This window comes from Nocardia acididurans (genome assembly GCF_016741815.1).
Lineage (GTDB): Bacteria > Actinomycetota > Actinomycetes > Mycobacteriales > Mycobacteriaceae > Nocardia > Nocardia acididurans.
In genome coordinates this window covers 392815-449935 of sequence record NZ_JAERRJ010000008.1, presented here as the reverse complement: position 1 = coordinate 449935, position 57121 = coordinate 392815, and the positions used below count along the sequence as shown (strand labels likewise).

General features: G+C 67.4%; 53 protein-coding genes and 1 pseudogene (2 of these 54 running past the window's edge). 31 read left to right on the top strand and 23 right to left on the bottom strand.

Annotated features, from left to right (window positions below; all coding sequences use genetic code 11):
* Positions 1-204, bottom strand: the beginning of a protein-coding gene (locus JK358_RS23065; RefSeq protein ID WP_201950128.1) for a LysR substrate-binding domain-containing protein. The gene continues 684 nt to the left of window position 1, outside the view; 204 of the gene's 888 nt are visible here — the first part of the coding sequence; its start codon is at positions 202-204; its stop codon lies beyond the left edge, outside the window.
* A gap of 91 nt (positions 205-295) precedes the next feature.
* On the opposite strand from JK358_RS23065, the gene mqo reads away from it, so the two are divergent.
* The 3 genes from mqo (at position 296) to JK358_RS23050 (ending at position 4344) form a co-directional block, all read left to right on the top strand.
* Positions 296-1699 carry a malate dehydrogenase (quinone) gene (gene mqo, locus JK358_RS23060; protein ID WP_201950126.1) on the top strand — a complete coding sequence of 468 codons (1404 nt, stop codon included), beginning with the start codon at positions 296-298 and terminating at the stop codon, positions 1697-1699.
* A gap of 90 nt (positions 1700-1789) precedes the next feature.
* Complete coding sequence (locus JK358_RS23055) at positions 1790-3079, top strand: M20 metallopeptidase family protein (RefSeq protein WP_201950124.1); 1290 nt, start codon at positions 1790-1792, stop codon at positions 3077-3079.
* Between the two features lie 110 nt (positions 3080-3189).
* A complete protein-coding gene (locus tag JK358_RS23050; protein ID WP_372440704.1) occupies positions 3190-4344 on the top strand; it encodes a S1C family serine protease in 1155 nt (384 codons plus the stop codon).
* Between the two features lie 44 nt (positions 4345-4388).
* On the opposite strand, the gene JK358_RS23045 is transcribed toward JK358_RS23050, so the two are convergent.
* Positions 4389-5780, bottom strand: coding sequence for an ABC1 kinase family protein (locus JK358_RS23045; RefSeq protein ID WP_201950122.1), 1392 nt, complete (start codon positions 5778-5780; stop codon positions 4389-4391).
* 200 nt (positions 5781-5980) lie between these two features.
* On the opposite strand from JK358_RS23045, the gene JK358_RS23040 reads away from it, so the two are divergent.
* The 3 genes from JK358_RS23040 (at position 5981) to JK358_RS23030 (ending at position 8832) form a co-directional block, all read left to right on the top strand.
* Positions 5981-6826: a DMT family transporter gene (locus JK358_RS23040; protein ID WP_201950121.1), complete on the top strand. Its 846-nt coding sequence runs from the start codon at positions 5981-5983 to the stop codon at positions 6824-6826.
* Between the two features lie 168 nt (positions 6827-6994).
* Complete coding sequence (locus tag JK358_RS23035) at positions 6995-8155, top strand: glycosyltransferase 87 family protein (protein WP_201950120.1); 1161 nt, start codon at positions 6995-6997, stop codon at positions 8153-8155.
* A gap of 17 nt (positions 8156-8172) precedes the next feature.
* Positions 8173-8832, top strand: coding sequence for a class I SAM-dependent methyltransferase (locus JK358_RS23030; protein WP_201950115.1), 660 nt, complete (start codon positions 8173-8175; stop codon positions 8830-8832).
* Positions 8833-8857: 25 nt separating this feature from the next.
* On the opposite strand, the gene JK358_RS23025 is transcribed toward JK358_RS23030, so the two are convergent.
* The gene (locus JK358_RS23025) at positions 8858-9169 is read right to left on the bottom strand and encodes a hypothetical protein (RefSeq protein WP_201950113.1); all 312 of its coding nucleotides are present in this window, start codon (positions 9167-9169) and stop codon (positions 8858-8860) included.
* A 119-nt stretch (positions 9170-9288) separates the two neighbouring features.
* Here JK358_RS23025 and JK358_RS23020 point away from each other — a divergent pair, with 119 nt between their 5' ends.
* Positions 9289-9738 carry an HAD domain-containing protein gene (locus JK358_RS23020; RefSeq protein WP_201950111.1) on the top strand — a complete coding sequence of 150 codons (450 nt, stop codon included), beginning with the start codon at positions 9289-9291 and terminating at the stop codon, positions 9736-9738.
* A 218-nt stretch (positions 9739-9956) separates the two neighbouring features.
* On the opposite strand, the gene JK358_RS23015 is transcribed toward JK358_RS23020, so the two are convergent.
* Positions 9957-11279, bottom strand: coding sequence for a M1 family metallopeptidase (locus JK358_RS23015; RefSeq protein ID WP_201950108.1), 1323 nt, complete (start codon positions 11277-11279; stop codon positions 9957-9959).
* On the bottom strand, positions 11279-15259 hold the full coding sequence (locus JK358_RS23010; protein WP_201950107.1) for a Pls/PosA family non-ribosomal peptide synthetase: 3981 nt from the start codon (positions 15257-15259) through the stop codon (positions 11279-11281). The genes JK358_RS23015 and JK358_RS23010 overlap by 1 nt, the downstream gene beginning before the upstream one ends.
* Before the next feature lie 206 nt (positions 15260-15465).
* On the opposite strand from JK358_RS23010, the gene JK358_RS23005 reads away from it, so the two are divergent.
* From JK358_RS23005 to JK358_RS22965, 9 genes are all read left to right on the top strand, one after another.
* Positions 15466-16656, top strand: coding sequence for an AI-2E family transporter (locus tag JK358_RS23005; RefSeq protein WP_372440699.1), 1191 nt, complete (start codon positions 15466-15468; stop codon positions 16654-16656).
* Between the two features lie 142 nt (positions 16657-16798).
* On the top strand, positions 16799-18187 hold the full coding sequence (locus tag JK358_RS23000; protein ID WP_201950104.1) for a cytochrome P450: 1389 nt from the start codon (positions 16799-16801) through the stop codon (positions 18185-18187).
* Entirely contained in the window at positions 18184-19083 is a 900-nt protein-coding gene (locus JK358_RS22995) for an alpha/beta fold hydrolase (protein ID WP_201950102.1), read from the top strand. Before JK358_RS23000 ends, JK358_RS22995 begins: the two co-directional genes overlap by 4 nt.
* Complete coding sequence (locus JK358_RS22990; protein WP_201950095.1) at positions 19073-19930, top strand: SDR family NAD(P)-dependent oxidoreductase; 858 nt, start codon at positions 19073-19075, stop codon at positions 19928-19930. Before JK358_RS22995 ends, JK358_RS22990 begins: the two co-directional genes overlap by 11 nt.
* Positions 19927-21396, top strand: a complete 1470-nt coding sequence (locus JK358_RS22985; RefSeq protein ID WP_201950088.1) for a flavin-containing monooxygenase — start codon at positions 19927-19929, stop codon at positions 21394-21396. Before JK358_RS22990 ends, JK358_RS22985 begins: the two co-directional genes overlap by 4 nt.
* A gap of 4 nt (positions 21397-21400) precedes the next feature.
* The gene (locus JK358_RS22980) at positions 21401-22042 is read left to right on the top strand and encodes a TetR/AcrR family transcriptional regulator (RefSeq protein ID WP_307817683.1); all 642 of its coding nucleotides are present in this window, start codon (positions 21401-21403) and stop codon (positions 22040-22042) included.
* Positions 22043-22126: 84 nt separating this feature from the next.
* Positions 22127-23131, top strand: a complete 1005-nt coding sequence (locus JK358_RS22975; RefSeq protein ID WP_201950087.1) for an LLM class flavin-dependent oxidoreductase — start codon at positions 22127-22129, stop codon at positions 23129-23131.
* Positions 23132-23164: 33 nt separating this feature from the next.
* Positions 23165-23668 (top strand): VOC family protein, encoded by a 504-nt coding sequence (locus JK358_RS22970; RefSeq protein WP_201950086.1) that lies wholly within the window; start codon positions 23165-23167, stop codon positions 23666-23668.
* A 49-nt stretch (positions 23669-23717) separates the two neighbouring features.
* The gene (locus JK358_RS22965; RefSeq protein ID WP_201950085.1) at positions 23718-24527 is read left to right on the top strand and encodes a MerR family transcriptional regulator; all 810 of its coding nucleotides are present in this window, start codon (positions 23718-23720) and stop codon (positions 24525-24527) included.
* Between the two features lie 2 nt (positions 24528-24529).
* On the opposite strand, the gene JK358_RS22960 is transcribed toward JK358_RS22965, so the two are convergent.
* Both JK358_RS22960 and JK358_RS22955 read right to left on the bottom strand, forming a co-directional pair.
* Positions 24530-25339, bottom strand: coding sequence for an RNA polymerase sigma factor SigF (locus JK358_RS22960; protein ID WP_201950084.1), 810 nt, complete (start codon positions 25337-25339; stop codon positions 24530-24532).
* A gap of 100 nt (positions 25340-25439) precedes the next feature.
* The gene (locus tag JK358_RS22955; RefSeq protein WP_232851689.1) at positions 25440-26792 is read right to left on the bottom strand and encodes an MFS transporter; all 1353 of its coding nucleotides are present in this window, start codon (positions 26790-26792) and stop codon (positions 25440-25442) included.
* Positions 26793-27065: 273 nt separating this feature from the next.
* On the opposite strand from JK358_RS22955, the gene JK358_RS22950 reads away from it, so the two are divergent.
* The 5 genes from JK358_RS22950 to JK358_RS39410 all read left to right on the top strand — a co-directional run bounded on the left by JK358_RS22950 (position 27066) and on the right by JK358_RS39410 (position 31200).
* Positions 27066-27704 carry a hypothetical protein gene (locus tag JK358_RS22950; RefSeq protein ID WP_201950083.1) on the top strand — a complete coding sequence of 213 codons (639 nt, stop codon included), beginning with the start codon at positions 27066-27068 and terminating at the stop codon, positions 27702-27704.
* A 122-nt stretch (positions 27705-27826) separates the two neighbouring features.
* A complete protein-coding gene (locus JK358_RS22945) occupies positions 27827-28231 on the top strand; it encodes a hypothetical protein (RefSeq protein WP_201950081.1) in 405 nt (134 codons plus the stop codon).
* A gap of 42 nt (positions 28232-28273) precedes the next feature.
* Positions 28274-29017, top strand: a complete 744-nt coding sequence (locus tag JK358_RS22940) for an ABC transporter permease (RefSeq protein ID WP_307817682.1) — start codon at positions 28274-28276, stop codon at positions 29015-29017.
* 220 nt (positions 29018-29237) lie between these two features.
* On the top strand, positions 29238-30869 hold the full coding sequence (locus JK358_RS22935; RefSeq protein ID WP_201950297.1) for an ABC-F family ATP-binding cassette domain-containing protein: 1632 nt from the start codon (positions 29238-29240) through the stop codon (positions 30867-30869).
* Between the two features lie 82 nt (positions 30870-30951).
* A complete protein-coding gene (locus tag JK358_RS39410; protein WP_232851687.1) occupies positions 30952-31200 on the top strand; it encodes a helix-turn-helix domain-containing protein in 249 nt (82 codons plus the stop codon).
* A 175-nt stretch (positions 31201-31375) separates the two neighbouring features.
* On the opposite strand, the gene JK358_RS22930 is transcribed toward JK358_RS39410, so the two are convergent.
* From JK358_RS22930 to JK358_RS22910, 5 genes are all read right to left on the bottom strand, one after another.
* Positions 31376-32338 carry an MvdC/MvdD family ATP grasp protein gene (locus tag JK358_RS22930; protein ID WP_201950078.1) on the bottom strand — a complete coding sequence of 321 codons (963 nt, stop codon included), beginning with the start codon at positions 32336-32338 and terminating at the stop codon, positions 31376-31378.
* A gap of 12 nt (positions 32339-32350) precedes the next feature.
* Positions 32351-32812 carry a hypothetical protein gene (locus JK358_RS22925; protein ID WP_201950076.1) on the bottom strand — a complete coding sequence of 154 codons (462 nt, stop codon included), beginning with the start codon at positions 32810-32812 and terminating at the stop codon, positions 32351-32353.
* Between the two features lie 171 nt (positions 32813-32983).
* The gene (locus tag JK358_RS22920) at positions 32984-33400 is read right to left on the bottom strand and encodes an acyl-CoA thioesterase (protein ID WP_201950075.1); all 417 of its coding nucleotides are present in this window, start codon (positions 33398-33400) and stop codon (positions 32984-32986) included.
* 141 nt (positions 33401-33541) lie between these two features.
* On the bottom strand, positions 33542-34552 hold the full coding sequence (locus JK358_RS22915) for an alpha/beta hydrolase (protein WP_201950074.1): 1011 nt from the start codon (positions 34550-34552) through the stop codon (positions 33542-33544).
* Between the two features lie 90 nt (positions 34553-34642).
* The gene (locus JK358_RS22910; protein ID WP_201950068.1) at positions 34643-35140 is read right to left on the bottom strand and encodes a cupin domain-containing protein; all 498 of its coding nucleotides are present in this window, start codon (positions 35138-35140) and stop codon (positions 34643-34645) included.
* A 71-nt stretch (positions 35141-35211) separates the two neighbouring features.
* Here JK358_RS22910 and JK358_RS22905 point away from each other — a divergent pair, with 71 nt between their 5' ends.
* A complete protein-coding gene (locus tag JK358_RS22905) occupies positions 35212-35727 on the top strand; it encodes a MarR family winged helix-turn-helix transcriptional regulator (RefSeq protein WP_201950062.1) in 516 nt (171 codons plus the stop codon).
* 8 nt (positions 35728-35735) lie between these two features.
* Here the strand turns inward: JK358_RS22905 and JK358_RS22900 are convergent, their stop codons facing one another.
* The 4 genes from JK358_RS22900 to acnA form a co-directional block, all read right to left on the bottom strand.
* Positions 35736-37352, bottom strand: coding sequence for an alkaline phosphatase D family protein (locus JK358_RS22900; protein ID WP_201950059.1), 1617 nt, complete (start codon positions 37350-37352; stop codon positions 35736-35738).
* Positions 37353-37412: 60 nt separating this feature from the next.
* Positions 37413-38240 carry an NADPH-dependent oxidoreductase gene (locus JK358_RS22895; protein ID WP_201950057.1) on the bottom strand — a complete coding sequence of 276 codons (828 nt, stop codon included), beginning with the start codon at positions 38238-38240 and terminating at the stop codon, positions 37413-37415.
* 190 nt (positions 38241-38430) lie between these two features.
* Complete coding sequence (locus JK358_RS22890) at positions 38431-38997, bottom strand: TetR/AcrR family transcriptional regulator (RefSeq protein ID WP_201950055.1); 567 nt, start codon at positions 38995-38997, stop codon at positions 38431-38433.
* 185 nt (positions 38998-39182) lie between these two features.
* Positions 39183-41975, bottom strand: a complete 2793-nt coding sequence (gene acnA / locus JK358_RS22885; RefSeq protein ID WP_307817681.1) for an aconitate hydratase AcnA — start codon at positions 41973-41975, stop codon at positions 39183-39185.
* A 203-nt stretch (positions 41976-42178) separates the two neighbouring features.
* Between acnA and JK358_RS22880 the strand changes: the two genes are divergently transcribed.
* Together JK358_RS22880 and JK358_RS22875 are read left to right on the top strand one after the other, a co-directional pair.
* Positions 42179-42700: an Rv1476 family membrane protein gene (locus JK358_RS22880; RefSeq protein ID WP_201950052.1), complete on the top strand. Its 522-nt coding sequence runs from the start codon at positions 42179-42181 to the stop codon at positions 42698-42700.
* A gap of 243 nt (positions 42701-42943) precedes the next feature.
* The gene (locus JK358_RS22875; protein WP_201950050.1) at positions 42944-44362 is read left to right on the top strand and encodes an NlpC/P60 family protein; all 1419 of its coding nucleotides are present in this window, start codon (positions 42944-42946) and stop codon (positions 44360-44362) included.
* An 85-nt stretch (positions 44363-44447) separates the two neighbouring features.
* Here JK358_RS22875 and JK358_RS22870 read toward each other — a convergent pair whose 3' ends face one another.
* The gene (locus JK358_RS22870) at positions 44448-45035 is read right to left on the bottom strand and encodes a TetR/AcrR family transcriptional regulator (RefSeq protein WP_201950047.1); all 588 of its coding nucleotides are present in this window, start codon (positions 45033-45035) and stop codon (positions 44448-44450) included.
* Between the two features lie 100 nt (positions 45036-45135).
* On the opposite strand from JK358_RS22870, the gene JK358_RS22865 reads away from it, so the two are divergent.
* The gene (locus JK358_RS22865; protein ID WP_201950046.1) at positions 45136-45615 is read left to right on the top strand and encodes an SRPBCC family protein; all 480 of its coding nucleotides are present in this window, start codon (positions 45136-45138) and stop codon (positions 45613-45615) included.
* Positions 45616-45692: 77 nt separating this feature from the next.
* On the opposite strand, the gene JK358_RS22860 is transcribed toward JK358_RS22865, so the two are convergent.
* Positions 45693-46022, bottom strand: coding sequence for a hypothetical protein (locus tag JK358_RS22860; protein ID WP_201950045.1), 330 nt, complete (start codon positions 46020-46022; stop codon positions 45693-45695).
* A complete protein-coding gene (locus JK358_RS22855; RefSeq protein WP_201950043.1) occupies positions 46019-46177 on the bottom strand; it encodes a hypothetical protein in 159 nt (52 codons plus the stop codon). The genes JK358_RS22860 and JK358_RS22855 overlap by 4 nt, the downstream gene beginning before the upstream one ends.
* 370 nt (positions 46178-46547) lie before the next feature.
* Between JK358_RS22855 and JK358_RS22850 the strand changes: the two genes are divergently transcribed.
* From JK358_RS22850 to JK358_RS22830, 5 genes are all read left to right on the top strand, one after another.
* Positions 46548-47735, top strand: coding sequence for a helix-turn-helix domain-containing protein (locus JK358_RS22850; RefSeq protein ID WP_201950041.1), 1188 nt, complete (start codon positions 46548-46550; stop codon positions 47733-47735).
* A 175-nt stretch (positions 47736-47910) separates the two neighbouring features.
* Positions 47911-48672 carry a lysophospholipid acyltransferase family protein gene (locus tag JK358_RS22845; RefSeq protein ID WP_201950039.1) on the top strand — a complete coding sequence of 254 codons (762 nt, stop codon included), beginning with the start codon at positions 47911-47913 and terminating at the stop codon, positions 48670-48672.
* Between the two features lie 120 nt (positions 48673-48792).
* Positions 48793-50046, top strand: coding sequence for an amidohydrolase (locus tag JK358_RS22840; RefSeq protein ID WP_201950037.1), 1254 nt, complete (start codon positions 48793-48795; stop codon positions 50044-50046).
* A 338-nt stretch (positions 50047-50384) separates the two neighbouring features.
* On the top strand, positions 50385-52253 hold the full coding sequence (locus tag JK358_RS22835) for a ThiF family adenylyltransferase (protein WP_201950035.1): 1869 nt from the start codon (positions 50385-50387) through the stop codon (positions 52251-52253).
* The gene (locus JK358_RS22830) at positions 52250-53296 is read left to right on the top strand and encodes a 3-oxoacyl-ACP synthase III family protein (RefSeq protein WP_201950028.1); all 1047 of its coding nucleotides are present in this window, start codon (positions 52250-52252) and stop codon (positions 53294-53296) included. The genes JK358_RS22835 and JK358_RS22830 overlap by 4 nt, the downstream gene beginning before the upstream one ends.
* A gap of 109 nt (positions 53297-53405) precedes the next feature.
* Here JK358_RS22830 and JK358_RS22825 read toward each other — a convergent pair whose 3' ends face one another.
* Positions 53406-54002, bottom strand: a complete 597-nt coding sequence (locus JK358_RS22825) for a TetR/AcrR family transcriptional regulator (RefSeq protein WP_201950026.1) — start codon at positions 54000-54002, stop codon at positions 53406-53408.
* Positions 54003-54093: 91 nt separating this feature from the next.
* Here JK358_RS22825 and JK358_RS22820 point away from each other — a divergent pair, with 91 nt between their 5' ends.
* Entirely contained in the window at positions 54094-54498 is a 405-nt protein-coding gene (locus JK358_RS22820; protein WP_201950024.1) for a VOC family protein, read from the top strand.
* 68 nt (positions 54499-54566) lie between these two features.
* Here JK358_RS22820 and JK358_RS22815 read toward each other — a convergent pair.
* The 3 genes and pseudogenes from JK358_RS22815 to JK358_RS22805 all read right to left on the bottom strand — a co-directional run.
* Positions 54567-55517: pseudogene (locus tag JK358_RS22815) on the bottom strand (decaprenyl-phosphate phosphoribosyltransferase); the annotation flags it as partial.
* Between the two features lie 798 nt (positions 55518-56315).
* Positions 56316-57107 carry an ABC transporter permease gene (locus JK358_RS22810; protein ID WP_307817679.1) on the bottom strand — a complete coding sequence of 264 codons (792 nt, stop codon included), beginning with the start codon at positions 57105-57107 and terminating at the stop codon, positions 56316-56318.
* Positions 57104-57121, bottom strand: the final stretch of a protein-coding gene (locus JK358_RS22805) for an ABC transporter ATP-binding protein (RefSeq protein ID WP_232851686.1). The gene runs 738 nt beyond the window's last position; the window shows 18 of its 756 coding nt (coding positions 739-756); its start codon lies off the right edge, out of view; the stop codon is at positions 57104-57106. Before JK358_RS22805 ends, JK358_RS22810 begins: the two co-directional genes overlap by 4 nt.

The window sequence follows — 57121 nt, the reverse complement described above, 5'->3', positions numbered from 1 at the left end:
CGTGAGCGCGATGCCCCGCCCGACCGGTTGAAACAACTGCACCCCAACCGTTTTCTCCACCGCCTTCAATCGGCGGCTCAGTGACGACTGCGGCACACCCAGCCGCTGCGCGGCCCGTGTGATGTGCCCCGCATCGGCGGCCGCGTCGAATGCGGCCAGCAGTGGTGCGAGCGCCTCCACCTGGGCCGAGGGCGAATCATCCATATCTGGATGATAATCCGCCGGAACTGCTAGTAGACGGATGAGTTCATCCGGCGTGACGATGACCTCGACACCACACCGGGGAGGCATCAGCATGGCGAATCATTCCGCACGGATCACGAAAGCCGATGACGCACAGCAGATTATCGATACCGTCCTGATCGGCGGCGGCATCATGTCGGCCACGCTCGGGGCCATGCTGGCCAGACTGCGGCCGGATCGGTCGATGGTGCTGTTCGAGCGGCTCGGGGATATCGCGCAGGAGAGTTCGAACCCGTGGAACAATGCGGGAACCGGGCATTCGGGCCTGTGCGAACTGAACTACATGCCCGATCCCGACGACCCGGCCAAGGCGGTACAGGTCGCCGAGATGTTCCAGCTGTCCCGCCGGTTCTGGGCGGAGCTCGTGGAGGCGGGGGATAGCGCGGACTCGGCGACTGTCGTCAATCCGACGCCGCACATGGATGTGGTCTTCGGTGAACGTGACGTCGCCTACCTACGCCGCAGGTTCGAAACCTTGTGCGCGCTACCGTTGTTCGCGGATATGCGATACACCGAGGATCCCGCGGTCATCGCCGAATGGGCTCCGTTGGTCATGGCGGGCCGCGCACCCGGTGAGCCCATGGCGGCGACCCGCTACGAGGGCGGCACCGATATCGACTTCGGGGCGCTGACCCGCGCGCTGGCCGCCACCATGTGCGCCGCCGGGGCACGGATCCGGCTCGGCCGGGAGGTGACCGGACTGCGCCGCGACACCGACGGGATCTGGACGGTGACCGGGCGGGACCGGAACACCGACGCGCGGTTCACGGTCCGGGCTCGATTCGTCTTCGTCGGCGCGGGCGGGTACGCGTTGAAACTGTTGCAGCGGGCCGGAATTCCCGAGGTGCGCGGTTATGCGGTGTTTCCGTTCGGCGCGCAGTTCCTGCGGACCGCCGATCCGGAACTGGTGGCGCGGCACGACGCGAAGATCTACGGCCAGGCCGCACTCGGCGCACCGCCGATGTCGGTGCCGCACTTGGACAAACGTGTCGTCGGTGGAGAGGAATCGTTGCTGTTCGGCCCCTACGCCACTTTCAGCACGAGACTGTTGAAGCACGGCCGCCGCATCGACCTGTTCACCACGCTGCGCCGGCGCAATCTGGTGGTCCTGCTCGCCGCGGCCGTCCAGAATCTCGGACTCGTCGGCTATCTGATCGGGCAGCTGCTCGCCACGCGCACCCGCAAATTCGCTGCGCTGCAACGGTTCTACCCGGGTGCGGATCCAGCCGACTGGGAGCTGATCCAAGCCGGTCAGCGGGCGCAGCTGGTGATACCGGATCCCCGGCGAGTCGGGGTGCTGACCTTCGGAACGGAACTGGTCACCGGCGCGGACGGCACCATCGCGGGACTGCTGGGCGCGTCACCGGGCGCGTCCACCGCACCCGCGATCATGCTCGAACTGCTGGAACGCTGCTTTCCCGAGCTCAGCGAGCAGGCCGCAGCGTGGTCGCGGTGAGCAGGCGACCTAGGGGCTACCGTGGCAGAGGTGTGAGCATTCATCCTCGCGAGGTCATGCGCCAAGGTAACCCATGGAATGGAGTTCCTGATGAGCACCGATGCGATCTACGGCGAACTGGATTCCCGCGCGCAGCAGGTGGCCGACCAGGTGGTGGCCTGGCGGCGGCATCTGCACCAGCATCCCGAACTGTCGAATCGGGAATCGAACACCGCGACACTCGTCGCCGACCATCTCACCGACCTGAAACTGGACGAGGTGCGGACCGGGATCGCCGGGCACGGCGTGGTGGGGGTGCTGAAGGGCGGTCGCCCCGGCGACCGGATCATCGCGTTGCGGGCGGACACCGACGCCCTGCCCGTGCCGGATCTGTGCGGCGTGCCATTCGCCTCGCAGGTGGTGGACGAGGACTATCCCGGCGGCCCGTTCCCGGTCTCGCACGCCTGCGGGCACGACGCCCACACCGCGATGCTCATGGGCGCGGCCACCGTGCTCGCGGGAGCGCGTGAAGAACTGCCCGGCACAGTGCTTTTCGTGTTCCAGCCCGCCGAGGAGGGCCCGCCGGTGGACGAGCGGGGCGGCGCGAGCGCGATGCTCGCGGAGAACGCGCTCGAGAATCCCGCGCCGAGTATGGTCTTCGGATTCCATGTGGTGCCACTTCCCAAGGGCTGCATCGGGTATCGCGTCGGCAACCAGTTCGGCGCGTCCTGCCTGGTGAAGATCGTGATCACCGGTCAGCAGGTGCACGGCTCCACCCCGTGGATGGGCATCGACCCCATGCCCGCGGCGGGCGCGATCCTGACCGGCATCGGCCAGATCTACCGGCAGCTCAATGCTTTCGACCCGGTCACCGTCACCATCGGGCATGTGCAGGACGTGGGCCGGTTCAACATCATCGGGCAGCAGGTGACGCTGTGGGGCACCATCCGCTGCACCGTCGAAACCGATATGGCGCAGGTGCAGCAGCGGTTGGCGACCCTGGCCACGCATACCGCGCAGGCCTACAACTGTGCGGCGGCCGTCGACTATCTGCAGGATGTGCCCGCCGTCCGCAATCTCCAGGAGTGGATGGATCCCGCGTTGCCGACCTTCCGCCGGGTCGCGGGGGCCGAGCGGGTGCTGCCGATTCCACCCACCCTCGGATATGACGACGTCTCGGAGTTCGTCAACAGGTACGGCGGACTGTATGTGACCCTCGGCGTGCAGGACGTCCAACTGGATCTCGTCGCCGGCGTGCCTGTTCCCACCCCGGGCGGGCGTGGCATGTTCATGAACCACAATCCGCACTTCTACGTCGACGACGACACGCTGGTCACGGGTGTGCGGCTGCACGCGCACGTCGCGCACGACCATCTCGCGGGGCTGATCGTCCCGACGTAGCCTTGCCGAGCTATCAGCAAAAGCCGTGGGCGGGCATCAGCAACTTCTCAGCAGACTCGGCTTGTCTGGTCAACATGACTCAGCAGCCGCAGCGAGGTGAGCAGACGCAGATGCCCGGAAACGGGTCCGGACCCGAGCCGCGCAGGCCGCGTTTCGACCGCAAGGGCCTGCGATGGGTGGCCGGGGCGAGCGGTGTGGCCCTCGCCATCGGCATCGCCTCCATAGGATTCGAGCTCGGCGCGGTGAACGCGGCGGCGGCGACTGCCGTCGGCGGGGAGCACCAGCAATCCTCGGCCACCACAGCCACCGCGAAACCCGCCGACTTCCAGGATATTTCGCTCGCCGCCCAGCAGGCCGCGCCGGGACTGGTGGATATCAACGCCGATCTGGGGCTGCAGGGCGCGGGATCCGCGGGCACCGGCATCGTGCTGACCTCGGATGGCAAGGTGCTCACCAACAATCACGTGGTGGAGGGTGCGACCGACCTGTCCGTCACCGATATCGGCACCGGGCAGACCTACCGGGCCACCGTGCTCGGCTACGACCGGTCCGAGGATGTGGCGCTGCTGCAGCTGTCCGGGGCCTCCGACCTACCCACCGCCAAGATCGGGAACTCCGGATCGGTGGCCGTGGGTGACCGGGTGGCCGGAATCGGCAATGCCGGTGGCGTGGGCGGCGCGCCGAGTGTCTCGCCCGGCCGGGTCACGGCGCTGAACCAGGACATCACCGCCAGTGACGACGCGGCGGGCAGTGCCGAACAGCTGCACGGACTCGTCCAGGTGGCCGCGAACATCCGGCCCGGTGATTCCGGCGGCGCGCTCATCGACACCGCCGGTGAGGTCATCGGCATGGATACCGCCGCATCGACGGGCTACCGCTTCCAGGGCCTGGGTTCGGGCGGCGGCGTCGGATTCGCCATCCCGATCCAGCAGGCGCTGAGCATCGCGCACGATATCGAGACCGGGCAAGCCTCCGGCACCGTGCACATCGGGCCCACCGCGCTGCTCGGCGCGGCCGTCAGCGATGGACAGGGCGCGGGGGCCGTGGTGCGGCAGGTGGTGGCGGGCACGCCCGCCGAACAGCTGGGCCTCGCGCCGGGCGATGTCATCACCACGGTGAACGGGCGCGGCATCGATTCGCCGACCGCGCTGACCGCCGCGATGGATACCTCCCACCCCGGTGATCCGGTGACCGTGCAGTGGACCGACGCGTACGGGCAGACGCGTCAGGGCCGGGCGTCGCTGATCGCCGGACCGGTGGGATAGGCGTGTCGCGCCCGGACAAACCCCGGGCCGGGCGCGACACCCGCTCAGTGCGGATCGGCCGCAGGTGGCCGCCCGCGCAGCCAATCACGGTGCGCCAGACCGAGTTCGGTGACCGGCTCGGCACCGTACAGCCATTCCCGGGTCATCGTGTTCCAGTTCGCGGTGGCCCGCAGTTGCCCCAGGACACCGCAGGTCCAGAACCCGACGCGGCGCGAGAACAGATGCTCCGGCGGCAGATTCTGGCGACGCATACCGGCGGATTCCGGCTGGCGCGGGTCGATGGCGTGCAACAGCGCGCCCGAGGCCAATTCCGGTGTGATCGTGAGTTTCTCGTCGACCAGCATCCACTCGGCCGCGGACAGGATGTAGTCGTAGCACTCCTCGGGCGTCACCGCCGCCGGATACTGGATGATGCCGCGGTCGATCATGAGCTCGTACAGATCCTGGCTGCGATCCTCGGCGGCGGCGCGCAGGCAGGTGGCTTCGAAGGTGATGTGCTCCTGCGCCATTCGCTTGAACAAGCCGAAATCGAGGAACACCACCTTGCCGTCGTCACGCAGCAGGATATTGCCGGGATGCGGGTCGCCGCAGAACTCGGCGAGCTCGAAACACGAACCCACGTAGAAGCGGTAGATGATCTCGCCGATGCGGTCGCGTTCGATATCGGGGAGGGCGCGCACGGCGTCGAAATCGATACCGGGGGAGAACTCGGTGACCAGCACCCGGCGGCTGCTGTGCTCCGGAAAAGCCTGCGGCACAGTGATGAACGGGTGATCGGCGTACACGGCGGCCACATGCTGCTGGGTGCGCGCCTCGACGGCGTAATCGAGTTCGTTCTCGAAGCTGTTGCGGAACTCGTCGAAGACGGCGGGGGTGAAACCGGGCAGCGCCTGCTGAATCATGATGCGCAGCAGGCCGAGATTGCGCAGATCGGCGCGCACCGCCAGATCCACGCCCGGGTACTGCACCTTGACCGCCACCTCGGTGCCGTCGAAAAGCCTTGCGCGATAGACCTGCCCGATGGAGGCGGCGGCCAGGGGCTCCGGATCGAAGTCCGCGAACAGCTCGGCCAGCGGTGCGCCGCGATCCTCCTCGATCACCCGGCGCATATCCTCGAACGCCACCGTGGGGGCATGGTCGAACAGCACCGACAGTCGCTGCTGGAAGGCGTCGCGATGGCGGGGCGGCACCAGTTCCATATCGAGCAGGGAGAGCAACTGGCCCAGTTTCATGGCCAGGCCCTTCATCTCGCCCAGCACGCGCACCAGTTGATCGGCCATGCGCAGCACCGATTCGTCGGCGAGGCGGGCGCGGGCCTCGGCGGAGCGGCCGATCATGAACAGTTTGGTGCGGCGCTTGCGCACGGCCTGACCGGCGACCACCGCACCGAGTTTCGAACCTCGCGCCAGCCGTGAGGTCGAGACCGGCTTGGCCATGCCGGATCCCCCTTTCCTCGAGTCGATGAACCGCGATGAGACGTAACGGGTCCGGCGCGCACTCGTCGCGCGATCTCCGAGCAACATCATCGCACCTTTTCCGGATGTGAATCGGTGGATCGCAGCAGGTCAGATGACCGGTCCGGCGTGCCGTGCGGATGGTGCGCGGGAGCCCGGCGAGTCTGCGGCAGACTGAGCGGATGCCCAATCTTCCGCTGGCGGCCGTGGCGTGCGCCTTCCTCGGCGCGATGCTGTTCGCGGTGTCCGCGGTGGCGCAGCAGCGGGCCGCCTCGGAGGTACCCGAGGGTGAGGCGCTGCTCGCGCAACTGGTGCGCAATCCGCGGTGGTGGGCCGGAATCATCGGCGACGCTGGAGGTTTCGGTTTCCAGGTGGCCGCACTGGCGCTGGGTTCGGTGCTGGTGGTGCAGCCGATTCTGGTGAGCTCCTTGGTTTTCGCGCTTCCCCTGGCCGCGCGGTACAGCGGGCGGGCGGTGACGCGGCGCATGTGGGGTCAGGCGGCCGCGCTGTCGGTGGCGCTCGCGGTGTTCCTGGTGGTCGGCGATCCGACCGAGGGGGTGGCCGACGCGTCCTGGCGAGAATGGCTGGGGCCCATGGGTTTTCTGCTCGGTGCGGTCGTGGTCGCCGTGGTGGTCGCGTTCGGCGTCCGCCAGGCGGCGTTGCGGGCGCTGCTGCTGGGCACCGCGGCCGGGCTGCTGTTCGGCATCTCGGCGGCGTTGACCGAGCATGTGACGCAGCTGTTCGAACACGACGCGGGTGCGGCGTTGCGCGGTTGGCAGACCTATGGATTGGTCGTGACCGGGGTGCTGGGGTTGTATCTGCAGCAGCGGGCGTATCAGGCGGGTGCGCTGTCGGCGTCGCTGCCCGCGTTCACCGTCGCCGAGCCTTTGGGCGCGGCATTTCTGGGGATGACGGTACTGGACGAGCGGTTGCGCAGCGGGCCGGTGGGGACGGCGGTGGTGGTGCTGGCCGTGAGTGTGATGGTGGTCGCGGCCGTGCGGCTGTCGAGGGCTCAGGCACAGATCTAGCGATATCGCACCTGGTGGTTACCGGATGTACCCGACATCACAGGCTTTCTGGAACTATGGGATAAAATTCCTTACGTAGGGTAACCAGTTGTGGTGGTTGCGCGATCGTTGGAGGTTTCCCGTTCTCGGCCAACGCTCGTCGCACTCGCTGTCGGTGCGGTGGTCGCGGTGGCCCTGCTGTTCACGACCGTCGATCCCTGGCTGGACAGGGCCGGAATCCTGGTCGGCGGACTGGACGCGCACATCTACCGCGACGGGGCCGAACGAGCGCTGCACGGCGAACCGCTCTATACGACACCGACTTTGCGCGGACTGCTCTACACCTATACGCCGTTCTCGGCGCTGGCGTTCATCCCGGTGGCGGTGGTGCCGTGGACGTATCTGAGCCCGCTCTGGCTCGCGGTGAACATGCTCGCCCTGTTCACGGCAATTCTGCTGTGCTGGAAGATCCTCGGCTACCGGCCGAGCACCTGGCTCACGGGAATCTCGGCGCTGCTGGCGTTTTCGTGCGTCTTCCTGGAGCCGGTGCGCACCACGTTCTACTACGGGCAGATCAATCTGATGCTGATGGTGCTCGTCCTGTGGGACTTCTCCCGCGCCGAGGACAGCCGATTACGCGGGATCGGCACCGGGCTGGCGGCTGGAATCAAGCTGGTACCAGGCTATTTCATCGTGCAGTACCTGGTGCTGCGGCAGTGGCGGACCGCTCTGACCGCGGCGGCGACCTTCGCCGCCACGATCGTCGTCGCCTGGATCATCCTCCCTGCGGATTCGCGGCAGTATTGGCTGTCGACCTTCCTGAAATCCGATCGCATCGCACCCGACACCCACCCGTCCAACCAGTCACTGCGCGGCACCCTCGCGCACCTGAGCGACGGTGCCGCGCCCACCTGGCTGTGGCTGCTGATCGCGGGAACCGTTGCGGGCGTGAGCCTCACCCTGGTGGCGGCCCTGGAACGCCACGGTGATCGACTCTTCGCCGTCACCCTCGCGGGCCTGACCGCCTGCGCGGTGTCCCCGTTCTCGTGGAGTCATCACTGGGTGTGGTTCGTGCCCCTGCTGGTGCTGCTCGTGCACAAGGCGCAGACCCGGCCGAGCTGGTGGATCGCCGCCGTCGCCCTCTACGCGGCCTCGGCGGCCTGGCCGTACCGCTGGGACGACACCTATGTCTCCATCGGCCTCTTCCTCTACCCGCCGTGGTGGACCATCGGCCCGATCCTGATGAACGACTACCTCATCGTCTACGGATTCGTGCTGCTGGCGGCCGCATGGACGGTGGCCGCGCCACGCATCCGCCGTGGCAAGGCCCTTGACCTCAACCTGGGTTGAGCCCCCACCCTGGAGTCATGACACGACCGGCAGAATTCTGGGATTCCGTATACGACGACGACACCGCCCCCTGGGTGATCGGCGCTCCCCAACCCGCCATTGTCGAGCTCGAACGCGCCGGCTGGATCCGTGGCCGCGTCCTCGACCCCGGTTGCGGCGCAGGCGAACACACGATCCTGCTCACCCGCCTCGGCTACAGCGTGCACGGCATCGACCACTCACCCCGCGCCATCGACCAAGCTCGCGCCAACGCGGCGGCCCAGGGTGTTCCCGCCGCCCGCCTCGACGTGGCTGATGCCCTGGACCTGGCTGCGTCCCCCGCCCTCGCCGACTACCCCGACGGCTTCGACACGATCATCGACAGCGCCCTCTTCCACGTCTTCGGCGAGGCTCCCGATGCTCGCGCCGCCTACGTCCGCAGTCTGCACGCCGTCGCCAAACCCGGTGCGACCCTGCACCTGCTGGCCCTCTCCGATCGCGAACCCGGCATCGGCCCGCGGATCAGCGACACCCTGATCCGCGAATCCTTCACCGACGGTTGGCAATTGGAGGAACTGCTGCCCACCAGGTACCGCGGCCGCGTCACCGCACCGGTCGCGGAAGCCGCCGCCTACCTCGAACAGCACGACGGCCGCGTGGACGTCGCCGCCTGGCTCGCCCGTTTCCGCCGCCTCTGAGCGGCGGGCACGAGGCGAGACCGGCCTACAGGCCCAGCGCCTCCTGGCATCCTGCGATATACGGATCGGCGCCGAGCGGCTGCGCCTCCTTCGCGCGGGGCTTCTTTATGTTCTGCTGGTTGACGTAGGCCACGCACCCGCCGGCCTGCTGGACTTCGGGGCCGACCGTGGCCGCGTTCTCGGTGAGCCACTCGACATACGCCCCGTACGTCATGGTGAGAGCCCCATCGGGGGACCTCAAAATCACCGTGTCCGGGGCGTACGCGCGCGCCTCCGCGGTTCCGGCTCCGACGGCGGCGGCGAGTGCGATGAACGCTCCAGCGATGACCAGTTTCATGAAGTGGCTTTCCTTTCGATGTCGAGAGTCGCGCACTCCCCTCGGCGCGACGGGACCAAAGCTAACAGACCCCTGTGACACCTTCTGCGGCAACGATTCCGACCCGATATCGTGCGCCGATGACCCCTTCCACCCTCCGCCCACTCCTGTTCCTCGACGTCGACGGCCCCCTGCTCCCCTTCGGCGGCCCGAACGCGAAAACCGTTGATCCGCACCTGGGTCCGCTGCTCCGCGCACTGCCCTGCGAACTGGTGTGGGCCACGACATGGATGGACGAGGCGAATCTCCACCTGACGCCGATCCTGGGCCTGCCCACCCTGCCCGTCATGCAGTGGCCGGATACACCGGACGACGGCATCGACGCGTGGTTCGGATTGCACTGGAAGACACGAGCTTTGGTCGATCGGGCGGCGGGTGGCGCGTTCGTCTGGGTCGACGACGAGATCCGGGACAGTGATCGGGAGTGGGTCGCGGCGAACCACGGCGGCCGGGCGCTGCTGCACCGGGTCGATCCGCGCATCGGGTTGCGGGTGGCGGACTTCGAGGTGATCAGGGCGTGGCTGGGGTGAGGGTGGGAGGATCCCCGGCATGTTGGATGATCTTGCTCGGCGGGGTGAAGCGTTGGTTGCTGCGGTGGCGGAGGGGGATCGGCGGGGGCGGCGGATTTTCTGATGGAGGGCGCGGAGCTGGGGGATATCGCGGTGCAGCCGTGGGTACGGTTGTTCCGGGGGTTGCGGCGGACTCTCGATGAGGTCCGAGACGCTCCGCGCCCGGCTGCTCGGACGGGTCAGTCGAGTGCGGGGAGCGGCTTGCTGTGCAGCCACGCGATCCACAGGTCGCGCAGCGGGGTCTCGCTGTAATTCGCCGCGAGCGCGGTGAAGTCGTCGGTGGTCACCGAGGAATGGCGGTGCAGCGTGGTCCACGCGCGCAGGAGGTCGAAGAACGGCCGGTCGCCCAGCCGCAGTCGCAGGGCGTGCAGGGTCAGCGCACCGCGCTTGTACAGGCGGTCGTCGAACATGTGGGTCGGACCCGGGTCCGCGATGATCAGATCCTGGGGCAGCCGCGACAGGTTGTGCCGGGCCGCGCGCGCCTGATGGTCGGCTGTGGACCCGCCCGAGGCTTCGGACCAGAGCCATTCGGCGTAACAGGCGAAACCTTCGTGCAGCCAGATATCGCGCCACTGGCGGATGGTGAGGCTGTTGCCGAACCACTGGTGAGCCAGTTCGTGGGCTACCAGTCGTTCGGAGCTGCGGTCGCCGTCGCAGTGGTTCGCGCCGAAGGTGGAGAGGCCCTGGGCCTCGATGGGTATCTCGAGGTCGTCGTCGGTGACCACGACGGTGTACGCCTCGAACGGGTAGGGGCCGAACTTCTCGATGAACAGGGCCATCATGTCGGGCTGCCGGGCGAAATCATGATCGAAGTCGGCGCGCAGGCGACTCGGGAGGACGGCGTGCATGGGGACCATGCCGCGCGGGGCCTCGAGACGGTGTTTGCGGTAGGGGCCGATCTGGATGGTGGCCAGGTAGGTGGACATGGGTTCGGGCTGCTCGTAGACCCAGGTGGTCTGACTGGCCTTGGTCTGCTTGTGGGTCAGGGTGCCGTTGGCCAGGGCGTAGAACGGCGAGTCGGTGGTGATCGAAATGCGGTAGCTGGCTTTGGAACTCGGATGATCGTCGCAGGGGAACCAGGACGCCGCGCCATTGGGCTGACTGGCGACCAGCGCGCCCTCGGTGAGCTCTTCCCAGCCGACCTCACCCCACGGGCCGCGCACCGGCTTGGGGACGCCCGCGTAGTGCACGGCCACGACGAGCGCACCACCGGCGGGGATCTTCTGCGGCGGCGTGATCACCAATTTGCCGCGCTGGTGCACATATTTCGCGGCCTTCGCGCCATTGACGAACACCTTGGAGACACCGAGTGCCTGCGAGAGGTCGAAGGCGAAGCGGTCCCGGCTGCCCAGCGACACCGCGGTGATCTCGGCGCGGCCCGCCAGCCTGTTGCTGGAGACGCGGTACGCGAGCTCGAGGTCGTAGCGCGATACCCGATAGCCGCGATTCCCGTTCTGCGGCAGGTAATCATCGATGGGAGCGTCTTCGAACGGGTTCACCATCAGCGCTCCTCCTTCGTATCACCCGGCCACGGTGCGATCGGGTTACCCCACCAGCGGGTGGACGGCGGCACCGAATCACCGCGCATGACAAGCGAAGCCGGTCCGACCGTGGCTCCCGCGCCCAGGCTCGACGCCGGCAGGGCCACGCAGTGCGGGCCGAGAGTGGCTCCCGCGCCGAGGGTTACGGTGTCCATCGCCATGATCCGGTCGTGGAAGAGATGGGTCTGCACCACACACCCCCGCTCCACGGTCGCACCATCACCGAGAGTCACCAGGTCGGCCTCCGGCAGCCAATAGGACTCGCACCATACCCCGCGCCCGATCGTCGCGCCGAGTCCGCGCAACCACACATTGAGTACGGCGGTTCCGGTGGCCGCCCGTGCGAACCACGGTGCCGCCACATGTTCCACGAAGGTGTCGGCCACCTCGTTGCGCCACACGAACGAACTCCACAGCGGATGCTCCTCGGCCCGGATACGGCCCACCAGCAGCCATTTCGCCATCACCGAGGACGCGCCCGCCACCGCGCCCGCCACCATCAGCACCAGACCGCTGAGCAGTGCGGCGGGCAGATGCCCCAGCTCACGGGCCAGCCACGCCAGCGCGAACAACACCCCGAGCCCGATGGCGAAGGTCACCAGCACCGGGATCAACCGGCAGGTCTCCACGACGGCGCGGGCGATGCGCAACCGCGGCGGTGGATCGAATGTGCGTGCGGTATCGGCGGATTCGGCCGCCCGTCGCAGGCGCACCGGCGGACTGCCCAGCCACGACGACCCCGCCTTGGCCTTCGACGGCGCGGCCGAGAGCACCGCCACCAGACCGTTCTTCGGCACCCGGCGACCGGGCGCGGTCATCCCCGAATTGCCCAGGAACGCACGCTTTCCCACCTTCGCCTCACCGATGCGCAGCCAGCCGCCGCCGAGTTCGTAACTGGCGATCATGGTGTCGTCGGCGAGGAACGCGCCGTCGGCGACCGTGGTGAACTTCGGCAGCAGCAGCACCGTGGACGCCTCCACCCGCTTGCCCACCTTCGCGCCCAGCAGGCGCAGCCAGATCGGTGTCAGCAGACTGGCATACAGCGGGAACAGGAAGGTGCGCGCGGAATCCAGCAGCCGTTCGGTGGACCACGCCTGCCAGCCGACCCGGCTGCGCACCGGGTGATAACCCTCGGTGAGGCCGATGCTGAACAGCCGCACGGCGAGCACCGTCACCACCGCGTAGACGCCCAGGCTGAGCAGCATCGCCACCGGCAGGATCGCGAAGGCTCGCCCGAAAGCCGCACCGAGCGTGGCGGTATCGCGAATCCACCAGGCGATGAACGCGCCGCCCGCGCCGAGTCCGAGGATCGGCACGGCGGCCAGCACCATCGAGGTGATGCCGAAGATCGCCACCCAGTGCGTGGCCCGCGCGGGCGTGTGATCGGGCCAGCGATGCTGCGCCTTACCGACTTTCACCGCCGGGGAGCCCGCCCACTCCTGTTCGCCCTTGACCTTGCCGGATACCGAGGAACCGGGCGCGATCTCGGCGTTCTTGCCGATCCTGGTGCCGGGCAGCAGGATCGAGCGCGCGCCGACGACCGCGCCGGGGCCGATGCTGATCGGGCCGATGTGCACCAGGTCGCCGTCGATCCAGTAGCCGGACAGATCGACCTCGGGTTCCACACTGCAGCCGTCGCCGAGCACGAGCATGCCCGTCACCGGCGGCAGGGTGTGCAGGTCGACGCCCTTGCCGATGCGCGCGCCCAGCGCCCGTGCGAACGGGACCATCCACGGTGCGCCGGACAGGTTTTCGGCGCCACTGGCCTCGGAGAGCCGCACGGCGGTCCACAACCGCAGATGGACGAGACCGCCGCGCGGGTAGCTGCCCGCCTCGACGCCGCGCAGCAGTACCCGGGAACCGATGATGCACAGCGCCATGCGGCCCGGTGGCGAGATGAACAGCAGGAAGGCGATGAGCGCCCACCACCACGACAGATGCGGCAGCCAGGGCAGCGACCCCGACCAGGCGGCGATATTGCCGACGATGGCCAGCCAGGTCAGCCACTGCAGGCCGGTGAGTGTGGTCAGTGGAATCGTGGCCAGCACCTGGAACAGCTGGGCGCTGCGCGGAACCGGCTGTACGACGCGCTCCCGCACGGCGACCGTGGGCGCGCTCGCGTCGATCATCTCGGCCAGCGCGCCGAGCCGGGGATGGTCGTAGAGGTCGGCGACGGTGATGCGCGGGTTGCGTTCGCGCAGCGCGGTCACCAGTTGCGCGGCGGCCAGCGAACCGCCGCCCAGATCGAAGAAGTCGGCCTTCGGATCGTTGACCTCGGCCCCGAGGATCGAATCCCAGAGGCCCGCCACCCACTGCTCGGTGGCGGTGAGACCGGCTTCGGCCTCCGCCGCACCGGCTTTGGGCAGCGGCCAGGGCAGCGCGTCGCGATCGACCTTGCCGGAGGTGCGGGTCGGCAGTTCGGCGACGACGGCCAGGCGGGGGACCAGCGGAGCCGGAAGTTCCTCCCCGAGAATGGCTCTGGCCTTGGCGAGGTCGTAGTCGGCATCCGGTCCGGTCAGGTAGCCGACGAGAATCTTGTTGCCCGCCTTGGTGCTTCGAATCGCGGCGGCAGCCCCGGTCACCCCGGGCAGGTGCTGGAGCGCATTGTCGATCTCACCGAGTTCGATCCGGCGGCCACCGAGTTTGATCTGATCGTCGGCCCGCCCGAGGAACACCAGCCCGGCGCTGTCGTTGCGCACCAGATCGCCACTGCGATAGGCCCTTTCCCAGCCGACGGACGGCAGCGGGGCGTACTTCTCGGCATCCTTGGCCGGATCCAGATACCGGGCCAGCCCGACGCCGCCGATTACCAGTTCCCCGGATTCGCCCTCGCCCACCGGATTTCCGGCGGCGTCGATCACCGTGAGATCCCAGCCGTCCAGCGGCAGGCCGATCCGCACCGGGAACGACCCGTGCAACAGCGCGGCACATGCCACCACGGTGGCCTCGGTCGGCCCGTAGGTATTCCACACCTCGCGTTCGGAATCCGCGCCGCCCGCCAGGCGCTCGGCCAATTCCGGCGGCACCGCCTCCCCGCCGAAGATGAGCAGCCGCACCGAATCCAGCGCCTCGGCGGGCCAGGTCGCCGCCAGCGTCGGCACCGTGGACACGACGCTGATCTCCCGCCGCACCAGCCACGGCCCCAGATCCGCGCCCGTCCGCACCAGTGCGCGCGGCGCGGGCACCAGGCAGGCCCCGTTCCGCCACGCCAGCCACATCTCCTCGCACGAGGCGTCGAAGGCCACCGACAACCCCGCCAGCACCCGATCGCCCGGCCCGATGGGGTCGCGCTGCAGGAACAGCCGCGCCTCCGCGTCCACGAACGCGGCCGCGTTGCGATGGGTCACCGCAACGCCTTTCGGCGTCCCCGTGGAACCGGAGGTGAAGATGATCCACGCGTCGTCGGCGGTGGCGGGACGCGCTGCGGCCGGACCCGACTCCTGCCGCGCCGCGGCGGCGGCCGTGCCTGCTTCGGTTGCCGGATCGCCGTATCCGGGTGTGGTGACCGTACTTTCGTCATCCCCGGTCGCGGTGCCCGGACGGATTCCGTCACCGGTGACGATCGCGCTGACGCGGGCTTCGCCGAAGACGAGGCGGGCGCGCTCGTCGGGGTCGTCGGCGTCGACGGGGACGTAGGCCGCACCGGCGTGCAGGACGGCGAGGATGGTCACGTAGAGGGCGCGGGTGCCCGAGGGCATGCGCACGCCGACGCGGTCGCCGGGGCGGACGCCCGCTGCGGCCAGTCTGCCGACTTCGTGGTCGATTTCGGCGAGCAGTTCGGCGTAGGTGAGCACCGCCTCGCCGTCGTCGATGGCGGGCGCGTCCGGATATGCCGAGGCGGTCGCGGCCAGAATGTCGACCAGGGTGCGCGCGGGCGGCGCGAATTCCGCCCGCAGCATCAGGTTCCGTGCCACCGCGGTATCGGCCTGCGGCTGCGACATCACGTCCTACCCACCTCTCAGAAAAAGCTGCCCAGCGGTTCGACGTCCGTTGTTTCACAAAAGGGTTACCGGTCGGCAAACTCAGGCGGACCAACTGTTCACGTTACCGTCGGCACTGGTCGGCGGCGGTCCCCGGGCATCCGGTGTCGTCGCCCGGAACGCCCGGATCCCGGGATCAGAGGCGTGATCGTGCCAGACTGTGGGGCGTGAGCGAGCCCCAGAACGAACCCACCACCGAGCCGAAGGCCGACCCCGACCGCGGGAAGGCCACGCCCGACTCGCCGAAACCCGATCGCGGCACGGTGATCGGGAACGGAATCCTGTGGCTCGCAAAGTGGTCCATCGCGATAGTCGCCATCGCGGCCGGCGCGTGGGTGCTCGGATTCCTCATGGCCAAGCTATGGGTGGCGATCCTGCCCATGGCGCTGGCGCTGGTGGTCGCGACGGTGCTGTGGCCGCCCACCCGCTGGCTGCGCGAACACGGATTCCCGCCCGGCGCGGCGGCCGCCACCACCACGGTCGGCCTGATCGGCGTGCTCGCCGGTGTGATCGCACTCATCGTCCCATCGGTGGTGGATCAGGCCCCCGATCTGGCCGACCAGTCCACCGAGGGCATCAACCGGGTGCGCGACTGGCTGCAGGGCCCGCCGCTGAACATCCGTCAGGAGCAACTGGATTCGGCGGTCGACGCGCTCGTGCAGCGGCTGCAATCGAGCGCCGAGCGCATCGCCACCGGCGTGTTCAGCGGCGTCAGCACCGCGACCTCCGGCATCGTGACCCTGTTCCTGGTGCTCATGCTGGCCTTCTTCTTCGTCAAGGACGGGCCGAAGCTGCTGCCCTGGCTGCACACGCTCATCGGCAGCCGCGGCGGCGGCCATGTCGAGGAGGTGCTGAACCGGGTCTGGATCACCCTCGGCGGCTTCATCCGCACGCAGGCCCTGGTCAGCCTGATCGACGCGTTCTTCATCGGCATCGGCCTGGTGGTGCTCGACATTCCGCTCGCGGCGGTGCTGACCGTGCTCACCTTCCTCGGCGGCTTCGTGCCGATCGTCGGCGCGTTCGTGGCCGGCGCGCTGGCCGTGCTGGTGGCGCTGGTGTCGAAGGGTGTGACGACCGCGCTCATCGTGCTGGCCATCATCCTCATCGTGCAGCAGCTGGAAGGCAATGTGCTGCAACCGGTTCTGCAGAGCCGCAGTATGCAGATGCACGCCGTGGTGGTGCTGCTGGCCATCACCGTGGGCGGTTCGCTGTACGGCATCGTCGGCGCGTTCCTCGCCGTGCCGGTGGCGGCCATGGCCACGGTGATCCTGCGCTATCTCAGCGAGCAGATCGACGCCGCGACGGGACCGCTGCCCGAGCCCGCGGTGCCACCCGCGGACGAGGACAATATTCCGTAACTGAGCGTTCGCCAGACCTTCCGAATTCGGACATCCCCAGGTCGAAAGCCCTTCGGCCGCCGCGAAAGTGACCCTTGCCACACCGTGGTACGTGCGCGTACCGTTCTGCTGGTACACAGGAGTACCACGGTGAGGGGTGGCTATGACCACTGCGAAACTTCCCGACGGTCCGAGGACGCCCGGCTTCGTCCAAGGACTGCAGATCATGGTGGCGCGCACGCGCACCTGGCGAGGCTGGCACGAAAAGTACGGATCCGCGTTCGTGGTCTCGGTGCCGCGATTCGGATCGGCCGTCGTCCTGTCCGATCCCGCCGAAGTGAAGGCGCTGTTCACCGCGCCGACCGATCAGGTGGACACCATCGAGGTGAACCTCGGCGAATTCCTCGGACCCGGGTCGCTGTTCTCCCTGAAGGGCGATCAGCATCGCAAGCAGCGCAAGCTGCTGACCCCGCCCTTCCACGGCCGCCGCCTCGCGGTCTACGAACAGCTCATCGAGGAAGAAGCGATCCGCGAGATGGCGACCTGGCCGCACGGCCGGGAATTCCCCACCATGGACTCGATGTCGCGGATCACGCTGAATGTGATCCTGCGCGCGGTCTTCGGCGCGGAGGGCGCGGAATTCGACCAATTGCGCACGCTGCTACCGAAACTGGTATTGATCGGCTCGGCGCTGGCGGCGCTGCCGGTGCCGCGCGGCTTCCTCGGCAGCTACGGTCCGTGGGCCCGATTCGCCCGCTACCGCCGCGAATACGACGAGATCGTGGCCCGCCTGATCGAGCGCACCGCCGCCGACCCCGGCCTCGCCGACCGCAACGACGTCCTCGCCATGATGATCCAGTCCCGCTACGAGGACGGCTCACCCATGACCCGCGGCCATATCTCCGACGAACTGCTCACCCTGCTCACCGCCGGGCACGAGACCACCGCCACCACCCTGGCGTGGACCGTCGAACGCTTGCGCCGGCATCCGGAACTGTTGCGCCGCTTGGTCGCCGAGGTCGACGCGGGCGGATCGGAACTGCGCGAGGCCACCCTGGTGGAGGTGCAGCGGGTGCGGCCGGTCATCGATTTCACCGCGCGCAAGATCTGCGCCGAATCCTTCGAACTGGGCCGCTGGACGCTGCCGCGCGGGCAGACGGTCTTCGTCAGCATTCGCGGGATGCACGACAGCGCGGAACTGTTCCCGAACCCGCGTGCCTTCGACCCGGACCGGTTCCTCGGCGTACGGCCCAACACCTGGACCTGGATCCCGTTCGGCGGCGGCGCGCGGCGCTGCATCGGCGCGTCCTTCGCCACCATGGAACTGAATGTCGTATTGCGCACGCTGCTGCGGGATTTCACCCTCGAAACCACCGACGCGCCCGAGGAACGCACCCACTTCCGCGGCGTCGCGCTGGTGCCCGCCAAGAAGGGCCGCGCGATCGTGCGCCGCCGCACGGCCCGGCCGGACGTGGGCGCGGACGGGGAAGCCGCCACCGGATCCGCGCGGCGGGGCGGTGCTGCGGCGCGGTCGGCCGAGGTGACCGCATGAGCGAGCAACTCGCCGAGGTCGGCCGGGGAATCACGCTGTCCTATGAGCGATCCGGCGACGAGAACGGGGTGCCGCTGCTGTTCATCGCCGGACTCGGCCAGCAGTACCACGAGTGGCCGGATGGCCTGTGCCGCTTGCTGATCGACCGCGGCTACCAGGTGATCCGTTTCGACAACCGGGATGTCGGCCGCTCGACGCATGCGCGATTCCGGCCGCCCGGACCGGTCGACCTGCTGCGGCGGCACTGGGCGCCCGAACAGTACGACATCGGTGACATGGCAAGGGACACAGTCGGATTGCTGGATGTGCTGGGTGTGGAGTCCACGCATATCGTCGGCATGTCCATGGGCGGCATGATCGGGCAGACCATCGCCGCCCGCGATCCCGGCCGCGTCCGGTCGCTGACCTCGGTCATGTCCACCACGGGCGCACTGCGACTCGGCCGCCCCGCGCTGTCCACCTGGCGGCTCATGTTCGCGCCGCCCGCCCGCACCCGCGACGAGCACATCGACTCCGCGGTGCGCATCTACCGGCACATCTCGGCCGCCGGGTACCCGTTCGACGAGCACGTGGTGCGCGCCGCCGCCGCGCTCACCTGGGACCGCGACGAACGCCCCGCCGCCGGGGTCGGCCGCCAGCTCGGCGCGATCTTCAAGTCCGGCAACAGGACTCGGGAGATGCGGAGCATCACCACGCCGACGCTGGTCGTCCACGGCGACCGCGACCTGATGGTGAGCCCGAGCGGGGGAGCGGCCACCGCCCGCGCCATCCCCGGCGCGCGGCTGCGCACCGTGCCGGGCATGGGCCACGATCTGCCCGCCGGGCTCTGGCCGATTCTGACCGACCTCATCGACGACCACATTCGCACCGCGGCGAGGAGCAGCGATGTCCGCTAATGCCAGGCCACTGTCCGGCCGACCCGTGATGATCACCGGCGCGGCCTCCGGAATCGGCCGCAGTCTCGCCCAATTCCTCTCCCGCACAGGGTCTCCGGTGGCCATCGCCGATATCGACGAGGCCGGGCTGAAGCAGACGGCGGACTCGCTCGACGGCCCGGTGCTCACCCGGGTGCTCGACGTCCGCGACGCCGCCGATCAGCACGCCTTCGCCGGTGAGGTGCGCGACTGGATCGACGCGCCCCTGGCGGCGGTGTTCAACAATGCCGGTGTGGCCCTGGCCTCCTCGGTGCTCGACGCCGTGCCCGAGGACGACGAATGGCTGCGGCAGATCAACTTCGAGGGCGTCGTCAACGGGACGCGGGCCTTCCTGCCGCTGCTGGTCGAACAGGACCAGGGCGTCGTCGTGAACACCTCCAGCGTGTACGGGCTCATCGGCGTGCCCTACGAAAGTGCCTACTGTGCGGCGAAATTCGCGGTGCGCGGCTTCACCGAGGCACTGCGGCAGGAGCTGAAGGGCACCGGTGTCTCCGCGGTGACCGTGCATCCGGGCGGCATCAAGACGAATATCGCGCGTAACGCCCGGGTGCGGAAAGATCCGGAGGGCAAGGGCCGCACCCATGAACAAATGGCCGCCGAATTCGACGCGGTCACCCTCACCACGCCCGACAAGGCGGCCGAGGTGATCTGCCGGGGCGTGGAACGCGGGAAGGCCCGCATTCTGGTCGGCCCGGACGCCTATCTCATCGACGCGCTGGCGCGGATCACCCCCACCCACTACCTCAGCGTGATCGGGCTGGTCGAACGCGCGATCCGGGCACGCGGCAGCAAGGGAGCCAAGCCTTGAGCGAACATTTCGACGTCCTCATCGTCGGCGCGGGCCTGTCCGGCATCGGCGCGGCCCGCCACCTGCAGGAGGCGTTCCCGCAGCGCGGCTACGCGATCCTGGAGGCGCGCGACGCGATCGGCGGCACCTGGGATCTGTTCCGGTATCCGGGCGTGCGCTCGGACTCCGATATGCACACCCTCGGCTACCGATTCCGGCCGTGGACCGACACCAAGGCCATCGCCGACGGGCCGTCCATCCTGCGCTACGTGCGCGACACGGCCGCCGAAGCGGGCATCGACCGGCGAATCCGCTACGGGCACAAGGTGATCGGCGCGGAATGGTCCAGCGACGAGGCGCGCTGGACGGTCCGCGTAGACCACGACGGGGAGAGCGAAACCCTCACCTGCGCATTCTTGCACGTGTGCAGCGGCTACTACCGCTACGAGCAGGGATACACCCCGGACTTCGCGGGCCTCGGCGAATTCCGCGGACAGGTGGTGCATCCGCAGCACTGGCCGCTGGACCTGGACTACGCGGGCAAGCGCGTGGTGGTGATCGGCAGCGGGGCCACCGCCGTGACTCTCGTTCCCGCCCTGGCGGATTCGGCCGCGCACGTCACCATGCTGCAGCGCTCGCCCACCTACATCATGACCGCGCCCACCGAGGACCCCATCGCCAACCGGTTGCGGGAGCTGCTCGGTCCGCGCCGCGCCTACACCCTCACCCGGTGGAAGAACGTCGCCATCAGCACGCTGATCTACCAGCTGAGCAAACGGCGACCGCGGATGATGCGCGAGTTCTTCCGCAAAGAGACCATCAAACAGCTGCCCGCCGGATACGACGTGGACGTCCACTTCAAACCCAGCTATGGGCCGTGGGATCAGCGGCTGTGCCTGGTGCCCGACGCCGACCTGTTCCGATCCATCGGCTCGGGCGCGGCCTCGGTGGTGACCGATCGCATCGAGCGTTTCACCGCGCACGGCATCCGCCTGGCATCCGGTCGCGAACTCGAGGCCGACATCGTGGTCACCGCCACCGGCCTGCAACTGCTGGCGCTCGGCGGCATCGAGTTCACGGTCGACGGCAAGCCGGTCGATCTCCCCTCGACCATGGCCTACAAGGGCATGATGCTGGGCGGGCTGCCCAACTTCGCCTTCACCATCGGCTACACCAACGCCTCCTGGACACTGAAGGCCGACCTGGTCAGCGAATTCGTGTGCCGGCTGCTGCGGCATATGGACGCCAACGGGTACACCCACGCCACGCCGTGGCCCGATCCGGGCATCACCGAGCAACCGCTGCTCGACTTCCAGGCCGGATACGTACTGCGCAGTATGGCCGAGTTCCCCAAGGCCGGATCCCGCTCACCGTGGCGGCTCGGCATGAACTACGCCCAGGACGTGGTGACCCTGCGGCACGGGCGCATCGAGGACGGCACCATGCGGTTCGCGAGATCGGCCGTCCGCAGCAGGCAACTACGCTGACGTCGTGACCCGTGCCGAACCCGCGCCACCGAGTATCGCCGACACGTCGCCGGAATCCGCGTTCCGGCGACGCCTCCTCGACGGCATGGTCGAGGCCCTGCGCGAACGCGGCTACCGGGACACTACCGTCGCCGACGTGGTGCGCCACGCGCGCACCTCGCGGCGCACCTTCTACGAACACTTCAGCAGCAAGCAGGACTGCTTCATCGCGGTGCTGTCGGAGTGGAACCGGCGCACCGTCGAACGCATCTACGCCGCCGTCGACGCGGACGCGGCCTGGCAGGTGCAGATCCGGCAGGCCGTGGCCGCCTGGATCGCCTCCTCGGAGGAGGATCTGACCATCAGCCTGGCCTGGATCCGGGAATCGCCCGCCATGGGCGACAGCGCGCGCCGGCAGCATCACGAGGAGGCCGAGGCATTCATCGGGCTCATCGAAAACCTCACCGCCTCACCGAAATTCCAATCCGCCGAACTGCATCCGCCGACCCGGCAGATGGCCACCATCCTCTACGGCGGATTCCGCGAACTCATCGCCTCCACCATCGAGGCCGGGCAGCCCGTCACCAGCATCACCGAGGTGGCGGTGGAGACCGCGCTCGCGCTCATCGGACCGCGCGTGGCGGCCCGCACCGACGCCCGCGGCTGACCGTTCGCACGGCGAAGAACTGAAATCGGGGGTTCGTGCGTTGCCATCGGTGAAGTCCGTGCACCGATCTCGAAAGGCGACCGTATGACCACCGCGCTCTCCCTCCTCGACCTGGCGACTGTCAACCGCGGTCAGACCGCGCGCGAGAGTTTCGACAACAGCGTCAGGCTGGCGCAGACCGCGGAACGCAGCGGATATCGCCGGGTCTGGTACGCCGAGCACCACAATATGAAGTCCATCGCATCCAGTGCGACCAGTGTGCTCATCGCGCACGTCGCCAATCACACCGAGAGCATCCGGCTGGGCGCGGGCGGCATCATGCTGCCCAACCATTCGCCGCTGGTGATCGCCGAACAGTTCGGGACCCTGGAAACGCTGCATCCGGGCCGCATCGACCTCGGGCTCGGGCGTGCGCCGGGCAGCGATCAGACCACGCTGCGCGCGCTGCGGCGGACCAACGAGACCGCGGACGCCTTCCCCAATGATGTGCTCGAGCTCCAGGGATATCTGAGCGGCAAGTCGCGGGTACCCGGGGTGCAGGCCGTACCGCGCGCGGAAGGCATTGTGCCGCTGTACATTCTGGGCTCGTCGTTGTTCGGGGCGCAGCTCGCCGGATACCTCGGCCTGCCCTACGCCTTCGCCTCGCACTTCGCACCCGACGCCCTGCACGAGGCCGTCGACGTCTACCGCGACACCTTCAAACCCTCGGAGCAGCAGGCCGAGCCGTACGTGATGGCGGCCCTGAACGTCTTCGCCGCCGAAACCTTCGAGGCGGCCGCCGAACAGAAGAAGATCGCCTACCGGGCGCGGGCGCGCGCCTTCATCAAGCGCGGCGCGGCCGGCGTCGACTTCTCCGACGACGAGATCGACGCGCTGCTCGTCTCCCCGCAGGGCGCGCAGCTCAACGCCATGACCAAGTACACGGCCGTCGGCACCCGCGACGATGTACACGCCTACCTGGCCGAATTCGCTGCCTCCATCGGCGCCGACGAACTCGTCCTCGCCCACCCGGCCACCGAGATCGCCGACCGGCTGCGCTCGGTCGAACTCACCGGCGGTGCGGTGCCCGCCACAGCGGCCGCCATTTGACCCTGACGTTGCGTGAGGCTCCACGATGGCCTCATGACAGACACCTACCCCGCCTTCGACATCAGCCCGGTACCGACGCCCGCGCTCGACGCGCAAGCCCCGGAACAGTTCCGGGGCCTCTACGGCATGCCCATGTTCGTCACCGCGCCGACCACCGATCTCGAAGCGTCCGTGGACTTCTGGGTGCACGGCCTCGGCTTCTTCGATCTGTTCACCGTGCCGGGACAGCTGACTCACCTGCGGCGCTGGGCATTTCAGGACGTGCTGCTCGTGCCCGGCGATCCGAGGGCCGGAACGCCGGACCTGACGGTGAGCTTCTCCTGCGTACTGAACCAGCTCGAGGAGATCGCGGCCGCCTGCGAGCGGCTGCGGCCCGGATCCACCACCGGCCCGCGCCGGATGCCCTGGAACTCCGTGGAATTGGAGGTCCGCACACCGGAGCACACGCGGGTGATCATGACAGCCGCGCGACCATGGGATCCGGACAGCCCGGAGGCCGCCTATCTGCGGTCCGTCGGCATCACGGCACCGGAATAGGGCAGTGGCCCCGCGGTCCGCGTCCGGTACGGCTGCCAGACTGGACGGCATGACCGACCCAGCGTTCGACGGCACCGACGGGCTCACCGTCGGTGCCGTCGCGGCACTCGTCGGCGTCACGATTCGCGCGCTGCATCACTGGGATTCGATCGGCCTGGTCAGCCCGTCCGAGCGCACGGGTTCCGGCTACCGCCTGTACACGGCCGCCGATCTCGCCCGCACGCATCGCGTACTGATCTATCGGGAACTGGGCGTTGCGCTCAACGACATCGCGGCGCTACTCGACGCACCGTCCTCCACCGCGCTGGACTCGCTGATCCAGCAGCGGGACCAGGTGCGCGAACGCGTCACCGAACTCCAGCGGATGAGCGAAGCGCTGGATCGCATGATCGAGGCACGGCAGTCGGGCCTTCTGCTGTCCGCCGACGAACAGATCCGGATATTCGGAAAGGACTGGCAGCCGGCCCGGGTCGACGAGGCACGCCGGCGCTGGGGCGACACTCCCGAGTGGACGCAGTACGCCGAGCGCGCCGCGTCTCGATCCGCCGCCGAGTGGCAGGAGGTCGCCGACGACGTGCGCGACCTCGAGGCCGCCCTGGCCGAGGCCTGCCGCGCCGGCGTCGTGCCCGGCAGCGAATACGCCGACCTGCTGGCCGAACAGCACCGGGCCTCGATCGGCAGATACTTCGACTGCAGCCACGCGATGCATGTCTGCATAGGCCGCAGATATGTCACCGAGCCCGGCTACGCCGACTACTACGATGGCAGGCAACCCGGCCTCACGGCCTGGCTGCGCGACATCATCGACGCCAATGCCCGCGCGCACGGCGTCGACCCGGAGACCGCGACCTGGCAGTGAGCTCAGGCCGCGCGCGCCTCGCCGAGAGCCTGCTTGCGCAGTTTCGCCAGGGTCGCGGCCAGAATGCGGGAGACCTGCATCTGGGAGACGCCGAGGCGGTCGGCGATCTGGTTCTGGGTCATGTGCTGGTAGAAGCGCATGATCAGGACCTTGCGTTCGCGCGCGGGCAGGGCGGCGATGAGGGGACGCACCACCATGGCGTCCTCGAGCAGCCGGTAGCACGGTTCCTCGGCGCCGAGGGAGGCCATCACCGCGGACGAGGCGTATTCGCCGTCGCCGCGGGTGGCGGAATCGAGGGAGTCGGCCTTGTAGGCGTTGCCCGCGATCAGGGCTCGTGTCACCTCCAGCAGGTCCACGTCGAGTTCGTCGGCGATCTCGCGGGCGGTGGGCATGCGCTGCAGCTGCTGGGTGAGTTTCTCGACCGCGGGGCCGATGGTGAGTTGAATCTCCTTGGTGCGCCGGGGAACCCGCACCGCCCAGGTGTGATCGCGGAAATGGCGGCGCACCTCGCCCATCACGGTCGGGACGGCGAAGGACACGAAGGTGGAACCGCGCGTGACATCGAAGCGGTCCACCGCGAGCACCAGGCCCACGGTGGCGATCTGCTGGAGATCGGCCAGATCCTCGCCGCGCCCGGCGAAGCGTCGGGCGATGTGCTCGGCCAGCGGGAGACAGGTACCGATGATCTCCTCGCGCAGCTGGGCCCGATGCGGGTCATCGGGCGCCAGGGCGGCCAGCTTCTCGAACCACGGTTCGATGTCGTCGTAGGCATCACGGCGGTGGTCTGATCGGTTCGTTTCAGCGCTGCGCATCTCAGCTCCTCGCTCGCTTGTCGAACATCCGACTTCAGTGGCGTACCCGTTCTCGCGTTATCGAAACGAGACGCCGGTCGCGCGCGTGTTCCGCGACGGATCACACCGCCGACCGCGGCACCTGACCGGGCAGCGGCGAGGCGAGCACCGGCTCCAATTCCGCATCCGCCTCCGGAATCTCGGTGCCGCGCAACGAGGTACCCGCGGTCTCGCGCAGGAACGCGACCGCGACCAGGCCGATGAGCGACGCACCCACCATGTAGACGGCCGGGAACAGGCTCCAGCCGGTGTTCTCGATCACCGCCTCGTTGATCAGCGGCGCGGTGCCGCCGAACGCCGCCGTGGAGATGTTGTAGCCGAACGCGAATCCGGCGTAGCGCACATGCGTGGGGAAGATGGCCGGGAACGTGGAACTGATGGTGGACAGCTGCGGCACGTAGAACAGGCCCAGCACCACGAATCCGATGATGGCCCAGGCGGTTCCCTGGCCCATGAGCTGATACATCGGCACCGCCAGCACGGTCAGGCCGATGAGCGAGACCAGCCACAGCAGCCTGCGGCCCACCCGGTCGGACAGGCGGCCGAAGAACGGCAGCGACACCATCATCACCAGCTGGCCGATGAGCATCATGGCGGTGGTGGCGGATTCGCCCATGCCGATGGTCTTCTGCAGGTAGGTCGGCTGATAGGTGAGCAGCGTGTAGTTCACCACGTTGAGGGCGATGACCAGGCCCGCGAGCGTCAGCACCTCACGGCGGTAGGTTGTCAGCACCACGCGCAGACCGGCCGGGGGAGTGTCCTGGTCGGCGATCTCGGTGAACACCGGCGATTCGTCGAGCCGATTGCGCAGGTACCAGCCGATCACGCCCAGCGGCAGGGCGAGCAGGAACGGGATGCGCCAGCCCCAGGCGTACATGGCTTCCGAGCCCAGGGCGAGCTGGCAGGCCAGCACCACCGCGGAACCACCGACAAAGCCCGCGAGCGTACCGAATTCGAGGAAGCTGCCCAGGAAACCGCGCTTGCGGTCATTGGCGCACTCGGCGAGATAGGTTGCCGCGCCGCCGTATTCACCGCCGGTGGAGAAACCCTGCACGACGCGCAGCCCGATGAGCAGCACGGGAGCCAGCCAGCCCGCCGCGGCGTGGGTCGGCAGCACGCCGATCGCGCCGGTGGCCACCGCCATCAGCAGAATCGTGGTGGCCAGCACGGCTTTACGGCCGATCCGGTCGCCCAGCGGACCCCAGACCATGCCGCCCAGCGGCCGCAGCACGAACGACACGGCGAAGCCCAGCATGGTGCCCAGCGTTCCCAGCTCCCCGGGGAAGAACGCCGCCGTCAAATATGTCGCGGTCGCCGCGTACACGCCGTAGTCGAACCATTCGGTCGCGTTCCCCATTGCCGAGGCGGCGACCGATCTTCGCAGCGGAAACTCCGCCGTATTCGGTTTCGTCATCGTGCCTGCCTTCCCAGCCCGCAGGACGGACCCTCATCAGTTCCGCCTCGGTGCCGAAGCGCCGAGGCCTTCGCACGAAAGAAACCGTTACCCAGGCTCAAGGATCCTCAAACAAGATCGAGCGTTCGCCGGCGCGGGCACGCCCGCCCCGACCGGGGGCAACCCCGCGAATTGTGAGACCGGTCACAGTGAACGAATATCGAACAAATCTTCGACGCTGCCTAGGATCTCCGACGGGCGCATGCGGCGCTCTCCCGAGACAAGGAGTCGGTTGTGTCCGACAGCTTCCTGCTGGCCACTCGAATTCCCATGACCCGCGCCGATTTCGAACGCTGGCTCGACACCCCGGCCCCCGAGCCCGGTGAAATCGCCAATCCCGGCGCGGTATTCGACGGCTGGTACTGGAACGGCAAGGCTCCGGCGTGGCAGCACGCCGAAACCGGCATCACCCCACGCGAATACCTCGCCGACTGCATCGACGACGGCGGCTACGGGCTGACCTACATCGTCGGCCACCGCGACGGCGCGCTCGAGGCGTACCTCATGCACTTCGGCTTCTGCGAATCCAATATCTACACCCTGCTGCCCATGTTCGCGGCGGCCGGGAAACTCAGTTCCGACACCGAACCGAGCACGGTGCTGTTCTGGGCCGAGACCAGCGGGAGCCTGCGGGAGGCGGACTGGCAGGGCTGGCTGTCGACCCTGTCGGTCGGTCCGGCCGGTGCGAGATTCACCCCCGAGGTCGACCTGGCCGCTGCGATCGCGGGCCTCCGACCGGCCGAGCAGCGCTTCTACGACCTGGTACGGGAACTCGCGCGAGTGGAGGAATCACCCGAGGGCGCAGACGAATCGGCGCACCTCGACCGCGACCCGCGCTACGCCGACCCGGCACTCTTCGCCGACCGCGAGTAGACCTCGGCAGCAATCTGCCCGGGCGTAGCCGGGGGTGATGCCGGTGGGATCGGGGTCCTCGGGGCATCGAGAAGGCTGTGGCAGTCTGAGGTATGGGAGGAAAACGATTCACACGGTGGGGTATGCCGGTGGTGCTCGTCGCCCTGGCCGGTTGCGGGCCGATCGATCAGCCCCCGAAGTCGGTGAACGTCGAATTGGGCAGTGTGTTCACGCTCGCCGTGGGCAGTACCGCGCACCTCGACGACGGCCGGATCTCGGTGCTGCTCCGCGAAGTGAGCAAGGACAGCCGCTGTCCCGCCGACGTCGACTGCGCCTGGGCGGGCGACGCCATCGTCTCACTCACGATGACCGTCGATCCTGTTGTGGCGGAACGCGACCTGCATATCACCCTCGATCCCCAGGAAGCCGACCTCGAGGGCTACCGCGTCCAGCTCATCGACCTCGAACCCGGCCCAAGGGAGTGGGAGGATGACATCGCGCAGTCCGACTACCGTGCCTCCCTTCGAGTTTCGAGGATCAACGGGTAGGCCGCCGCCACCGCGGCGCGACTCGCGAGTGACGGGTGAGCCGTGAACGCGACGGCGATCCCGAGCCTCCAGCTGGCCGCACTGTGCGCGGTCCTGGTGGGTGGTGCGGCGGTCGTCTACCGGATGGCGCACCTCGGACCGGTCACCATCGCGCCGCGGGCCGCACTACGCGCCGTACTGCAGTTGGGTGCCGTCGCCCTCATCCTCGCCGCGGCACTGGCGCACCTGTGGTCGTCGGCGCTGGTGCTGACGGTGATGTTCGGGGCCGCGGTCCTCACCGCGGCCCGCCGCGCCCGCGCCGGCCGATCGGCCCTCTGGCTGATCGTCAGCCACGGCGCGGGCCTGTCCGCAACCCTGCCCGCAATCCTGATCAGCGGCGTCGTCCCACTGACCGGCGTGACGGTGGTACCGATCGGCGGAATCATCCTGGGCGGCACCATGACCGCGACCTCCCTGGCCGCCAGGCGCGCCCTGGACACCCTCGGCGACCGCCACGGCGAAGTCGAGGCGGCCGCGAGCCTCGGATTCACCGACCGCGAAGCCCGACTCGAAGTGATCCGCCCGACCGCCGCCGACGCCCTGCTCCCCGGCGTCGATCAAACGCGAACGGTCGGATTGGTCACCCTGCCAGGCGCATTCGTCGGCGTCCTGGTCGCCAGCGGATCGGCGGTACAAGCCGCCGCCGTCCAGCTCCTGGTGCTGTTCGGCCTGCTCCTGGCCCAATCATGCGCTGTCGCAGTCACCATCGAACTCGTCGCCCGGGGCCGCGTACACCGCGCCGCCTGATCCAAGCCTGGGGCTGGTGGTCGGCGGTATTGACGGGGGTGTTCGCTCGACGCGGCCGTGGCTCGGGCCGATCTGACCGGGATGAGGGGTTTCGGGGGATGACCGGGAGCCCAGGGCTCGGGGTTTCCGACGTCACAGGTAAAATCGGTGGTTCTGTGTGTCGATCGGGCGCACAATCGACCGGTTGACCATCGGTACCCACTGCTGCGAGGAGACGCTTGTGATCACCGCGACCGACCTGGAGGTCCGGGCCGGAGTCCGCACCCTGCTGACGGCGCCGGGGTCGGCGCTGCGGGTGCAGGCCGGTGATCGGATCGGGCTGGTGGGGCGCAACGGTGCGGGCAAGACCACTACGCTGCGGATTCTGGCCGGTGAGGGTGAACCTTACGCGGGCAAGGTGATCCGGTCCGGAGATTTGGGGTATTTGCCGCAGGATCCGCGCGAGGGCAACCTCGATGTGCTCGGGCGGGATCGGGTGCTGTCGGCGCGCGGGCTGGACAAACTGCTGCGCGATATGGAGAAGCAGCAGGCCATCATGGCCGAGGTCGCCGACGACGCCGAACGCGAGAAGGCCGTGCGCGCCTACGGGCGGCTCGAGGACCGGTTCTCGGCGCTCGGCGGGTACGTGGCCGAGAGCGAAGCGGCGCGGATCTGCAACAGCCTGGGCCTGCCCGATCGGGTGCTGGGGCAGCAGCTGCGGACGCTGTCCGGTGGTCAGCGCCGGCGAATCGAGTTGGCGCGCATCCTGTTCGCGGCCTCCGACGGCAGCGGCGGCAAGTCGGATACGACCCTGCTGCTCGACGAGCCGACCAACCACCTCGACGCCGACTCCATCACCTGGCTGCGCGGATTCCTGCAGAACCACGACGGCGGGCTCATCGTCATCTCCCACGATGTGGAACTGCTCGGTGACGTGGTGAACAAGGTGTGGTTCCTCGACGCCGTGCGCGGTGAGGCCGACATCTACAACATGGGCTGGAAGAAGTACCTCGACGCCCGCGCCACCGACGAACAGCGCCGCCGGCGCGAGCGCGCCAATGCCGAGAAGAAGGCGTCCGCGCTCAAACAGCAGGCCGCCAAGCTCGGCGCGAAGGCCACCAAAGCCGTTGCGGCGCAGAACATGATGAAGCGCGCCGAGCGAATGCTGGCCGAGGCGGACGAGATCCGCGTGGCCGACAAGGTGGCGCGCATCAAGTTCCCCGAGCCCGCCGCCTGCGGCAGGACGCCGCTCATGGCCAAGAACCTCACCAAGATGTACGGCTCGCTGGAGATCTTCGCGGGTGTGGACCTGGCCATCGACCGCGGCAGTCGCGTCGTGGTGCTCGGCCTCAACGGTGCCGGTAAGACCACGCTGCTGCGCCTGCTCGCCGGTGTCGAACAGCTGTCCGCGGGCGAGATCGAACCCGGACATGGTTTGAAGGTGGGCTATTTCGCGCAGGAGCACGACACGCTCGACGATCAGGCCACGGTGTGGGAGAACATCCGGCACGCGGCTCCCGATGCGGGAGAACAGGATCTGCGCGGACTGCTCGGTGCGTTCATGTTCTCCGGCCCACAGCTGGAACAGCCCGCGGGCACGCTCTCCGGTGGTGAGAAGACCCGTCTGGCGCTGGCGGGCCTGGTGTCCTCGGCCGCGAATGTCCTTCTGCTGGACGAACCTACGAACAACCTCGACCCCATCTCGCGTGAGCAGGTGCTCGACGCGCTGCGCAGTTACGCCGGCGCGGTGGTGCTGGTGACCCACGACCCGGGTGCGGCCGAGGCCCTCAACCCCGAGCGCGTCATCATGCTCCCGGACGGCACCGAGGACCACTGGTCGCAGGACTACCTCGAGTTGATCCAACTCGCGTGATGCTAATCACAATGATTCATTGATCACATGCCTCCGAGTGTTTAGCCTGGAATGAGGCGCCCACGGCGACTCGGAGGAAGTCATGAGTGACAGGCCCACACAGGGTAAAGCCGTATTGGGGAAGGGCACGCGCGTCACCGGAAAGTCGCGAGACCGCCTGCAATCCCAGCTCAAGAAGCAGTACGAGGCCGGAGCGAGCATCCGGTCGCTAGCCCGGGAAACCGGGAGATCGTACGGTTTCATCCACAACGTCCTCGTGGAGTCGCATGTGCAACTCCGCAGTCGTGGTGGGGCGAACCGGCGGAAGTCGGCGAAAGCCAGTAGCAAGTAAGGGTTTTCCACTCGCGGAACTCCCAGGAGCCCCGCCCCCGAACCCCCAGGGACTGCTCGGGTTACGGGTCCAAGGCTCCTGGGAGGTTCCGTGTTCAGCTGTTCTGGAAGACATTACGGGTTGCGGGTAGTGAGAACTGCTCGACGGCTGAGGGTTTCGCGCGGGGTTTCGCGGCTCAGCGGGTGGTGACGGTTCCGTCGCCGAGCACCAGCAGGTTGGCGAGGCTCTCGAAAATCGGCAGGCCGGTTTTGATTTCGAGGTAGGCGAACTGCCCCTGCGGGTTCACCTCCAGGAACCAGAACTCGCCGTCGAGGCCGACCCGCAGATCGATGACGCCGAAAGCCAGCCCGAGCGCGCCCATCAGCGTGGTCAAGGACTTGCTGACCGAGGCGGGCAGCCGGTCCGCAGTGAACGGGACCGAGGTGTCCAGGCGCGAATCCACCCGTCCCACACCGGCTTGCGAGTCGATGCGCACCACCCACTCGATCCCGTCCACCCACACCACCCGTAGATCGCATTCGGCGTGGATGTAGTCCTGAAACGTGGTGGGGGAGTTGCGGATCGTGGGCAGCCGGTCGAGATCGGACGCGGTGACCACCCGCGTCTCGGTGAACGTGCCGCGGCCGGTGCCCGTGCGCTTGTAGACGACCGGACCATGTCGGGCGTCGAGGAAGGCGTGCGCCTCCTCCACATCATTGGTGATGAGCGTTTCCGGCACGGCGAATCCGGCCCGGTAGGCCGTCTCCAGCTGCACGATCTTTCGGTTGGCGGTGCGGTCGGCGCCGGGGTCGTTCACCCACAGTGCGGGCATGGACCACAGCAAACCCTGGAGGAAGCCATCGCATTCCGCGCGGCGGTAGGCGTCGTCCTCGGCGTGCAGACTGCCCGGTACATCGCAGGGCTGCGGCCTGCGCCACCACACGGCGGTGACGTCGTCGAGGCCGAGCACATGGGAGAGGCTGCGGCTGGTGCCCTCCCGCCCCAGACGGAAAGTGCCGTTCTCGCGCGGAAAGTCGCGCATGTCGAGTCGAATCGCGCTGAGCGCGTGGTGCTTCCGCAGCGTGACGGCGAGTGCGTCGCCGTGGAGATCGTCGGCCTCGGTGACGATGAGCACCGAACCCGTTGTCCGGGCGGCCATCCGTGAAACCCGTCAGTCCAGGCTGTCGCAGGCGGCGCCGTCGTCGCTACCGTTGTGCGAGCGGGTCTGGCAGCAGGTCATGGTGGAGCCGCCGACGCCGGGGCGGGTGGTGATCTCCAGCGTGCGCGCCCAGGATTCGGTGAGCCGCTGCAGTTCTTCGTCACCGCGGGCGGGCGTGTGGTCCTGCGGGAGGGTTAAGGGCCGTTCGGTGAGTTCCACCCGGCGGCGCTGGGTGAAATCGGCGACGGTGCCGGTGCGCACCCGCACCAGAACGGGTCTTTCCTCGCAGATTCCTTGTGCTGCCGCAGATTCCCAATCGGTGAGGGAGAGGACATCGGTGCGCCGGAAGGTCCAGGTGCCGTCGGAAACGCGCACGCTGATATCCCGGTCGGTGGATGCCACAAGATAGCCGGATAGCGGTGGCGCGGTGGAACCTACGGTGGCGGATGTGGGTGGGCGGAGGGCGCCGGTCATGCTGAACTCCGATCTGCTCGGGATTTGCTGCGGGGCCGAGCGTGATCTGAATCATATCCCGCGACACAGCATGTCCGGCTCGCAACGAAAGATTTCAGCCGCCCCGGCAAACCTTGCCGGGGCGGCGTAATACGCTACGGCCGAAAGTTTTTCGCTCCGTTACCGGAACGGTTACAGACCGAACACCTCGGGCGACTCGGCGAGCGCCAGGAACGCCTCGCGCGGATCGGCGACGAGCTTGCGGGCCTGCAGGTCCATCACCCCCGCGATGACTGTCACCTGCGCGGATACGGTCCCGTCCAGTTTGGTGATCTCCTGGCGCATGGTGAACGCCTTACCGCCCGACCACTCGAATTCGCAGCTCACCGTGACTTCGTCACCGAGATGCAACTCGCGGAAATACTTGATGTTGTTCTCCAGCACCACCGGGCCGACGCCCGAGGCGATCATCTTCTCACCCGGCACGCCGGCCGCACGCATCATCTCCCAGCGGGCATGTTCGGCGTACTGCAGGTAGACGGCCTGGTTCAGGTGGCCGTTGATGTCGAGCTCATAGCCGCGGACGGTGACGGGGACGGAGAATGCCATGCCTCCGCCAACGATCCCCTACCGGCCGGTATTCCGATATTCCCCGTGGTCTCCGGCACAATCGGCGATTGCTTGGCTATTGCCACCGCAGTTGTCCGTGCACATTTTGCGCAAGGTTGGCGCGGCGTCGGCCGCACCTCCTCACGGCCGGGCGGCCGACTCCAGGACCGAGCGGTTGAACGCGCCCATGTCGTGGATCGCCACCCGTGCGTCGGGTAGCAGATCCGACCCCGCCTGGAAGACGTGCAGCGCCCGATCCCACAACTGCAAGCGGCACGGTATGCCCGCGTCCGCGCAGCGCTGGGCGAGCTCCTCGGAATCCGGGCGCAGGCTCTCGGTCGAGCCCACCTGGATCAGGACCGGCGGCAGGCCGGCGAAATCGTGATTCACCGCCGACCACGCGGGATCGACCATGCCGTCCACCGCGATACCCCACTCGACGAAGGCCCGCCACAGGTGTCCGGGCAGCGCTTGATCGAGGGCGGCGTTGGGATGCTTCTCCTTGGCCGTATTGTCCATATTCGACCAGGGCGCGATCACCGATATCCCGCCCGGCACGGGCAGGCCGAGGTCGCGCACGCGCAGCGCCAACAGGAACGACAGCCCACCGCCGGCCGAGTCGCCGGAGACGATGATGCGATCGGCCGGGATGCCGCTGTCAAGTAGATGCCGATAGGCGGTGAGCGCGTCCTCGATGGTGTCGGTGAGCGGGGCGGGCATCATCCGATAGTGCACGTTGAACACCGGAATGCCGCTGGCCCGAGCGATTTTCGCGACCAGGCGGCGATGTGAGTTGAGTCCGCCGGCGGCGTAGACCCCGCCGTGGAAGTAGATGATCGCGGCATCCGGCCGGTCGAGCGGACTCGGGACGGTCCGGGGCCACACCCACTCGGCACGGAAGTCCTTGAATTTCACGAGTTTTCGCCGGGTGCCGCGCGGTGGCAGCAGGATTGCGGCCGGGGCGTCGGTGAAACTGCTGACCGCGAACACATTTCGCGAGCGATACGGCAGCCGTAGCGCGGCCGTCGCGAGCGCGCCGATGACCGGTGCGACCGTGGGCCGCAGTACGGCGTAGAGAATTCTGGTCAGCGCACTGGATCCGCCCAATTCGATGGTCAGGGTGGAATTGCCGCTGGTGGGTGGATTGCTCATGAGGTCCTCGTTCGCCGCGTCGCAAACTGTCCCAGACAATATATGCGGTGCGGGGCGGGGTCGGCCAGGTCGCGAAGGCGGCCGCGCGGTTCAGCGCCGGTTCGCGGTCCGCTCGCGCCACCACTCGGGCGCGTCCACGAAGTGGTTGTCGAACTCCTCCTGCGCCGCGGCGAGATCGGCGAGCGTGGCCTCGCCCCGGCCGATTCGGTCCAGGATGCGGAAGTACTCGAACCGCTCGACGCCGGGCATGAGCGCGATCATGATGCGCGCGCCGCTGTCCGGCGTAGCGCCGAAGGCGTGCGGCATGAATTTCGGCACGATGATCGACCCGCCCGCACTCACGGTGACGATGCGATCCCCGGCCAGCACCTGCAATTCGCCCTCGGCCACATAGAACAGCTCGTCGGAGCGGGTGTGGTAGTGCGGGGCGGCGCCGTCCGCGCCCTGCCGCATGGTGACCTCGAGCGTGCTGGCCGCACCGCCCGCCTCCTGGGAGTCGATGAGCAGGCGGACGGTCACCGCGTCATTGCCGAGGGTCTCGGCCTCGTGCGGCTGGCGGATGACGGCCGGGCGGGAAGCGGTGTTCATATCGGACTCCGAACTGTTCGATGCTTGATAATTCGCTACCGAACTATATGCCATCGAATAAGATGCTGTCCATGGGTGAGACGAACTCGGACGCGGTGGACACCATCGCCGCGCAGTGGCGGCGCGAGCGGCCGGACCTCGACCTCGAGGCCATGGCCATCATCGGCCGCCTGGGCAGGCTCTCGATCGTGGCGGGCAAGCGCATCGAGGAGGTGTTCGCGGCACACGGCCTACAGCGTGGTGAGTTCGATGTGCTTGCGGCACTGCGACGTTCGGGTGAGCCGTACGAGCTCAACCCCTCGGTGCTCGCCGATACGCTCATGCTCTCGCGGGCGGGTATGACCGGCCGGCTGGACCGGCTGGAGTCGGCGGGTCTGGTGCGCCGGCTCGCGGATGCGGGGGATCGGCGCGCGATCAAGGTGGGGTTGACCGATCGCGGCCTGGAGGTGATCGATGTCGTGGTGACCGATCATGTCGAGAACGAAACCCGGCTGCTGGCGGTGCTGTCGCCGCAGGACCGACGTGACCTCGACCGTCTGGTCCGGGCGCTGCTCGCCGATCTGGAGTCCGCCGAGAATTCTCGGTAGCTGGCGAGCTAGACCCGCGCGACGCCCTGCGGGTCGGTCAGCTCGATCTCGGTGATGTGGATCAGGCCCGCATCCGGAAGCGCTGTCTCCAGTGAGAACCGGCAGGAGCGACCCGCGATGTCGAGGGTCGCGATGGAATTGCCGAAGTGCGGGCCGCTGACCCGATGCCATCGCACCGGGTCGGGCGGGATGCCGCGCCGGGTCGCCAGCCGTCGCAGCGCGGCGGCCAGCGGCGTGGACCACGACAGCTTGAACAGCAGGCGGAACGCCTTCGGCGGATCGTTGTGCACGGGCGAGCAGACGAGCTGCAGCACAGCGGATTTCGTCTCCGTGTCGTAGACCGCCCTGGCCGCGTAGCTGTGGTGCACGTCGCCCGAGAGGACACAGACGGTGGCGGGCGCACCGGGTGTGCGGGCCACCCGGGCGATGAGCGCCGCCAGCCGGTGGAAGGAGGCGCGGAAGGCCGGCCAGTGCTCCAGATCGGCGGCCTGCCTGAGCTTTTCGCCGAGCCGCCCCCGCCATCCGGGCAGGCTCGCCGCGCGTTCGTTCAGCGATTGCAGATGGCTCACGGCGATCGGCATGAGCCAGGGGAGAGACGAGCCGATCAGCAGATGGTCGTAGTCGCCCTGCGCGTTGTCCTCGATCCAGTCGAATTCCGCCGCGCCGACCATGAGCCGCTGACCGTCGAGTATCCGGCCATTGCGAGTGTCGATGACCAGCAGGCGGATTCGGCCGAAGTCGCGGCGGTAGCTCCAGCGGAACGGTTTGCGCCCGTCGGCCTCCCGGTCCGCCGCGGCGGCGAACTCCTCGAGCAGGTCCCCGACCTCTCGATCCGCCTTCAGCACCTGCTGGTAGAGCGAATCGTCCTGCAGTTGCTGCGGATCCAGGTTTCCGAGATGCTGATACACCCAGTAGGAGGCCAGCCCCGCGCGAATCCGCCGGTGCCACCACGGTTTCCGCTCCATCTGCTGCCGCCAGGCGCGTGAGGTGTTCCAGTCGTCGCGCACATCGTGGTCGTCGAAGATCATGGAGGTCGGCACCGTCGACATCAGCCAGCGGATCTCCGGATCCGACCAGGACTCGTGGTACAGCTCGGCGTATTCGCGGAACGACACCACCTCGTCCTCGGGATCGTCGCCGGAACGCCGCTGCGCCAGCCACTCTCGCAACTGCGGGGTGGGCTGGTCGGCGTACACCTGATCGCCGAGCAGCAGCAGGGCGTCCGGCCACCGGGGTTCGGGTAGTTCGGCCATGCGCACGGCGTAGGCGTCCAGTGCGTCCGGTCCGACCTTGTCGGCCTCGAGTACGCCGGGCGTGGCTTTGGCGGCCCGGCAGGATCCGAAGATGATGCGCCGCACCTGCCCCGTGCGGATCCGGCAGGGCGGGAACGCCGAATCGGGTTCGGGCCAGACGGTTACGCCGTCGAGCCGCACCTGATACGGGACCGACGAGTCCGGTTCCAGGCCGGTGACGCACACGAGTGCGAAATGCAGGTCACCGACCTGGAAGGTGCGCGCCCGGGAGTCCAGCACCTCCACTTCGCACGCGCTGTCGGTTTCCACCCAGACGGTTGCCGATGTCGCGTCCACATGCCGCAGCACCGGTCCGAGCACGAGTCCGGCCATACATCCGACGGTACGTCGTTGTGCGACAACATGGTTGAGAACCGGACGCCCGGTCGAATCTCAGTGCAGCGGAAACCCCTGTGCGGGAAGCTGATCACGCAACCGATCCCGGCCATGGAGCGCCGCGGCCGATCCGAGCCGCGTGAGCACCCGCTCCGACCACGAATGCGCGAGATCCTGCTCGGCGTAGAACGCCGCGATCCGGGATTCGTACTCCGCGATATGCGCGTGCCGCGCATCGGCCCGGTAGACCTCCTCGTGCAGCACGGCGGCCTGCGGCAGACGCGGTTTCACGCGGGCGCCCTCACCGGGATCCGGCGTGCCCACCACCAGCCCGACCACCGCGAAAACCCCCGGCGGCAGCGCCAATTCAGCGGCCACCTGCTCGGGGTTGTTGCGGATCGCGCCGATGTACACGGTGCCCAGCCCCAGCGATTCGGCGGCTACGAGCGCGTTCTGCGCGGCCAGCGCGGCATCCAGGAACGCCACATAGCTCGATTCCAGATAGTCCGCGCCGTCGAGCGGAACCCCGCGGTCGGCGGCCAGGCCGCGCAGCCGGGCCAGATCGGCGGTCCACACCAGCAGCACCGGGGCCTGCCGGATGTGCTCCTGATCGCCGGCCAGGGTGGCCAGCCGCGCCTTGCGCTCGGGATCACGCACCGCGATCACACTCCACACCTGCAGATTCGACGAGGTCGGCGCGGATTGAGCGGCCGAGATCAGCAGGCGCAGTACCTCATCCGATATCGGATCGGGCAGGTAGCGGCGCACCGACCGATGATCGTGCAGGACGTGCAGCACCGGATTCCACTCCGCGGGCGCGGTCGGTTCCGGGTCGCGGTAGCGCAGGGCCACCACCTGATCGGGGGAGAGGGCGATCTGAGTCATGGCCGCAATCGTTCCGGCTTCGCTGACCCGAGTCAGGGGTTGCCCGCAGCTCGAGCCAAATGCCTCGGCGGGAGCGGGAAGGTCCGTGGGTCCACGCTGGCTCGCTACCGGGCGGAACGCGCCGCGACCGGACGGAAAACGCTGCGGCGCAGGGGATTCTGCGCGCCGGATTCGACACCGGCGAGACCCGTCAATTCTTGCGCCGCACAGAGGCTTCCACCAGATCGAGCACGGCCTCGAGGTTGTCGTTGGCGTGGCCGGAGGCGATGCGGGCGATGAGGCCGTCCAGGATGAGGTCCAGGTAGCCGAGGATGACCTCGGTGGGGACGTCGTCGCGCAGCGCGCCCGCGGCCTTGCGGCGTTCCAGGCGGGCCACGGTGGCGGCGGTGAGTTCGGTGGAGCGCTCTTCCCAGTTGGCGCGGAATTCGGGATCGTTGCGCAGGCGGCGGGCGATCTCGAGGCGGGTGCCGAGCCAGTCGAATTCCTCGGGGTGGGCGAGCATATCGCGCATCACCTGGATCAGGCCCTGGGTGGCCGCGACCTCGGCCATCCGGCCGGCGTCCTCCTGGGCGAGGGCAAGGAACAGCGCGTCCTTGTCGCGGAAGTGATGGAAGATCGCGCCGCGGGACAGGCCGGTCGCCTCCTCGAGACGACGCACTGTCGCACCTTCGTAGCCGAATTCGGCGAAGCAGCGCCGGGCGCCGTCGAGAATCTGGCCGCGCCGGGCGGCGAGGTGGTCGTCACTGACCTTGGGCACTGGACTCCTCCGAAACGTGTTGTGCGGGATCTCCTTACCGATCTTGCGACCAGTATGGAGATCCCGCACGAGCGACGAGCGAAGCGATCCGAGCGGACCGCGTGGCAGGCAGTGGCGAAAACCATTGCCTGCCACCACTACTCGGCGGTGAAACAGCCCTTCACAACCGAGCGGTGCAGCAGTTCCTAGCCGCGGATCATATTGCGCAGCACGAACTGCAGGATGCCACCGTTGCGGTAGTAGTCGGCCTCACCGGGCGTATCGATGCGGACGACCGCGTCGAATTCGACCTTCTCGCCGTTCTCCTTGGTGGCGGTCACCTTCAGAGTCTTCGGAGTCACACCCTCGTTCAGCTTGGTGATGCCCTCGATGTCGAAGACCTCGGTGCCGTCCAGGCCCAGCGACTTGGCGGACTCGCCGGCCGGGAACTGCAGCGGGACGACGCCCATGCCGATGAGGTTGGAGCGGTGGATGCGCTCGAACGACTCGACGATGACGGCCTTCACGCCCAGCAGGCTGGTGCCCTTGGCGGCCCAGTCACGCGAGGAACCCGAACCGTACTCCTTGCCGCCCAGCACGACCAGCGGGATGCCCGCGGCCTGGTAGTTCTGCGAGGCGTCGTAGATGAACGCCTGCGGGCCGCCGTCCTGGGTGAAGTCGCGGGTGTAACCGCCCGAGACGTCGTCCAGCAGCTGGTTGCGCAGCCGGATGTTGGCGAAGGTGCCGCGGATCATGACCTCGTGGTTACCGCGACGCGAGCCCAGGGAGTTGTAGTCCTTGCGCTCGACGCCGTGCGAGTCGAGGTACTGCGCGGCCGGGGTGCCCGGCTTGATCGGACCGGCCGGGGAGATGTGGTCGGTGGTGACCGAGTCGCCCAGCAGCGCCAGGACGCGCGCGCCCTTGATGTCGGTGACCGGGCTCGGCTCCATCTGCATACCGTCGAAGTACGGCGCCTTGCGGACGTAGGTCGAGTTCTCGTCCCACGCGAAGGTGTCGCCCTCGGGGGTGTTCAGACCCTGCCAACGCTGGTCGCCGTCGAAGACGGTGGCGTAGGACTTGGTGAACATGTCCCGCGAGATGGCCGACTTGATGGTGTCGTCGATCTCCTGCGCGGACGGCCAGATGTCCTTCAGGAAGACGTCGTTGCCGTCCTTGTCCTGACCCAGGGCGTCGGTCTCGAAGTCGAAGTCCATGGTGCCCGCGAGCGCGTACGCGATGACCAGCGGCGGGGAGGCCAGGTAGTTCATCTTCACGTCGGGGGAGATGCGACCCTCGAAGTTGCGGTTACCGGACAGCACGGCGGTGACCGAGAGGTCGTTGTCGTTGATCGCCTTGGAGATCTCCTCCGGCAGCGGACCGGTGTTGCCGATGCAGGTGGTGCAGCCGAAGCCGCCCACGTAGAAGCCGAGCTTCTCGAGGTACGGCCACAGGCCGGCCTTCTCGTAGTAGTCGGCGACGACCTGCGAGCCCGGGGCCATGTTGGTCTTCACCCACGGCTTGGAGGACAGGCCCTTTTCGACCGCGTTGCGCGCCAGCAGGGCCGCGCCCAGCATGACCGACGGGTTCGAGGTGTTGGTGCAGGAGGTGATGCCCGCGACCACGACGGCACCGTGGTCGAGCACGAAGTCACCGCGCTCGGGATCGGAGACCTTCACCGGCTTGGACGGACGGCCGTTGCTGCCGTTGGCGGCGGTCGGGATGGCCGCGGAGTCGTCGGCGAAGTCCAGCTCGGCCGGATCGCTGGCCGGGAAGGACTCGGCGATGGCCTCGTCCAGCTGGGTGTGCGGGGCCGGGTCGCTGGTGTAGCTGGTGATGTCCTTGCGGAACGCGCTCTTGCTCTCCGACAGCAGGATTCGGTCCTGCGGGCGCTTCGGGCCGGCGATGGACGGCACCACGGTGCCCAGGTCCAGCTCCAGGTACTCCGAGTACTGCGGCTCGTTGTCGGCGTTGTGCCACAGGCCCTGCTCCTTGGCGTACGCCTCGACGAGTGCGAGCTGCTCGTCGCTGCGGCCGGTGAGGCGCAGGTAGTTGATGGTCTCCTCGTCGATCGGGAAGATCGCGGCGGTGGAACCGAACTCGGGGCTCATGTTGCCCAGGGTGGCGCGGTTGGCCAGCGGAACCTCGGCCACGCCCTTGCCGTAGAACTCGACGAACTTGCCGACCACACCGTGCTTGCGCAGCATGTCGGTGACGGTGAGCACGACGTCGGTGGCGGTCACGCCGGGCTGGATCTCACCGGTCAGCTTGAAGCCGACGACGCGCGGGATCAGCATGGAGACCGGCTGGCCCAGCATGGCGGCCTCGGCCTCGATGCCGCCGACGCCCCAGCCCAGCACGCCCAGGCCGTTGACCATGGTGGTGTGCGAGTCGGTGCCGACGCAGGTGTCGGGGTAGGCCTGGCCGTTGCGGACCATGATGGTGGGGGCCAGGTATTCGATGTTCACCTGGTGGACGATGCCGACGCCCGGCGGGACGACCTTGAAGTCGTCGAAGGCGCCCTGGCCCCAGCGCAGGAACTGGTAGCGCTCGCCGTTGCGCTCGTACTCGAGGTCGACGTTGCGCTCGAGGGCGTCGGCGCGGCCGAAGACGTCGAGGATGACCGAGTGGTCGATGACCATGTCGGCGGGGGAGAGCGGGTTGACCTTGTTCGGGTCGCCGCCGAGGGTGGTGACGGCCTCACGCATGGTGGCGAGGTCGACGATGCAGGGCACGCCGGTGAAGTCCTGCATGATCACGCGGGCGGGCGTGAACTGGATTTCGGTGTCCGGCTGGGCGTTCGGGTCCCAGTTGGCCAGGGCGCGGATCTGGTCGGCGGTGATGTTCGCGCCGTCCTCGGTGCGAAGCAGGTTCTCCGCCAGCACCTTCAGGGCGTAGGGCAGCTTCTCGGTGCCGGGCACGGCCGCGAGGCGGAAGATCTCGTAAGAGTTGCTTCCGACCTCGAGGGTGCCTTTGGCGCCGAAGGTATCGATACTTGTCACGTTCAGCTCCACTCGTCTGTGAATGGGATGGCCACCGGCGGGGCTGTGCCGATGACTCGTCGAAGCGCGGGGCCTCGTCCGTTTTCCAACCCTAACAGTACGCTTGTCCTGTGAGCGCATCGGGAGGGTGGTTTACACGATCGGCGGCGCGTTCCGCGCGCCATGGTGAGGTGATGTGACAAGTGGTCGCGTACTCTCCGTGCGTGACCGTCTCGCGCACCTCGGTATTCACGCCCATGGCGGCAGAGCTACCGCCGAACACCGACCTGAAGGCAATCATCGCTGATCTCGCCTCCGACGGTGTCGCCGCCCCCAAGGGCCGCGATCAGGAGAAGCTGGCAGCGATCGTCGCCGATGCCCGTGAGCACGGTATAGACCTGAATCTCGTGGTGATCCAGGGCAATCCGGGTATCGAGGCCAATCTGCGGGATGTGGCCAACGAGGTGTTCAAGGTCGAGGGCGGCACGGTCGCGGTCTTCAGCGACGACTGGATCGGCACCGCGAGCGATCAGTTCACCCGCGCCAAGCTGGAGTGGGCCGAGGATCCGGCGAAGTACCGCAACCCCGATCACACGGTCGAGGCGGTGCAGATCTTCGTGGATCGGCTCGAGCAGCCGGAGGGTCTGTCCTGGACGACCATCACGCTGATCCTGCTGGCCGGGTTGATCGCGGTGGTCGCCGGTCTGTACGTGGTGAAGTCGCGGCGCGCGACCGTCAATTCTTAGCCAGCGAGTAGCAACTGCCCGGCAACGTCTGAATTATTGCCGGGTCTCTCTGGCGTGGCTGACTCACGCTTTCCCGGAAGTGTCGTACGGTTTCGCAAGGCACTGATGGGGAAGAAGTGTCGGGAGGGCTCTCGGATTCCGATGTTTCGGAATGTAGCTACTGAGGCCCATGAGATAGAGGTCGCCCGATGACGTGCGACAACGCCACCTTCCCCGGGCCGCTGCCGGATCCAGGGAGGTGTGATGCGACAACCGGCGAAACGGCGGGGACGACCGACTCGAATCGCTGTGGAGTTGCTGGTCGTGCTGACCGCACTCGCGATCGGCATGACCACCGGCCGCGCCGTACCCCCACCGCCTCCCAATCCGAGCGATAGCGAGATCGCCGACGCGGGCGCGCAGGTCGATGCCGGAGTCGGCGAGGTCGGCACCCTCATCAACCAGGTCGCCGCCGCCGAACAGCAACTGCGCCAACTCGACGACGCGGTCGCCGCCCGCCGCGAAGCCGTCAACAAGGCGCTCGTGGACCTCCAGGTCGCCCGCACCGCCGCCGATGCCGCGGCCGCCGCGGTGATCACCTGCCAGCGCGACCTGGCCGACTCCGGCGCGCAGGTCGAGGTGGCGCACAAGGAATTCGACGAGTACGCCGCCCAGGTCTACATGCGTCCCGCGTCCAATTCCCTGCTCACCTACCTGGCCGCCCCCGACGCCGACACCGTCCTGGCCCGCGCGCAATGGCTCACCATCGCCTCCCGCAATCAGAAGGACGTCGTCGACGGCCTCCGCCGCGCCCAGGTCGACCAGGCCAACCGCACCTCGGCGGCCAAACAGGCCCAGCAGGTAGCCGACGCCGCCGCGGCCGACGCCGAACTCAAGAAAACCGAAGCCCAAAACGCCGTAGTAGCAGCCCAATCCGAACTGGACCAGCAGAACGCCGTCCGAACCACCCTTGTCGCCCAGCGAGATTCGGCCCAGCAGCGTCTGGATGCCGCCCGCGCCAACGTCGTAGGACTCCAAGGCCAGCGCGACGCCTACCTCGCCTGGGATCAGCAGCGCCTGGCCGACGAAGCCGCCGCCCGAGCCGCCGCCGCGGCGGCCGCCGCCCGCGTCTCCGTCGACCGCGCCTCCAACGACCGAGCCGCCGAAGCGGCCCAAACCCACCGCCCCCACACCGATCTCAACAACTCCGCCCCCAACCCTCGCTACGGCCAACAACCCAACCGCGCCACCGGTTCCCGTTCCGAACTGGTCGAAATAGTCGTAGACCGAGCCATGTCCCAACTGGACATCGACTACGCCTGGGGCGGCGGCGACGAAGACGGCCCCACCCTCGGCATCCGCGACGGCGGCGTAGCCGACAGCTACGGCGACTACGGCAAGGTCGGCTTCGACTGCTCCGGCCTCATGATCTACGCTTTCGCCGGCATAGGCGTCTCCCTCCCGCACTACAGCGGCTACCAATACACCATGGGCACAAGGGTTCCCGTCTCCGAACGCGAACGAGGCGACATGCTCTTCTGGGGCCCCGGCGGCTCCCAGCACGTCGCCCTCTACCTGGGCAGTGGCAAAATGGTCGAAGCCCCCCAATCCGGTGAGGTGGTCCGCGTTTCCCCCGTCCGAGAAGACGGCATCATGCCCTACGCGGTCCGTATCGCCGCCTGACCTTAGCCATGATGTGGGGAGTCGCTTCCTGGTCGTCGGAATCCGGGCGCGATCGCAGGTGCAGGCATATTTCGTCGATTGCGTGCTACCCCAGGACTTTGAGGGCGAGTTCGCGCGCGGTGTCCAATTCTGTGTCATCGCTGAACAATTCACGTCGGACGTTGCCGGCCGTGAGCAAGGCGTCGAGCTGGAAGGCATCCGCGGCGGGAGCGGTGGACCCGGCTGCGGTGAACTCGGTCTCGAGCAGATGGAGCCACTCGCGCTTGAGTTTTCGTACCGCGTCCGCCACTGGGCCTTCGCGGTGGCCGTATTCGACCGATGTCGCCGAAACGAAGCACCCGCCGGGAAAGACGCCGGCCTTCAGGTACGCCATCCAGGAGTCGATGAGTGCGCGCAGCCGGGGTGTGCCGGGCTCGCGATCCCACACGGGGGCGATGACGGTTTCCCGATAGATGCGTCGCGCTTCGGCGACGGCCGCGACCTGGATTGCCTCGCGATTGGGAAAAACCGTGAGGATCCCGCTCTTGCTCAGCCCGGTCGCTGAAGCGAGTGCGCCCACGGTGATCGCGTCGAGTCCGTGTGTGGTCGCGATCTCGGCGGCTTTGCGTGCGGCTGTGCGTCGTGTCGCGTCACCTCGCGCGCGGCGGCCGTCGGTGTGGGGTGCGGCGATCATGCGGCAACTTTATACGACCGACTGGACGTGAATCGTGGGTCTCCATTACGGTCGGACGCGGAAGAGTACGACCGAACGATCGCATAGTCAGGAGTCCGAAATGTCGGAAACGGGTGACGAGCAGCCGATCCTGGAGGACCGCATCGAGATCGATGCGCCGATCGACCGTGTCTGGGCGCTCGTCGAAGACGTTCGCCGGATGCCGAATTGGAGTCCCCAGGTGCTGTCGACGAGGTTCCGCAAGGGCTATCACGAGATCGCGGTGGGCACGCAGTTCACGAACCTCAACAGTGAATCGGGTCGAGAGTGGACGACACACGGTGAAATCGTGCGCCATACCGCCCAGCGGGAACTCGCCTTCCGAATCGAGGAGAACTGGGTGGTCTGGACGTTCCAGCTGGAGCGGACCGAGCCGGGTGGCACACTGCTCACGCAGCGCCGGGACACCCCGGACGGAATCTCGCCCCTGTCGAAGAACCTCACCGAGACGTATCTGGGCGGATACGAGGCGTTCACCGCAACCTTGCGGGCAGGAATGCGCCAGACCCTGGAGGGCATCAAGGCCGAGGCCGAGCTGTAGCGCATGCATTGGGCGGCAAGTGACGACGGCAGTCGCTGCCCGAGCCGGCGCGGATCGAGGTTCGGTAGCGGGCGCCGTCAACTGTCGGCTGGATCGCCATCGAGGGGGATGGTGTACCTGACGCCGGTGTCGGCGCAGATGACGTCTGCGAACTTGATCAGTGCCGAGATATCGCCATCGTCGAAATGTGTTGCGCTGGGGGCGATTATCTCGTTGACGCCTTCGTTGTAGGCGAGGTTCATCAGCCGGTTGATCACCGCGCCGCCGGGGCGGTCCGAATCGCCGTAGTAGAGAAGAACAATCGACCATCCGTACTGGGCGGCGAGGGCGTGGATGTTGTCCTGGTCCGCTGCCCAGGATTCTCCGGAGATGTCCTTGCGCAGGAATCCGACGACGTAGGTGGTCATGGGCGGGCTCCGAGGTATTCGCGGTAGACGGGCCGGGTGATCGAGGTATCGGGGAGGCCGGTCGCGCGGCACAGCTGCCGCATGGTCAACGCTTGGGATGGGTCGAGAATCGACAGTGCGCCAAGGACTTTCGCTTCGGATTCGGTGAATGCCACGGCTCACCACCCGTGGCTTGCGGGTATGTGGTCGCGTGGCGATTCCGCCGCCAGGCGCGCTTGGATATCGGCGACGGTGAGCCGCGGTTTGCGGGGAACGCGGTCCGCGCTCGGAAACGTGTGGGCGCAAACCAGGATCAGCACTAGCGCGAGGGCTATGGCGGCAACGATGATTTCCATGTCGGGTGTTCTCCGTTTCCCTGGAACGGCTTTGGAGTACACCCGACGCCGGGGCCTGGTGGCCGTGTCGGCGTCGGGCCATATGACGCTAAATCTGCGCGCCACAGTGGCGGTAACACTGAGGGTGTGACCTCGGGGCCGTGGTGTCAGTACGCTCGAAACCGGGGGCAACCAGCCGAAGGAATCAGGTATGGAAGAGTCACTCGGCGAACGCATCAAGCACCGGCGCGGTAGGGCGCTCACACAGGGACAGCTCGCGGAACTGGTCGGGATCAGTAAGTCGATGGTCTCCCAGATCGAGCAGGACAAGAGGACGCCGTCCATCCCGGTGCTGCAGCGGATCGCGGCGGCGCTCGACGTCGATATACGAGATCTGCTCGGTACCAAGAAGAGCCTGCCCTCGACCGATCCGGCTGCCGGAATCGTGGCGATCCGCCGGGCGCTCACGCCGGTGGATGACCTGATGCAGGGCTCGGACGAGGCACTGCAGGTGTCATTGTCGGATGCGGAGCGGACTGTCGACAGAGCGTGGGGTGCGTACTCGTTCGGGAGGTTCGAGCTGCTGGCGGGCTTGCTGCCGTCAGGGATTACTCGGGTACGGGCGGCTGCGCATGCGGCGCAGGGCAATGAAATCCCTTCGGCGCATGAGTATCTCGCGAGAATCAATTGGGTGGCGGGGTGCGCGTTGGTGCACTTCGGGCAGCCGGATCTCGCGTCCATCGCGATCCGTGACGCACTCGCCGCAGCGGAGAAAGGCAACGACGAGCTGTTGCTTGCCGCGTTGCGCGGCAGCGTTTCCTGGCAGCTCCTCGTATCGGGTCGCCATGAAGAAGCCCACGCGGTCGCGTTGCAAGCCGCCGCATCGATCGAGCCCAATGGTGCTGCATCGGAACAGAATTTGGCCGTCCATGGTGCCCTCCTATTGCAAGGCGCGACCGCAGCCGGTCGCGGCCAGCGAGTTCACGAGGCGCTTGCGCTGACCGAGGAGGCTGGAGCGGTTGCCGCACGGATCGGTCGTGACACCAAGTGGTACGAGTCGGACTTCGGGCCCAGCCAGCAGGTCATGCAGACGGTGGATATCAATATTTCGAATGAGCGATTCGCCGAGGCCATGCACGCCGCCAAGGCGATGCCCAATCGCGGCCTCGGGCTGACCCCGGTGGCTCAGGGCAGGCATCTGGTCGACAAGGCCGCCGCGGCGGTCCAACTGGGCCAGTATCAGCTCGCACTCGACCTGTTGCTGACCGCGGAGCGTGTGGTCGGCAAGGAATGGGTGCGCTATCAGACCCTGCTGCGGACAGTGGTCGGTGTTCTCCTGCAACATGATCGGCGGACCGCGCTTCGAGAATTCGCGCAGCGTGTCGGCGTGTCAGCCTGAGTGCCTTCTCATCGTGAGATAATCGCCACGAGGCAGTCGGACTCCTCGGTTGGCTCGGGTACGTCCACGCACGGCTGTTCCTCCTCGCTCGATCCGATCTTGTTTCACTGTGGCCACTGCCCCCGGTCGTCCCGGGTGGCCAGATCGCCTCATTCGCTGGCGATACGCTGTGAATATGGAACCGCCCGAGGTCACCCTCGAAAACTCTGACGCCGTGTACGACTACTACCGCGATCATCGGCAGAATCTGGTGAAGGCGAAGTTGGCGTACTGGTTGCTCGGGCGTCGCTTCCAGCCGAGGGTGGGATATGCGGTGGGAGCGCGGAAGGAGTTGCGGGATTTCATCTCCGCGGGGCGGCCGCTGGTCATCTCGATCAATCACCTGTCAGAGAAGGACCCCTACACGGTGAGCGCGGCGGCCTGGCGCAGTCCGTTGCGCCCCGTCATCGGGCACACCAGGGTGCTGGCCAAGCATGAAGTCTTCGCCGACGCCAAGATGCGGGGCACGCTCGACATGATGGGCGGTATGCCGGTTTTTCGCAGCAAGGACCATGAGAGCTACTCGGTCAACGCCGCGTCGGAACGGTTGATCGACACCTGTGCCATGGTTCTGACGCGGGGCGACAGCATCGCACTGTTCCCCGAGGGCACCTGCAACTATGTCGACCACACGCGGGTGCTCGAGCTCGGCGGCGGTATCGGGCATTTCGTCTGTCGTGCTCGCGAACGCGGTGCGGATCCGGTGCTGGTCAGTCTCGGACTCAGTTATGGCCCCCGGCCCGATCCTGCCGCCGAACTGAGCAAGGCGGATGTCCGGTCGGCCAGCTTCTATTTCGGGCGGCCGGTCGGCGAACTGCCGGCACTACCCGCCGACATCACGGACCTGGCTCGGGAGGAACTGCAGGCCGCACTCGATGGAGCAGTCGCGGCTTACTGAGCGGCACGCTCTACGAAGAAGCACACGAGCTAGGAGACAGGCTGGTTCTTCGGCCTCCGCTATCAACGAGAAAACAGGGAAAGCGTCCTGTTCTGCGTCGGGCGGTGGATCATTGGGAGTGTGCCGCCGATCAAGAGTCGCGTCGCCCGTCGCACCGCCGACCTGGCGGAACTGTATCGAGACCTGCATGCGCATCCGGAGCTGTCCTTCGCCGAGTACCGCACCGCGTCGCTGGTCGCGCGGCGCGCGAAGGCGCTGGGGTATGAGGTCACCGAGGGTGTCGGGGGGACGGGGGTGGTCGCTCGGCTGGCGAACGGCCCCGGTCCGCTGATTCTGCTGCGCGCAGACATGGACGCGCTGCCGATTCGCGAACAGACCGGTCTGCCGTATGCCTCGGTCGCCATCGATCCGGACAGCGGTCAACCGATCATGCATGCCTGCGGGCACGATATGCACACCGTCTGTCTGCTCGGCGCGCTGGATCTGCTGGCGGCGTCGCGGGATCGCTGGTCGGGGACCGTGCTGGGCGTGTTCCAGCCTGCCGAGGAGATCGGCGCCGGTGCGCAGGCGATGGTCGACGACGGGTTGTTCGAGCGCTTCGGCAAGCCGGAAATCGTGCTGGCGCAGCATGTCCTGCCGATTGCGGCGGGTACCGTGGCGACTCGCGCGGGTGCGATCCTGTCCGCCAATGACAGTCTGATGGTCACCCTGCACGGTCGCGGCGGACACGGCTCGCGTCCGGAGACGACGGTCGATCCGATCGTGCTGGCCGCGGCCACCGTCTTGCGCCTGCAGACCATCGTGTCCCGCGAGATCGCCGCGACGGAGCAGGCGGTTGTCACCGTGGGCACATTGCATGCGGGCACGAAGGAGAACATCATCGCCGAGGAGGCCCAACTCGGTCTGAGCGTTCGCACGTATTCGGCCGAGGTGCGGGCCCGCGTGCTCGAGGCGGTGCGGCGGATCGTGCGCGCCGAGGCGGAGGCCGCGGGTGCGGACCGGGCGCCGACGATCGAATACCTGACCCGACTACCCGTCACCGTGAACGATGTTGTCGCACTGGACAAGACTCGCGCCGCGCTGTGTTCCGCACTCGGGTCCGAGCGGGTGCTCGAGATGGGGGCGTTCCCCGCCAGCGAGGACGTCGGCATCCTGGCGGAGGCCGCCGGTGCGCCGTTGTCGTTCTGGTTCTTCGGCGGTGCCGATCCCGCGAAAGTCGCGGCGGCACAAGAGCGGGGGACCGTCGAGGCCGACATCCCGATGAATCACTCGCCGTACTTCGCGCCGCTCGCCGAACCCACGATCGGTTGCGGTGTCACCGCCTTGACCGCGGCGGCCATGGCCTGGCTCGAGACCGGCGACGCCTCGGTGTGACAGCAACAGACTAAATTCGGCCAATACCGCAGCCACGCGACAGCAAACTAATGGCAAATCAGTTGATTGCTCACTCAACTCGACTGTTTTGGGCCAAATTGAGCTATTTTCGGCGCGATCTCGCGGGACTCGCGCCGCGCCGCAGAGCGGACCTACGGTGCTCAATTCCTATGTCAGCTAATATCTAGCTACATAACCTCGCGGGTGAGAGACCAGCGCGGTGGAGCCGCTCGGGCTCCCTCGGAAGCCATCCATCGCGCTGGGCCGCAGTCACCCACCCTCAGCGAAACGAGTTCTCGGAAAGGATCTTTGCCGTGTCGGCAGCTGGCGGATCTCGCATGTCCATCGCACGACGTGATCTCCATAACCGTGATCATGATGTGCCGTGGCATGTTTCGGCGTTCCAGATACCGCGGAACGGCGATCACGCGGATCAGGTGGGCTGGTTACGAGAACTGCGCGCTCGCATCCTGTACGACAACGGCAGGCGCCCGGAGTTCCGCGACGCCGCGGGCTCACATGTCGACGACCAGGAATTGGACTACGGCGCATGGCATTTCATCGCCCGGCGGCATCCCCTAGGGTCGGTGCTGGGCTATATTCGCCTCTCGACTCCGGAGACGGCTGAACTGTTCCAGTCCCGCGCGCATCTGGGCGATCAGCGATACCGGCAGTTGCTCGCAACCGAAGGCGCCGATGTCGCCGAGACCTACGAACACAGCCGCCTCGTGGTCGAGCATCGAGCGCGCAAACTCGGGCTGGGCGTGTATCTGAACGCCCTCGCGATCGCCGCGGCGCACCATCTCGGAGCGAAGCTCATGATCGGCACGTCCGGAACGAAGGACGGCCAGGACCGGTTCCACGGACGGTTCGGATTCCATCCGGTCCCCGGAACACGGTGCTATGTCGAGCGATACACCGAGGATGTGGTGATCCTGCTGCATCGGACAGCCGACGGCGCGGGGGAGTACACCGATCTGGTGGCCACCCTGCGCCACCGATTCCCGGCGCTCGTGCCGGATGACCCCGCCGCCCGGTTGCCGGAGCAGCTCGAAAATCCGCCCGCGCCAGCGATTCTCACCTCGGCCGGCACCGTGGATCCCGATGTCTGGCAGCCGGTGCTGCTCGAACCCGTTCACGCCGCCGACTACGCGGCGCTGACCGCGCTGCTCGAATCGGATCAGGTCACCGCGGTGTACGACACCATCGACACCCAGCTGGCGGAGCTGATCGGTTGCCGCGAACCGGATCAGTGCTACACCGGTCCGGAACTCGAGCGCAAGATCGACGAACAACTGGCCGGTGTCGAGCCGTGGGCCTACGGCAGCTGGTTCTGGTATCCCTGGTCGGGCCGATTGGTGCATGTCCTGCCGCGCGAGGAGTTCCGGCTCGTCCGCGCCGACCGCAACCGTCCGAAACTCCAACGCCCCCAGCAACGTCGGCTGCGCGACCACCGGATCGGAATCATCGGACTGTCGGTCGGGAACAGCGCCGCCGTCACCCTGGCGCTCGAGGGCGTGGGCGGCGCGTTCCGGCTCGCCGATTTCGACGAGGTGAGCCTGTCGAATATGAACCGGCTCCGCGCGGGCGTGCACCACGTGGGCCTCGGCAAGGCGGTGCTGTGCGCGCGCCAGATGTACGAGATCGACCCGTATCTGGACATCGAGATCATCACGACCGGGCTCACCGACGACACCATGACCGAGTTCTTCCACGGCGACGGGACTCCGATCGATCTGCTCGTCGAGGAATGCGACACCCCCTACATCAAGGTCGCGGCCCGGGAATACGCACGCGCACTGGGCATTCCGGTGATCATGGACTGCAACGACCGGGGCATGCTCGACATCGAACGCTTCGACCTCGAACCCGATCGGCCGCTGCTGCACGGCCGGATCGGTGACCTGCGCGCCGCCGATCTGCACGAGCTCACCGCTCAGGCCAAGGCCGATCTCATCCTCGCGATGGTCGATCCTGAGCGCATCAGCCCCGAACTCGCCGCCTCCTTCGGGGAAATCGGCCGAACCCTCAGCAGCTGGCCGCAATTGGCCTCCGACGTGGCGCTCGGCGGTGCACTCGTCACCGCGGCCGCCCGCCGGATCCTGCTCGGAACCCCCTGCGGCTCAGGGCGATTCTATGTAGACCTCGACCACCTGATCAGTCCCGAATTCAACACCGCCACCACGAACGACGGAGTTCGCGCGTGAGGGCCCCCTGCACGGTCGATCAACCGCGTTCCTCGGCGGTTCGGACGCCGGACGCCCGTCCGCTGCCGGTGACAGTGTCGGGCTCGAGCGTTCATCTGCCCGCCACCGTGGTCACCAATACCGAACTCACCAGGACACTGGACACATCCGCCGAGTGGATCGTCAGCCGCACCGGCATCCGTGAACGCCGAAGGCTCGCACCGGAACTGGCGGTCTCGGATATGTGTGTCGCCGCTGCCCCGTCGGCGCTCGCCGATGCGGGAATCTCGCCGAGTGAACTCGACGCCGTCATCGTCGCGACCTACACCTACGACCAGCCGCTGCCATCGACAGCGCTGATGGTCAAGGAACGCATCGGCGCCCTGCGCGCATTGCCGATCGACATCACCCAGGCCGCCTGCGCGAACGGCCTGCAGGCGATACTGCTGGCCGCCCATCTGCTGCACGTCTCCGCGCACGCGGTACTGGTCATCGCCGCCGACTGCGCCTCCCGCGTCACAGATCCGGGCAACCGCACCACCGGCGTCTTCTTCGGCGACGCGGCAGCCGCCATCGTACTGACCCGCACCGAAACCCCCGACGCCGGAATTCTGTCCTGGGACTTCGGATCCCAGCTGTCCCACAGCGTGGAGATCCGCGCCGGCGGCTCCCGCCTACCGACCAGCGTGCACACCGTCGCCGCCCGAGAGCACTTCCTCCGCATGGACGGCCGCACGGTCTGGGAGACAGCCACGAGCCGCCTCCCGCACAGCATCCGCACCGCCGCCGCCCGCGCCGCCCTCGCCGTCACCGAGATCGACCACTTCTTCCTGCACCAGGCCAACCTCAACATCCTCACCGCCGCCATGACCGACCTCGGCGTACCGATGCGACGGGCCCCGATCACCCTGGACACACTCGGCAACACCGGCTCCGCCGGCGTCTTCACCGCATTGCATCAGGCCCGCGCCGAACACCGCATCCACCCCGGAGACACCTTCCTCCTCTCCGCCATCGGAGCCGGATTCCAATGGGGCACAATCTGTTTCCGCCAAGGGAGCTGAAAGCGCTCCGCTGAACCGTCCAACGGCCGTGTTGACCGACCCACGTGGCGTGACCTGCGTTCAACCGGTGGTGCAAGTCCGGACCGCCAGAGAATCGGGTCCGACTGCGTCAGTGGGGTGGGTCGGTGGGTTCGTCCGCCAGGCTGCAGATCGCTTTCTCGAGGTAGAAGCGCAGTTGCTCTGGTGCTGCGGCCTCGATCGCGCGTGTATGGAGGGTGCCTCGCAGGAGCGTGACGCCCAGTACCAGGCTCGCGATCAGTTCAGCACGTAACTCGGCGTCCGTGCCTGATAGCTGCGCCGCGAGTCCGTCGTTGAAATCGATGTGCAGGCGGTCGCGCAGCAATCGCACGGCCTCGTCATGGCTGGCCGAATGCAACAGCAGTGTCAGCTGATCGATCGACGTGGAGTCGGACGCGGTGGTGAGGTGATCGAGGATGACGCGAACGCTCTGGTCGAGCGAGTCGCACTGCCGTACATCGATGCCGCCACGGTGGCGAACGGCTTCCTCGAACAAGGCGTCCTTGGTGCCGAAATACCGGTACACCAGTGCGGGATCGACACCGGCGTCGTGTGCGACGTCGCGTACCGAGGTGCGGTCGTACCCGTAGTGCGCGAGCCGGTCCACCGCCGCCGCCAGCAGGTCGGAGCGCGTCCTTCCGGCATTGCGGCGTCGGGGCGGATCCTTGTCGGCCATGTGATCCAGCACAAGTCACACTCCGTTGACTTGCAGCTACTCGATAGCTACTTGAATTAAGTCACCCATCGGTGACTTGAGGAGTACGAAAAGGAGCGTCACTATGCCCGGATTCGTCGACAACAGCCTCCAGGTGGGAATCACCCCGCGCGACCTGAGGCGAAGCATGCACTTCTATCGAGAAGTCCTGGGCGTGAACTACGAAGTCCCGCTGGTCACCTCGGGAATCGTGTTGCATCGCTTCCGGATCGGCGCTGCGGTCCTGAAACTCGCCGAAGGTATCTCTGCCCCGGCCCACAATCCTGCCGGCGGCCCGCCCGCCGCAACCGGGTTGCGCTGGGTCAGCGTCGACGTCGATGATCTCCAGGCGATCGTCGAACGCCTGGCTACCGTCGAGACCTCGTTTGTCACGCCGATCATGGCCGACGAGAGCGGAACCCGATTCGCGATCATAGAAGACCCCGACGGCATCTGGATCGAACTCATTCAACAAGTTCAATCGCACTGACTCCCCGTGCCTTCACAACCGCTCGTGAACGAGAAAGGCACGTGGTGGGTGGTGCCGCGTGTGCCTGCTCAGGTGAGGTAGACGGCCACGCCGGCTGTTGTGACACACAGCGCGGCCAACAGCTGCAGAGTACGGTCGCCCAGCACGATCTCCTCGGGTTCACCGGCTGCGCCGCGATCGACGTCGACCGCGTAACGCAGGATGCAGATCGTGAAGGGAACCATCGAGATCGCGAACCACGGATTGTTCTCGTGGTCGGCCTCGAACGCCCACAGCCCGTAGAAGATCACGACCGCGGTGCCCGACAGGGTCCAGACGAAGCGCAGATAGGTGGGCGTGTAGTACTGCAGCGACTTGCGAATCTTGGCACCGGTATCGAGCGCGATCTTCAACTCGGCGTAGCGTTTGCCCGCGGCCATGAACAGCGAGCCGAAGGCCGCGATCAGCAGGAACCATTGCGACAGAGGGATACTCGCCGCCGCGCCACCGGCGATCGCGCGCAACAGGAAGCCCGAGGACACGATGCAGACGTCGAGCACCGCCTGATGTTTGAGACCGAAACAGTAGGCCAGCTGGATGCCGATGTAGGCAGCCATCACCACGGCCAATTGCCATGTCGCCACGAACGAGATCAGGATCGAGGCGGTCAGCAGCACCACCGCCAGCGCGTAGGCCAGACGCACCGGAACCACGCCGGCGGCAATCGGGCGGAAGCGTTTGGTCGGATGCGCTCGGTCGGCCTCCACGTCGAGCGAGTCGTTGACCAGATAGATACCCGACGCTGCCAGGCAGAACGCCACGAATGCGATGCCGATGTACAGATCGCGGGTGAGATCTGAGATGGCAAAGGTGTCGGTGCTCGGAATCGTGCCCGCGGCCAGCGGCGCGGCCAGCACCAGGACGTTCTTCACCCACTGGCGGGGCCGCACGGCTTTGACCAGGCCGCCGGCCAGGGTCTTGGGAGGTCCGGTGAAGACGGCCTCGTCGAGTTCGATGGTGGTCGGCTCTTCGCTCATATCAACCTGACTGCTCCGTGTGGCGGCGCACGAATCTCGTTCTGCGCCTGGCGCTGTGCTTCGACGGCCTCAGGATTATGTCGACCCACCACACCGCCGACCACATACTTCCAAACACCAGCCCGTATGTCTCTGGACAATCCATTTCCAGTGTCCGACAGTCCATGTGGATTGATGACGTGGCAGCCTGGTCGGCCCAGCGTCCTGCCTACGCCGCCTACAAGCCTGTTCGGACGGGGCCATGCCCGGCGCACGCGCTCTGACACCCGACTGAGTCGGGCATACAACTCAGACCGGGCAAACAGCTGCTGCGCTTCCGTTTGTCTCGCCGGTCGCTCACGAGGATCGCCAACTCGCTATGAACCGCTCGGCTGTCTCAGCGGAGATCTCCTCGTGAGGCTCGTCCGTCCCGGGGTTGTAGCGGCGGAGATATTCGGTTGGGCCCCAGGTGAAGTCCCTGCCGAGCGCTTCGTCGGTCGGGATCGGCCGGGTGGCGATTCGGCGTACAAGCCCGGTGAACCGGCGGGCACGCACCCCATCGGGGTAGCCTCGCTCATCGTCGATCAATGCGAAGTAGCGCACTGCGGGTTCGTTGCCGTCTGTCATGGGTGTTGTCCTTCAACGAGATTCGTGGCTGTCGACGGTGGAATCGTGTTGCTACCAGGCTGACTCGGCCAATTGCTGTGCCAGTGTCGTCGATGTAGCCAGGGTCTGATCAAGACCACTCGCCATGCCCGCCATCCTAACCACACCGGCTCGGTGGGTTGTGGAAACGTCTGTGCCGCAGCGGTTTCGGCTGGTTCAGTCGGTGGTGAGGTCTCGGCGGGAGAGGCGGATTGTTCCGAGTACGAAGACTGTTGCGGCGATCAGGGCGAAGTAGGCGAGGGCGCCGGTGGGGCTGCCGAAGGCGGGGCGGATGGTGGGGTATTGGCCGGCGCCGAGTTCGCCGTTCTTGAAGGGCATCCACTGCTGGACGATGTTGGCGATCTTCAGGGGGAGCATGGCGGAGAAGGTTTCTATGCCGAACTTCCAGAGCAGGATCGCGCCGACCACGACGCCGGGGCGGGGGATCAGGGCGGCCAGGCCGAGACCGAGGGTGGTGACGGCGAAGGCGAAGAACGGGAGTGCCCACAGCAGGCGGAGTCCGGGTGGGGAGGTGAGGTCGACCCGGCCCCACACGTCGGGGAAGACGGTGGGGAAGCCGGCCAGGAGGATGAGGGTGGTGGCCAGGGTGGCCGTGGCGGCGACGAGGCCGAAGACGATCAGTTTCGCGGTGGGCAGCAGCCAGCGGCGGGGCTGGGTGGTGTACGCCAATTCAGCTGTGGCGTACTTGAATTCGTTGCTGAGCGAGGAGACGCCCGCGGACATGAGGATGATCGTCGAGAAGACCATCACCCAGTAGCCGGCGTTGTTGGTGTCCATGCCGCCCGCGCCGTTGACCTTGTTCATCCGGGTGGCCAACGCCAGGCTCGCATTCAGGGCGACCGGCAGCAGGATGGCGATCGGGACGATCGCGAGCCACAGCGGGTCGCGCCAGGAGAGCTTGGCCCACTCGCTGCGAACCGCTCGGATCAGATGTGTTGTCGTGGTCACTGTTTCGCCTCACC

Excerpts from the sequence above, each read along its gene's own strand:
- mqo (WP_201950126.1), top strand. The coding sequence starts at position 296 with ATGGCGAATCATTCCGCACGGATCACGAAAGCCGATGACGCACAGCAG.
- JK358_RS23055 (WP_201950124.1), top strand. The coding sequence starts at position 1,790 with ATGAGCACCGATGCGATCTACGGCGAACTGGATTCCCGCGCGCAGCAG.
- JK358_RS23050 (WP_372440704.1), top strand. The coding sequence starts at position 3,190 with ATGCCCGGAAACGGGTCCGGACCCGAGCCGCGCAGGCCGCGTTTCGAC.
- JK358_RS23045 (WP_201950122.1), bottom strand. The coding sequence starts at position 5,780 with ATGGCCAAGCCGGTCTCGACCTCACGGCTGGCGCGAGGTTCGAAACTC.
- JK358_RS23040 (WP_201950121.1), top strand. The coding sequence starts at position 5,981 with ATGCCCAATCTTCCGCTGGCGGCCGTGGCGTGCGCCTTCCTCGGCGCG.
- JK358_RS23030 (WP_201950115.1), top strand. The coding sequence starts at position 8,173 with ATGACACGACCGGCAGAATTCTGGGATTCCGTATACGACGACGACACC.
- JK358_RS23025 (WP_201950113.1), bottom strand. The coding sequence starts at position 9,169 with ATGAAACTGGTCATCGCTGGAGCGTTCATCGCACTCGCCGCCGCCGTC.
- JK358_RS23020 (WP_201950111.1), top strand. The coding sequence starts at position 9,289 with ATGACCCCTTCCACCCTCCGCCCACTCCTGTTCCTCGACGTCGACGGC.
- JK358_RS23015 (WP_201950108.1), bottom strand. The coding sequence starts at position 11,279 with ATGGTGAACCCGTTCGAAGACGCTCCCATCGATGATTACCTGCCGCAG.
- JK358_RS23010 (WP_201950107.1), bottom strand. The coding sequence starts at position 15,259 with ATGTCGCAGCCGCAGGCCGATACCGCGGTGGCACGGAACCTGATGCTG.
- JK358_RS23000 (WP_201950104.1), top strand. The coding sequence starts at position 16,799 with ATGACCACTGCGAAACTTCCCGACGGTCCGAGGACGCCCGGCTTCGTC.
- JK358_RS22995 (WP_201950102.1), top strand. The coding sequence starts at position 18,184 with ATGAGCGAGCAACTCGCCGAGGTCGGCCGGGGAATCACGCTGTCCTAT.
- JK358_RS22990 (WP_201950095.1), top strand. The coding sequence starts at position 19,073 with ATGTCCGCTAATGCCAGGCCACTGTCCGGCCGACCCGTGATGATCACC.
- JK358_RS22975 (WP_201950087.1), top strand. The coding sequence starts at position 22,127 with ATGACCACCGCGCTCTCCCTCCTCGACCTGGCGACTGTCAACCGCGGT.
- JK358_RS22970 (WP_201950086.1), top strand. The coding sequence starts at position 23,165 with ATGACAGACACCTACCCCGCCTTCGACATCAGCCCGGTACCGACGCCC.
- JK358_RS22965 (WP_201950085.1), top strand. The coding sequence starts at position 23,718 with ATGACCGACCCAGCGTTCGACGGCACCGACGGGCTCACCGTCGGTGCC.
- JK358_RS22960 (WP_201950084.1), bottom strand. The coding sequence starts at position 25,339 with ATGCGCAGCGCTGAAACGAACCGATCAGACCACCGCCGTGATGCCTAC.
- JK358_RS22955 (WP_232851689.1), bottom strand. The coding sequence starts at position 26,792 with ATGACGAAACCGAATACGGCGGAGTTTCCGCTGCGAAGATCGGTCGCC.
- JK358_RS22945 (WP_201950081.1), top strand. The coding sequence starts at position 27,827 with ATGCCGGTGGTGCTCGTCGCCCTGGCCGGTTGCGGGCCGATCGATCAG.
- JK358_RS39410 (WP_232851687.1), top strand. The coding sequence starts at position 30,952 with ATGAGTGACAGGCCCACACAGGGTAAAGCCGTATTGGGGAAGGGCACG.
- JK358_RS22930 (WP_201950078.1), bottom strand. The coding sequence starts at position 32,338 with ATGGCCGCCCGGACAACGGGTTCGGTGCTCATCGTCACCGAGGCCGAC.
- JK358_RS22925 (WP_201950076.1), bottom strand. The coding sequence starts at position 32,812 with ATGACCGGCGCCCTCCGCCCACCCACATCCGCCACCGTAGGTTCCACC.
- JK358_RS22920 (WP_201950075.1), bottom strand. The coding sequence starts at position 33,400 with ATGGCATTCTCCGTCCCCGTCACCGTCCGCGGCTATGAGCTCGACATC.
- JK358_RS22915 (WP_201950074.1), bottom strand. The coding sequence starts at position 34,552 with ATGAGCAATCCACCCACCAGCGGCAATTCCACCCTGACCATCGAATTG.
- JK358_RS22910 (WP_201950068.1), bottom strand. The coding sequence starts at position 35,140 with ATGAACACCGCTTCCCGCCCGGCCGTCATCCGCCAGCCGCACGAGGCC.
- JK358_RS22905 (WP_201950062.1), top strand. The coding sequence starts at position 35,212 with ATGGGTGAGACGAACTCGGACGCGGTGGACACCATCGCCGCGCAGTGG.
- JK358_RS22900 (WP_201950059.1), bottom strand. The coding sequence starts at position 37,352 with ATGGCCGGACTCGTGCTCGGACCGGTGCTGCGGCATGTGGACGCGACA.
- JK358_RS22895 (WP_201950057.1), bottom strand. The coding sequence starts at position 38,240 with ATGACTCAGATCGCCCTCTCCCCCGATCAGGTGGTGGCCCTGCGCTAC.
- JK358_RS22875 (WP_201950050.1), top strand. The coding sequence starts at position 42,944 with ATGCGACAACCGGCGAAACGGCGGGGACGACCGACTCGAATCGCTGTG.
- JK358_RS22870 (WP_201950047.1), bottom strand. The coding sequence starts at position 45,035 with ATGATCGCCGCACCCCACACCGACGGCCGCCGCGCGCGAGGTGACGCG.
- JK358_RS22865 (WP_201950046.1), top strand. The coding sequence starts at position 45,136 with ATGTCGGAAACGGGTGACGAGCAGCCGATCCTGGAGGACCGCATCGAG.
- JK358_RS22860 (WP_201950045.1), bottom strand. The coding sequence starts at position 46,022 with ATGACCACCTACGTCGTCGGATTCCTGCGCAAGGACATCTCCGGAGAA.
- JK358_RS22850 (WP_201950041.1), top strand. The coding sequence starts at position 46,548 with ATGGAAGAGTCACTCGGCGAACGCATCAAGCACCGGCGCGGTAGGGCG.
- JK358_RS22845 (WP_201950039.1), top strand. The coding sequence starts at position 47,911 with ATGGAACCGCCCGAGGTCACCCTCGAAAACTCTGACGCCGTGTACGAC.
- JK358_RS22835 (WP_201950035.1), top strand. The coding sequence starts at position 50,385 with ATGTCCATCGCACGACGTGATCTCCATAACCGTGATCATGATGTGCCG.
- JK358_RS22820 (WP_201950024.1), top strand. The coding sequence starts at position 54,094 with ATGCCCGGATTCGTCGACAACAGCCTCCAGGTGGGAATCACCCCGCGC.